Annotated in this window: 40 protein-coding genes and 1 pseudogene (2 of these 41 only partly in view); 12 read left to right on the top strand and 29 right to left on the bottom strand. The window is 37.6% G+C overall.

All coding sequences use genetic code 11. From position 1 onward, the window contains the following. From LB449_RS01275 to LB449_RS01240, 8 genes and pseudogenes are all read right to left on the bottom strand, one after another. A protein-coding gene (locus LB449_RS01275; protein ID WP_224453262.1) for a glycosyltransferase family protein crosses the window boundary here: on the bottom strand, positions 1 to 991 show its 5' portion. 122 nt of this gene lie to the left of the window's left edge; only the first 991 of its 1,113 coding nucleotides appear in the window; its start codon is at positions 989 to 991; its stop codon lies off the left edge, out of view. Then, the gene (locus LB449_RS01270) at positions 988 to 2,133 is read right to left on the bottom strand and encodes a TDP-N-acetylfucosamine:lipid II N-acetylfucosaminyltransferase (protein WP_224453261.1); all 1,146 of its coding nucleotides are present in this window, start codon (positions 2,131 to 2,133) and stop codon (positions 988 to 990) included. Before LB449_RS01270 ends, LB449_RS01275 begins: the two co-directional genes overlap by 4 nt. Positions 2,134 to 2,194: 61 nt before the next feature. Continuing rightward, positions 2,195 to 3,658 carry an MOP flippase family protein gene (locus LB449_RS01265; protein ID WP_224453260.1) on the bottom strand — a complete coding sequence of 488 codons (1,464 nt, stop codon included), beginning with the start codon at positions 3,656 to 3,658 and terminating at the stop codon, positions 2,195 to 2,197. Continuing rightward, the gene (gene rffA, locus LB449_RS01260; protein WP_224453259.1) at positions 3,658 to 4,821 is read right to left on the bottom strand and encodes a dTDP-4-amino-4,6-dideoxygalactose transaminase; all 1,164 of its coding nucleotides are present in this window, start codon (positions 4,819 to 4,821) and stop codon (positions 3,658 to 3,660) included. The genes LB449_RS01265 and rffA overlap by 1 nt, the downstream gene beginning before the upstream one ends. Positions 4,822 to 4,824: 3 nt before the next feature. Then, on the bottom strand, positions 4,825 to 5,625 hold the full coding sequence (locus LB449_RS01255; protein ID WP_224453258.1) for an acyltransferase: 801 nt from the start codon (positions 5,623 to 5,625) through the stop codon (positions 4,825 to 4,827). 58 nt (positions 5,626 to 5,683) lie between these two features. After that, positions 5,684 to 6,021 (bottom strand): annotated as a pseudogene (locus LB449_RS01250) (sugar phosphate nucleotidyltransferase); the annotation flags it as partial. Positions 6,022 to 6,086: 65 nt separating this feature from the next. Continuing rightward, complete coding sequence (wecB, locus tag LB449_RS01245; RefSeq protein ID WP_224453257.1) at positions 6,087 to 7,169, bottom strand: non-hydrolyzing UDP-N-acetylglucosamine 2-epimerase; 1,083 nt, start codon at positions 7,167 to 7,169, stop codon at positions 6,087 to 6,089. A 229-nt stretch (positions 7,170 to 7,398) separates the two neighbouring features. Beyond that, the gene (locus LB449_RS01240; protein ID WP_003441626.1) at positions 7,399 to 7,812 is read right to left on the bottom strand and encodes a four helix bundle protein; all 414 of its coding nucleotides are present in this window, start codon (positions 7,810 to 7,812) and stop codon (positions 7,399 to 7,401) included. Positions 7,813 to 10,451: 2,639 nt separating this feature from the next. Here LB449_RS01240 and LB449_RS01235 point away from each other — a divergent pair. Both LB449_RS01235 and LB449_RS01230 read left to right on the top strand, forming a co-directional pair. After that, a complete protein-coding gene (locus tag LB449_RS01235; RefSeq protein ID WP_224453256.1) occupies positions 10,452 to 12,791 on the top strand; it encodes a zinc-dependent metalloprotease in 2,340 nt (779 codons plus the stop codon). Between the two features lie 955 nt (positions 12,792 to 13,746). Continuing rightward, the gene (locus LB449_RS01230; RefSeq protein ID WP_224453255.1) at positions 13,747 to 14,166 is read left to right on the top strand and encodes a CBS domain-containing protein; all 420 of its coding nucleotides are present in this window, start codon (positions 13,747 to 13,749) and stop codon (positions 14,164 to 14,166) included. A gap of 823 nt (positions 14,167 to 14,989) precedes the next feature. On the opposite strand, the gene LB449_RS01225 is transcribed toward LB449_RS01230, so the two are convergent. Further along, positions 14,990 to 20,824, bottom strand: coding sequence for a T9SS type A sorting domain-containing protein (locus LB449_RS01225; protein WP_224453254.1), 5,835 nt, complete (start codon positions 20,822 to 20,824; stop codon positions 14,990 to 14,992). Positions 20,825 to 21,046: 222 nt separating this feature from the next. Continuing rightward, positions 21,047 to 25,411 carry a DNA polymerase III subunit alpha gene (dnaE, locus tag LB449_RS01220; protein ID WP_224453253.1) on the bottom strand — a complete coding sequence of 1,455 codons (4,365 nt, stop codon included), beginning with the start codon at positions 25,409 to 25,411 and terminating at the stop codon, positions 21,047 to 21,049. Positions 25,412 to 25,667: 256 nt separating this feature from the next. Here dnaE and LB449_RS01215 point away from each other — a divergent pair, with 256 nt between their 5' ends. Continuing rightward, entirely contained in the window at positions 25,668 to 25,928 is a 261-nt protein-coding gene (locus LB449_RS01215) for a hypothetical protein (protein WP_224453252.1), read from the top strand. A gap of 100 nt (positions 25,929 to 26,028) precedes the next feature. Here the strand turns inward: LB449_RS01215 and tnpA are convergent, their stop codons facing one another. The 17 genes from tnpA to LB449_RS01130 form a co-directional block, all read right to left on the bottom strand. Then, the gene (gene tnpA / locus LB449_RS01210) at positions 26,029 to 26,490 is read right to left on the bottom strand and encodes an IS200/IS605 family transposase (protein WP_224453251.1); all 462 of its coding nucleotides are present in this window, start codon (positions 26,488 to 26,490) and stop codon (positions 26,029 to 26,031) included. Between the two features lie 348 nt (positions 26,491 to 26,838). After that, positions 26,839 to 27,924: a bifunctional 3-deoxy-7-phosphoheptulonate synthase/chorismate mutase type II gene (locus LB449_RS01205; RefSeq protein ID WP_224453250.1), complete on the bottom strand. Its 1,086-nt coding sequence runs from the start codon at positions 27,922 to 27,924 to the stop codon at positions 26,839 to 26,841. After that, positions 27,914 to 28,783: a prephenate dehydrogenase gene (locus tag LB449_RS01200; RefSeq protein ID WP_224453249.1), complete on the bottom strand. Its 870-nt coding sequence runs from the start codon at positions 28,781 to 28,783 to the stop codon at positions 27,914 to 27,916. Before LB449_RS01200 ends, LB449_RS01205 begins: the two co-directional genes overlap by 11 nt. Continuing rightward, entirely contained in the window at positions 28,780 to 29,940 is a 1,161-nt protein-coding gene (locus LB449_RS01195; RefSeq protein WP_224453248.1) for a pyridoxal phosphate-dependent aminotransferase, read from the bottom strand. The genes LB449_RS01200 and LB449_RS01195 overlap by 4 nt, the downstream gene beginning before the upstream one ends. After that, the gene (locus tag LB449_RS01190) at positions 29,937 to 30,761 is read right to left on the bottom strand and encodes a prephenate dehydratase (protein ID WP_224453247.1); all 825 of its coding nucleotides are present in this window, start codon (positions 30,759 to 30,761) and stop codon (positions 29,937 to 29,939) included. The genes LB449_RS01195 and LB449_RS01190 overlap by 4 nt, the downstream gene beginning before the upstream one ends. Positions 30,762 to 30,958: 197 nt before the next feature. Continuing rightward, the gene (locus LB449_RS01185; protein WP_224453246.1) at positions 30,959 to 32,308 is read right to left on the bottom strand and encodes a M24 family metallopeptidase; all 1,350 of its coding nucleotides are present in this window, start codon (positions 32,306 to 32,308) and stop codon (positions 30,959 to 30,961) included. A 233-nt stretch (positions 32,309 to 32,541) separates the two neighbouring features. After that, entirely contained in the window at positions 32,542 to 33,774 is a 1,233-nt protein-coding gene (gene clpX, locus LB449_RS01180; protein WP_224453245.1) for an ATP-dependent Clp protease ATP-binding subunit ClpX, read from the bottom strand. Positions 33,775 to 33,777: 3 nt separating this feature from the next. Continuing rightward, a complete protein-coding gene (locus LB449_RS01175; RefSeq protein WP_317196193.1) occupies positions 33,778 to 34,452 on the bottom strand; it encodes an ATP-dependent Clp protease proteolytic subunit in 675 nt (224 codons plus the stop codon). Between the two features lie 112 nt (positions 34,453 to 34,564). Next, entirely contained in the window at positions 34,565 to 35,887 is a 1,323-nt protein-coding gene (gene tig / locus LB449_RS01170) for a trigger factor (protein ID WP_224453244.1), read from the bottom strand. A 106-nt stretch (positions 35,888 to 35,993) separates the two neighbouring features. Continuing rightward, on the bottom strand, positions 35,994 to 36,578 hold the full coding sequence (locus LB449_RS01165) for a CPBP family intramembrane glutamic endopeptidase (protein WP_224453243.1): 585 nt from the start codon (positions 36,576 to 36,578) through the stop codon (positions 35,994 to 35,996). Positions 36,579 to 36,677: 99 nt separating this feature from the next. After that, the gene (locus LB449_RS01160) at positions 36,678 to 37,031 is read right to left on the bottom strand and encodes a phage holin family protein (protein ID WP_224453242.1); all 354 of its coding nucleotides are present in this window, start codon (positions 37,029 to 37,031) and stop codon (positions 36,678 to 36,680) included. 86 nt (positions 37,032 to 37,117) lie between these two features. After that, the gene (locus tag LB449_RS01155) at positions 37,118 to 38,674 is read right to left on the bottom strand and encodes an SGNH/GDSL hydrolase family protein (RefSeq protein WP_224453241.1); all 1,557 of its coding nucleotides are present in this window, start codon (positions 38,672 to 38,674) and stop codon (positions 37,118 to 37,120) included. A gap of 9 nt (positions 38,675 to 38,683) precedes the next feature. Continuing rightward, complete coding sequence (locus tag LB449_RS01150) at positions 38,684 to 39,940, bottom strand: OmpP1/FadL family transporter (RefSeq protein ID WP_224453240.1); 1,257 nt, start codon at positions 39,938 to 39,940, stop codon at positions 38,684 to 38,686. 247 nt (positions 39,941 to 40,187) lie between these two features. Beyond that, positions 40,188 to 41,852: an SGNH/GDSL hydrolase family protein gene (locus LB449_RS01145; protein ID WP_224453239.1), complete on the bottom strand. Its 1,665-nt coding sequence runs from the start codon at positions 41,850 to 41,852 to the stop codon at positions 40,188 to 40,190. A gap of 18 nt (positions 41,853 to 41,870) precedes the next feature. Continuing rightward, complete coding sequence (locus LB449_RS01140; protein ID WP_224453238.1) at positions 41,871 to 44,699, bottom strand: TonB-dependent receptor; 2,829 nt, start codon at positions 44,697 to 44,699, stop codon at positions 41,871 to 41,873. A 478-nt stretch (positions 44,700 to 45,177) separates the two neighbouring features. After that, positions 45,178 to 45,945 carry an alpha/beta fold hydrolase gene (locus tag LB449_RS01135; protein ID WP_224453237.1) on the bottom strand — a complete coding sequence of 256 codons (768 nt, stop codon included), beginning with the start codon at positions 45,943 to 45,945 and terminating at the stop codon, positions 45,178 to 45,180. Further along, a complete protein-coding gene (locus LB449_RS01130) occupies positions 45,946 to 46,659 on the bottom strand; it encodes a pyridoxine 5'-phosphate synthase (protein ID WP_224453236.1) in 714 nt (237 codons plus the stop codon). It lies immediately after the preceding gene. A gap of 79 nt (positions 46,660 to 46,738) precedes the next feature. Here LB449_RS01130 and LB449_RS01125 point away from each other — a divergent pair, with 79 nt between their 5' ends. From LB449_RS01125 to murI, 8 genes are all read left to right on the top strand, one after another. Beyond that, positions 46,739 to 47,395: a CBS domain-containing protein gene (locus tag LB449_RS01125; protein WP_224453235.1), complete on the top strand. Its 657-nt coding sequence runs from the start codon at positions 46,739 to 46,741 to the stop codon at positions 47,393 to 47,395. 3 nt (positions 47,396 to 47,398) lie between these two features. Beyond that, on the top strand, positions 47,399 to 48,286 hold the full coding sequence (locus LB449_RS01120) for an NAD kinase (protein WP_224453234.1): 888 nt from the start codon (positions 47,399 to 47,401) through the stop codon (positions 48,284 to 48,286). A 98-nt stretch (positions 48,287 to 48,384) separates the two neighbouring features. Further along, positions 48,385 to 49,101, top strand: a complete 717-nt coding sequence (porG, locus tag LB449_RS01115; RefSeq protein ID WP_224453233.1) for a type IX secretion system protein PorG — start codon at positions 48,385 to 48,387, stop codon at positions 49,099 to 49,101. A 3-nt stretch (positions 49,102 to 49,104) separates the two neighbouring features. After that, on the top strand, positions 49,105 to 49,842 hold the full coding sequence (locus LB449_RS01110; protein WP_224453232.1) for an isoprenyl transferase: 738 nt from the start codon (positions 49,105 to 49,107) through the stop codon (positions 49,840 to 49,842). After that, positions 49,778 to 52,435, top strand: a complete 2,658-nt coding sequence (gene bamA, locus LB449_RS01105) for an outer membrane protein assembly factor BamA (protein ID WP_224453231.1) — start codon at positions 49,778 to 49,780, stop codon at positions 52,433 to 52,435. Before LB449_RS01110 ends, bamA begins: the two co-directional genes overlap by 65 nt. Positions 52,436 to 52,467: 32 nt before the next feature. Then, positions 52,468 to 53,271 (top strand): OmpH family outer membrane protein, encoded by an 804-nt coding sequence (locus LB449_RS01100; protein WP_224453230.1) that lies wholly within the window; start codon positions 52,468 to 52,470, stop codon positions 53,269 to 53,271. Positions 53,272 to 53,299: 28 nt separating this feature from the next. Then, positions 53,300 to 53,809, top strand: a complete 510-nt coding sequence (locus LB449_RS01095; RefSeq protein WP_224453229.1) for an OmpH family outer membrane protein — start codon at positions 53,300 to 53,302, stop codon at positions 53,807 to 53,809. Positions 53,810 to 53,870: 61 nt separating this feature from the next. Next, positions 53,871 to 54,659 carry a glutamate racemase gene (gene murI, locus LB449_RS01090; RefSeq protein ID WP_224453228.1) on the top strand — a complete coding sequence of 263 codons (789 nt, stop codon included), beginning with the start codon at positions 53,871 to 53,873 and terminating at the stop codon, positions 54,657 to 54,659. Here murI and LB449_RS01085 read toward each other — a convergent pair. Then, positions 54,656 to 55,699, bottom strand: coding sequence for a PorP/SprF family type IX secretion system membrane protein (locus LB449_RS01085; protein ID WP_455431235.1), 1,044 nt, complete (start codon positions 55,697 to 55,699; stop codon positions 54,656 to 54,658). The genes murI and LB449_RS01085 overlap by 4 nt on opposite strands. Positions 55,700 to 55,883: 184 nt before the next feature. On the opposite strand from LB449_RS01085, the gene LB449_RS01080 reads away from it, so the two are divergent. Then, a complete protein-coding gene (locus tag LB449_RS01080) occupies positions 55,884 to 56,795 on the top strand; it encodes a NifU family protein (RefSeq protein ID WP_224453227.1) in 912 nt (303 codons plus the stop codon). A gap of 87 nt (positions 56,796 to 56,882) precedes the next feature. Here LB449_RS01080 and lpxB read toward each other — a convergent pair whose 3' ends face one another. Further along, positions 56,883 to 57,671 carry the 3' portion of a lipid-A-disaccharide synthase gene (gene lpxB, locus LB449_RS01075; protein WP_224453226.1) on the bottom strand. It continues 339 nt past the right edge of the window, so 789 of the gene's 1,128 nt are visible here — the last part of the coding sequence; the start codon falls outside the window, past its right edge; its stop codon occupies positions 56,883 to 56,885.

Below are 57,671 nucleotides of genomic sequence, written 5' to 3'. Positions count from 1 at the left end.
GATTGAAGGGATTAATATTTAAAATAGGTCTTTTAGCTAGACTATAGTCAATTAATTTACTTGGTGAAGCTGTTGTAGACACATTATCCAGATTAACCAAAAAATCCATTACACTAAGCTTGATAAGAAGTTCGCTTCGAGGAATACCATTATGTAAAATCAACCTACCACTAGATCTATCGGCCAAATCCTTTAAACTATTCGCTTGTTTGGAAAACACGTGAAATTCAAAATTCAAATCTAATGTCAATAAATATTCAATGAAATTGAGTGGATTTCGAATTCCCTTAAGAGAGATTGAACCAGCGTAGGCAAATTTGATTTTGCTAGGATTTTTTATGTACTCCCCCAGTTCTATTCCCTTAAAACTAAAACCTTGTGGAACTACCTTAAGCTTATTTTGGTATTTTTTGTTATATGCTTCTATGGCTCCGTGTGTAGGGACTGTAACATAATTTGCGTATTTCAAAAAGCTATTTTCTAAAGCTTTAAAATAAAAGGGAGGAGCTATGCTCTCCAATTTATTTCCAACAAAAGGATCACCACAGTCTGCTATCCAAGTTTTTGCAATTGGTTTTTTTGACTGGATTTTGGCTACTGCCCAATGATTTTCGTGCGGGACTGCAATACTCAATACTAGATCATATTTTTTATTTATCCTTTTGAGGTACTTAGGCAACTTAAAGTAAATTTCAATATTAGGGTATTCAAACAGTAAAAATAACAAACGCCCAAATTTACGATTCCAATCTCCTAGGATTTTGGATTTTACAAAAGGCTGCCAATTTAAAGGCCCGAAAAACTCCAATTTAATATTGTTCTCATCCGCAAAGGCCATACCTTTTTGTGTTTTACTATTATGTGGTAAAAGCAAGGTTACTTTATGACCCTTACAAGCCATTTCCCTAGCCAGTTCAGTAGTTCTAAAAGAACGTGGGGAATTTATAGGGAAAAAAGAACGGGATATAATAAGGATTTTTTTACTTTTCAATTTAAGAATGTCTTCAAGTTCTTTACTAATTTCGATTGGTTAATATCATTTTGCAGAAGATAACGATTATGATTAATTTCGATATTTGTTAAGCCTAACAAATCGTTATGAGAGTTTAAATCTTCAGTAATTTCATAAATATGGCATCCTAAAGCTTTAAGATATAGGTATGCAGAATTTTCTTTATTCAAAAAAACTTTAGCTCCTAGATAAACAGCACTTATAATATTTCCAACGGCTTGTTGTCGATAATGATTCATAATTACAACGTTACAAGTTTGCATCAATTTTGTGTAATCACTAAGAGGCATAAAATCTAATATAGGATAAAAGTTATCTTTTAAGAGATTTTGCCCTTTAGAAACAAGTTGTTTACTTAGTATGGGGTCACCATAGCTTAATGGAACTATCAATTTCTTATCTTCTAAGTCGAATGTTTTTAAATGTTCGAATACTTCTAAATGATTATTGGAGTATGAGCTGGAGTTTCCAATTAAAATATTATTACCTAATTTAACTTTCGAATCTACTTGATCCATAAAATATTCAAATGGATAATACCCAAATTTCAAGTAGTTAATGGGTTTAATCAAAATTTCATTTTTAAAAAAAACTTCTATTTCTTCTTTATATAAAATAGCAATGTTTTCAATTTTTTGTATCGCTTGTTTATTTAAAAGTTGAACCTCTTCTTTTGACTTAGATTTGCCATATCTAAAACTATTAAATTTCATTTTTAAAAAATCCTTTAAACTAAATTTAGAATTTTTTTCAAATAAATTTTTTGTTTTCTCACCAAGAATATTCTTTGCATATAAGTAACGATTGCCATAAATCTCGGCCCCCCAAATCACATATAATATCTTAATATTTTTATTTTTGAGAATAAATTCCGCCCAGACATCATTCATGCCATGGATAATAACCCAATCGGCATTTTTAGCAATTCTTTTATAAAAATCAAGAACTTGAGAGTTCTTTACTATTTCTTGAGTAATATATTTTTGATGAACATAACGAGTTTTAGGATTTGCGGGAGATTTTAGTAGATAAAGTCTATTTTGACTTGGAAATGCCAATTCGAAGGTTGACATAGCTCCATTTATAAATTTTTCATCTGTAGTAAAATGTTTAATCCTCATTTTTGAATTTAAATATTTTGATGGTTTTTTTTAAACTTTAGTAAAATTATTTTATTCTTTGTTATTTCTTAACGGCTTCTTTTATTAATTTCAAATATTCCTCTAAAGATGATTTTTTAAAAATAATAAACATTCCAAGCCATAAGAGCGTTACATAAAAAAGAATTATAATTAAATTTATAAGATTTGTAAACTCTAAATATTTCAGTATTGACCCTATTCCATAATGTCCGATTCCTAATACAACCATATAATTTACTAATATAAACCAGACATTCTTAGTTAAAGTGAGAAATTTGATTTGTAAAATATTTTCTACTAAATACCAGTTAATTAGCATTAATAGAACATTTGAAATTAAGTATATAAGTGCTACTGAAATTAAATTATATTGACTAGAAAAATAAAAACCAATTACATAAACAGCACTATTAAACATATTGATTTTAAATGCTAAATCGGTTCTATTTTTAACTAAAAATATATTTCCATTTAGGGTAGCTAGAGATTGTAATGCTCCCACACTTGCTAAAATCTGAAGTATCGGTATCATTTCTGACCATTCATCGCCCAAAATTAAATTCACAAAATCTTTAGCCCCTAAAGCCAGCATTGCCATTAATGGAAAAGTGACAAATGCAATTGCCCTTGTTATTTTTAAAAAAATACTAGTTACTCGCTGACTATCATCCTGTATTAAAGATAAAGATGGAAATAAAACACTAGAAAGCACTCCGCTTATACGACCAACTGGAAGCATCATAATAGAATAAGACCTAGAATATATTCCCAATAATTCAGCTCCTAAAAATTTTCCTATAAAGAAATTGTCTGCATTTCTAGACCAATAGTTTATAGAACCCATACCAACTAAAGGCAGACTAAAGTTTATATGTGGCTTTAAAGTTTTTTTATCCCAAAACAATTTGGGCTTGTAATTAGATAGAATATAAAAAGCCACGGAGCTTAAAAATGCGGCTGTAATTTGTTGAATGACCAAAGCCCATACACCAAAGCCTGAATAGGCCAAAAAAAGTGCAATTACCCCTGAAATAACTACAGCTATAGTATGTACTTGAAAAATGAGTTTAAATTTCATTTTCTTTTTAGCCAAACTCATTTGAACGGAAGAAAAAGATTGAAGTATGAACAAAAAAGAAAGTGATAGACTTATTTCAAATAATAGTGGTTCATCGTAATATTTTGCAATAACAGGTGATAAAACTATCAATAATATGGTTAAAAACAACCCTAAACCTACCGTAGTCCAGTATATCGTGTCTATTTCTTTTTTCTCTATTTCCTTTTTTTGAATGAGCGAACTTCCTAGTCCAAAGTCTTTAAAAACACTTAAAAAGCCACTGAAAACCGTAACCATTCCAAGCAAACCAAATTCTCTTGGGACGATTATGCTCATCAGCAAAATACCAAGACCGAAGGTTACACCTTGCGAAATAACCTGATCGAGTACCGTCCATTTTATTCCAGAAATCGTATCTTTTTTGTGCTTACCTTTATCTACCACTAGTTGTTATACCTCTTTCTATTATTATAGTAGAATATGATTTTGCTTATGATCAAATCCTGCTGCTGCATTGACAGTTCTGGGAAAAATGGAAGACGTACTAAGCTATCGGAATATCGATCTGACTGATATAATTCCTGGCCTTGATAACTATCTTCGAAAAACTTACTTTTATGTAGGGACAAATAATGAAATACTGCTAATATACCTTCTTCTTTTAAAAATTTTAGAAGAGAGCTTCTTTCTTCGATATTCTTACAAATTATGTAGTACATATGGGCATTATTAGAAGCAAAATGAGGTATAAATGGTAGTCCAATTCCATATTTCTTATCCAATATGCCTCTAAATGCATTATCATAATTTTCCCAGATCAACTTCCGTTTATCTTGTATACTATCTAGGTTCTCTAATTGAGCATATAAATAGGCGGCTATTATATCTGAAGGTAAAAAGGAGCTGCCAATATCCACCCATCCGTATTTATCAACTTCGCCTCTAAAGAAAGCACTTCTGTTGGTCCCTTTTTCTCTTATGATTTCTGCTCGTCCTTCAAAACGCTTATCATTGATAACGAGCATACCACCCTCACCAGAAATAATATTTTTTGTTTCGTGGAATGAAAATGCGGCAAGATGACCAATAGAACCAAGCTTTTGTTTTTCTCCATTTTTATTGGTGTAAAAACTATCAATTGATTGTGCAGCATCCTCTACAACGAATAGATTGTATTTATTTGCAAGTTCCATGATTTTATCCATATCACAAGCTACCCCTGCATAGTGAACAGGAACGATTACTTTTGTTTGCGGTGTGATGAGCTCCTCAATTGTACTTTCGTCTATCCCAGGATGGTCTTTCCTACTATCTGCAAAAATTATTTTTGCACCACGAAGAACAAAAGCATTGGATGTAGAAACAAAGGTGTAAGAAGGCATAATAACTTCATCCCCTGGCTGGATATCTACTAAAATAGCAGCCATCTCCAAAGCATCTGTACAAGACGTAGTTAATAAAACTTTTTCAAAGCTCATTTCTTCCTCAAAAAAGCGATGGCACTTTTTGGTAAACATTCCATCTCCTGAAATTTTACCGGACTTTATAGATTCTGATATATATTGAGTTTCCTTCCCAGAAAAATAAGGTTTGTTGAATGGTATCATAGTCTAGCTATTAAAAGGAGTAAATTTACCTTTTTCTGGAAGCAAATATTTCATGAACTTCACTTCATCAATTGTGCCTTTTTTGGTATATGTTCTTGAACTTACATCGAAATATGTTATTTTGTTATCAAATTTAAAATCATCTGTTGTGGTAACTATTTGGATATTCTTCCTTTCTAATTCTACTTCTAAAAGATAACTATTCATTTTTTTATTTTTCAGTTCCGTTGATACTGATTCGAATTGTTCCCCTATTTTATCAGTAATATCTTTTGCTGGAGTTCCAGCGTATATATGGTTTTTAATCATGTTTTTAGTAATAACAGAACCGACCATTGCCATAGATTTATCTTCTGCTATTATAGGAGTTACAATGCAATGCCCTACAAACCAAACATCGTTGCCGATTTTTAAAGATTCTTCACTTAAAAACCTACACCCTTCTAATGTGTCTCCATATTTAATGTGTGACCATAGTTGAGAATGAGCTCCGATACCACAATTATTTCCAATTATCGCCCCTCCTATAGTGTCGATTATACAGTATTGTCCAATCCAAGCATTATGTCCAATTTTACAAGGCTTATATCCATGAATGTTTGTATTGTGATGGATTTTAGAATAATCACCTATTTCAAAATCATCACAGATAATTTGAACATTTTTTCCAACATAACAATGATCGCCTATTTTTATACTTTGGGCCGCCCCATTTATCCCTTTTATTGATGCCGATTCTTCAATAAATGAACCTTCTCCTATTTCTAGACGCAAAGCCTCTATATTTTTAAATTTAGTTTTCATTCTAGTTAAAGTATTTTGTAATGTTTTAAGAATTATCTCAGGTTTTAAACTAATTTACTTAATCATAGTAATTTCCTTTAAATTGCCCCACTGCTTTTTTAATCTCTTTAGATTCTAACCATGCTATTTCTTCTAAACAAGCAATTTTCAACCCTGTTCTTTTCTCAATCGCTTTCACAAACTCAGTTGCTTCCGTCAATTCTTCATTTGTTTCGTTGTCTGACCAAGCAAAACCTCCACTAAGGATTTGAAGTTTTAAATTGTTTCATCTAGATAAGCTTGATTTACAAAAGTGATTTCTAATTCCTTACGATGAGATGGTTTTACATTTTTAGCGATTTCAACAACAGAATTAGGATAAAAATAAAGTCCAACAAAAGCATAATTAGATTTTGGTTATTGCCTTCTTTTTATGGATAAATCATAGACTTAAGTTTGTATAGAAGTGCTTTAATGTGAGTTTATTTGAGCATACCACTCAACACTTCCACAATCCGTTCAGCGGCTTTGCCATCCCATTTTTCGGGAATTTGGCCTTGTTTCCAGTGACCAGCGATGAGTTTTTCTAAAGCAGGTTTTATTCTTTTAGGGGCCGTGCCAATAAGCTCATTGGTACCTATATCTATCGTTTCCGGGCGCTCGGTGTTGTCCCGTAGCGTAATGCAGGGGACGTTCATCACCGTGGTTTCTTCGGTAATCCCACCAGAGTCGGTTAACACGCCTTTGGCATGCTTTACCAAGTAATTAAATTCTAGGTATCCTAAAGGTTCTACCAGATGGATGTTTTTCATGAGGATTCCTGCTTTTTCCAAAATGCCCTTGGTCCGAGGATGGATTGGAAACACCACCGGCATCCCTTGCGTGTTATCATCGATGCTTTGGATAAATTCCTTTAGTTTATGTTCTTCATCTACGTTGGCAGGTCGGTGCATGGTCATCACCAGGTAGTTTTTTTCTTGTAAACCCAGCACCTTCCAAACCTCGGGTTGCTGTAGTCGGCTTTCGTTAGCGCGTAAGGTATCGATCATCACATTCCCGGTAAAGAAAATCTGTTCCTGGCGGTGTCCTTCTCTTAAAAGGTTGTCTCCCGCCAAAGTGGAGGTCGTAAAGAAATAGTCGGCTATGCTATCGGTGAGCATACGGTTTATTTCTTCGGGCATGCTTCTATCCCAAGACCGGATGCCCGCTTCGACGTGTGCTACGTTTACGCCTAACTTTTTCGCCACAATACTACAAGCCATGGTAGAGGTGACATCGCCCACCACCATCACCAAATCGGTAGGATGGGCTAGTAATTCCTTTTCGAAGGCCAACATAATCGAAGCGGTTTGCTCGGCTTGAGAGCCGCTTCCACACTCCAAGTTAACGTCGGGATGCGGGATGTTAAGTTGTCTAAAAAAAGTCTCACTCATCTTTTCATCATAATGCTGACCTGTATGCACTAAACGACAAGTGATGGAGCTGTTTGACTTTTGAATAGCATGAAGGATGGGCGCGATTTTCATAAAATTGGGTCTCGCCCCAGCGATAAGTGTGATGTTCATTGTTTTGGTTTTGTTATTTCGGGTTGTTCTATTTCGGGTTACGGGTTTTTTTATTTCGGGTTTTTCTATTTCGGGTTGTTTTATTCAGGGTTTCGGGTTTTTTTATTCCGGGTTTGTCAACTCGCCAACTCGGAACCCGCTAACTCGGAACCCGCTAACTCGGAACGCATCAACTCGCCAACTCGCCAACGCGGAACGCGTTAACCCGCCAACCCGAGAACCCGCAAACCTAAGAACTATATTTACTCGGTGGTTCAGTGAACTTTTTCCCTTTATAAGGCGAGGTTTTCAAGTAATTCATCAAAGCCCCTAGTTGATTAGCTATTGTATTGGTCTTTTCTTTTAGCTCGTTAAATTCATTTTGATTAATTATTTCGATATCTAAAGCGCGATACAGTTGTGAAATGAGCTCACCTGCACTGCCTTTAGAATAGGATAGAAAATTTTTAAACTCCTTGTTCCCGTCGCGTTCAAAACCTTCCGCAATATTATCCATAATACTCCCGCTTGTCTTAAACAAGTGATTTATAAGAAAGCCTCTGTTCTGATCTTGTCGTTTTGATAAAATTTCAAACATCCTTTTGTTTAAACTTCTACTGGCCTGCCAAACTTTAAGATCCTCGAAGGTTGTGATTGTTGCCATTTCTTTTGGGTTTGTTATTTCGGGTTGTTTTATTTCGGGTTACGGGTTTTGTTATTCCGGGTTGTACTATTTCGGGTTTTGCTATTCCGGGTTTTTCTATTTCGGGTTTTGTTATTCCGGGTTACGGGTTTTGTTATTCCGGGTTGTTCTATTTCGGGTTTCGGGTTTTTTTATTTCGGGTTTGTCAACTCGCCAACTCGGAACCCCTCAACTCGGAACCCGCCAACCCGCCAACTCGTCAACTCGGAACCCGCTAACTCGGAACCCGTCAACCCGCCAACTCGCCAACGCGGAACGCGTCAACCCGCCAACTCGGAACCCGCCAGCTCGAAACCCGCCAGCTCGGAACCCGTCAACTCGAGAACCCGCCAACTCGCAAACGCGGAACGCGTCAACCCGCCAACTCGGAACGCGTCAACCAACTTAAGGATTAGAAACGGCTTCGCCTTGGTGAGTCCCATAGTAAGGTCACCGCAGCGCATTTTTAAACCTCTAAGATACGCTCACAAGAGTTTACTCATCCAATAATTTAGGCAGTTTAGCACAGGATTGATATAGAGAAGATAGGATGAGTTTTCTCGTTAAGGCTATCCATAGATTTTGCAATTACAAAGTAGGTGAGTTTCTTAAATAAAACCAAAGGTTTTGGGAGTTATTTTTGGTGTAATTGTATAATCGTGTATTCGTGTGATGGTGGAGTGGTGTTTTCGTGTATTCGTGTATTCGTCTAGTGGTGTAATGGTGTAGTAGGATAGTTGGAAGTTGGTAGTCTGTAGTCAAATGGTCGAGAGTGATCTCCGATGTGCTGCTAAGGGGAATTATTTCAAAATTCAAATCTCAAATTTACTATCTCAAAATTTAAAATGTTTTCGTGTATTCGTGTATTCGTCTAGTGGTGTAATGGTGTAGTAGGATAGTTGGAAGTTGGTAGTCTGTAGTCAAATGGTCGAGAGTGATCCCCGATGTGGTGCTAAGGGGAATGATTCTAATTGAATATTAAAATAAGCTATCCATTGTTATTTATTCATATAAATTATTTGCACTTAGGCAGTGCGTTTTATTTAATAATTTGCACTATTGTAGTGCGTATTTAGCCATTAGCTTGTTGCCTTTTTTAATTCCGTGCAAGGTGATAGCCGCGATGCAGAGTCTCTCCCATTCCGTGCAAGCGATAGCGAGATGCGGAATCTTTATAATTGATGTAATTAGGCTTTAAGTAATTTCTTGTTTAAGCCCTAGATAAAATTACTTTCTTTTCTTTTTTGCATCGCCCAAAAAAGAAACAAATCCCCAAAGCTTTGGGGACTAGGCTTATTTTTATGTCTTAGAAAACTACAAAAGCGGTTCCTCCACGCAAAGCCAACCGTTTCACTAGGGCATTGCTCCTCCTCCTTGCTTCACCACTTTCTTGTTTTTTAGCATCCATAAAAAGTAGACCGGTTTTAAGATTTGAGGTGAATTAAAAGATGTAGTTTTTAAGAACTCCCTTTAGGGTTGGGGTAAAAATCGGTTTCTGTTGACGGTTTTTCGTGGAATCGTATAGTCGTATAGTCGGATAGTCGTGTAGTCGAGTAGTCGGTGAACTGGTGGACTGGTTTAGTCGGTTGTCGGTTTTCTGTTGACGGTTTTTCGTGTAGTCGTTTAGTAGAATAGTGGTGTAATGGTGTAGTCGGTTGTCGGTTTTCTGTTAACCGTTATTCGTATAATTGAATAATAGTGTAGTGGTGTAATCGGTGGACTGGTGGACTGGTTTAGTCGGTTGTCGGTTTTCTGTTGACGGTTTTCGTATAATTGAATAATAGTTTAGTGGTGTAATCGTGTTGTCGAATGGTCATGGGTCGTGGGTCGAAGAGTCAAGATAGATAATTTTGAATTGAGAATTTTTAATTCTAAGTAACTGTAGCTTCGATACGATCCCAACCAAAATGTCGGGATCACTCAGCCACCGGTTTAAGATGGTCATTGAGTGTTTTGATGATAATCAAAATGTATCGAAATGACGTTGGTTCTTCTTTTACTTATTAGTTCACCTTTGATTATTTTTCTAGATCTTGAGAATTTCGATATGATTAAAGCTTTCATTACTTTTTTAGTTCACCCTCGATGTTATTGTTTTAAGTGTTCATGAATCTCGCACCTCGATTTCCATCGCCGTAAAAAGTAACCAAAAAGGTCTAGGCTTATTTCTATGTCTTTAAAAACTACAAAAGTGTCTCCTCCACGCAACGCCAACCGTTTCACTAGGGCATTGCTCCTCCTCCTTGCTTCACCACTTTCTTGTTTTTTAGCATCCATAAAAAGTAGGCCGGTTTTAAGATTTGAGGTGAATTAAAAGATGTAGTTTTTAAGAACTCCCTTTAGGTTTGGGGTAAAAATCGGTTTCTGTTGACGGTTTTTCGTGGAATCGGATAGTCGTCTAATGGTGTATCCGTATAGTAAATGGCCTAAAGTCAAAGGGTCGAGGAGTCGAGAGAATAGCTTTGTTAGGGAACTAGTCAACTGGTTGACTGGTCAATCCTATACAGGACTCTACACTCTACAAATCGAAAACCATCAACTGACAACTGTCAACTGATAACAGACAACCAATCCCCATTAAACTTTTTACTAGAAATCCAGTCCTAAAATAAATTCAACTCATGAAATACATCTTACTTCTTGTTTTTGCACTTAGTCTTCAACTAGGTCTTGCACAGGACAAAAGCACCAAAGATTTAGATTCTATCCTTCAGACCATGCCCAAAAGTGAAGGGCTCATCTCTACTTACTTTGAAGATGATAAACTCTACTTTAAGTTTCCAGAAGAAGTTCTCGAAAAAGATCTGCTCATGGTGACTCGCCTTAAGCAACTGCCAGCTAATTATTCGGCTTACAGGAATGCGGGATCAAAGACTTCAGAACAAATGATCCACTTTGTAAAAGTGGGGAAGTCGATCGATTTGGTTCAGGTGCTGACTACCAATGTGGCTGATGAGGAAGATCCTATCAGCCTAAGTGTGGCACAAAATAACCTCAACCCTATTTTAGCTTCTTTTCCTATTAAATCTGATGAAGGCAAAGACATCGTGATCGAAGTTTCATCATTCTTCAATGCCGATTCGCCTTCCTTCAACATCATCCCAGACGGATTAAAATCAGAATATAAAATTGGAAAGGCCGATGATAAGCGAAGTCGGATCAATACGGTGAAAAGTTTTCCTCAAAATACCGAAATCACCCACACGCTTACCTTCCCTACCAGTAAGCCACCCCGCGGTAATTCTACCAATACCTTTACCTTTCAAATCAACCATTCCATTATTGCTTTACCCGAAAATCCAATGCAGGTCCGGTATGAAGACTCACGTGTAGGTTGGTTTGGTTTAAGAAAATACAATTATAGCTCGGATGCCTTAAAATCCGATGAGCTAAGATTGATTCGTCGCTGGAGACTGGAACCCAAAGACGAAAAGGCGTATGCCAAAGGTAAATTGACGGAGCCCATAAAACCTATCGTTTACTACTTAGATCCAGCGACTCCAAAAAAATGGAGAAAGTACTTTATTCAAGGTATCGAAGATTGGAACTCTGCGTTTGAAAAGGCAGGCTTCAAAAATGCCATCCAGGCGAAAGTTGCACCAACAGAAAAGGAAGACCCTAATTTTAGTCCGGAAGATGTTCGTTTTTCAACCGTTAGATACGTCGCTTCCACCACTCGTAATGCAGTGGGACCTAGTGTGTCGGATCCAAGAACGGGAGAGATTATCGAGTCAGACATCATCTGGTATCACAATCACCTAAGGTCTTATCGTAACCGCTATTTACTAGAAACCGGTGCTGCTAATCCAAAGGCCAGAAGCCTAGATACGCCAGAAGAAGAAATTGGGGAGATGATGCGCCGCGTCATTTCACACGAAATTGGTCACGCCCTTGGCTTACCCCACAACATGAAGGCCAGTTCTGCTTACGATGTGGAATCTTTGAGATCGGGAGAATTCACTCAAAAGATGGGAATCGCCGCTACAATTATGGATTATGCCCGCTATAACTATGTGGCGCAACCTGGCGATAAAAACATACGTTTTGTGAGGCAACTCGGGCCTTATGATGATTATGCCATTGAATGGGGTTACCGGTATTTCCCAAACAGCTCTGCTGAGGAAGACAAAGATATTTTGAAAAAATTTGTAGATCAGCGCAGCACAGATCCGCTGTACATGTTTGGGGGCAGAGGAAATGATCCCGATGCCAAAACCGAAGACATCGGTAATAATTCTGTTAAAGCAAGTACTTACGGATTGAGCAATCTGAAAATTGTCGCCAAAAATCTCGACTCCTGGACAACGACTGCAGGTCAGAATTATGAGGATTTGGAAGAGCTATACGGCGAAATGCTTGGAGTATACAGACGCTACATTTACCATGTGGTTTCCATTGTTGGTGGCGTTAATGAGACGCTGCTACATAAAGGTCAGGAAGGGATTCCTTACCAGGTGGTCAATACAACTGAACAGGAAAATGCCTTGAAATTCATCAGTGATCACGTATGGACACCTCAATACTGGCTGGTAGATGAGGCCCTGGTCTCCAAGTTTGCCAAAGGCGGAAAACTGGAAAGTCTGATCAACATGAACAAAAGAGTCCTCAATCGTCTAACGAATGCCAAGCGCCTCAATATGATGTGGGATACCCATTCTACCCTACCGGGCGAAGGTTTATCTCCTCAGGAGCTTCTTGATGCCCTGGTAAAAGATATCTTGACGTCCAGAACTACACCAGACCAAGTAGAACGGGAGTTACAGAAGCATTTGGTGCATCAGCTTATTGAATTGGAAAAGGACAAAGACCTAGCTCTCGAGCTGAAAGGACATAGTCTGGCACTTCAAAATGGGGTGTTATCCAATTTAAAAACTGAAATGAATACCAGTGACCAGACTTTAAAAGCGCACTATACTTATATGGTGAAGATGCTTGAAAAGGCTATGGAAGTTGGTGACTAGTAATTCGTGATCCCCTTAACGCCAAACGGGGGGACTTATAAGGTTAGATGAAAATAAAGCAAAACTAAAAAGTACGGTTCGACCGTAACACATGTACGGTCGAACCGTAACTCAAAGTCATTTCTAAAAATGATATTTGCGTAACTCAACCAAAGGTTAGTCAAAATTTCATCTGATTTTGAGACCGTTCCAAAGAAAAGCAGGGCCTTCAAGCCTTGCTTTTTTATTTATGGGCTGTTTGGTTTCTTTCTTCTGAATTTGAGCAGAGAAAGATTTGTGCTTTTAGACATTCAGCTTAAGGATTAAATTAACTTGAAGCTCCGTCCGGGGTTAAAAGTTTTATCTGAAGGAATTAATATTAGACTTACGGTTTAGACACTCTAAAAATGAGTGAGAAAGATGTCAGGGCGCTGCCCCTTCAAATGAATAGTCGTGAGTCGTGAGTCGTGAGTCGTGAGTCGTGAGTCGTGAGTCGTGAGTCGTGAGTCGTGAGTCGTGAGTCGTGAGTCGTGAGTCGAATATAATACAATCTTTATATTTCAAAATTCTTATTTCAAATTTGGCATTTCAAAATTATTTTGATGTCTGGAAAGTGGTGACTGGTGGAATCAGTTTTTTGTTGACCGTTTTCGGTTTAGCGTTTTTATTAGATTGGTGTAATCGTTTATTCGTGTAGTGGAATAATCGGAAATCAAAGAGCCAAGGATTAGCAAGTGATTAATTTTAAATTTCATAAACAACTCATAAACTCACGAACTCAATAACTATTAAAAGAAACTTTAGCCCTGACATCTTAAAATTGGATTTACTGGTAGATTGGTTCACTAGTGGACTGGTGGACTGGTGGAATGGTGGACTGGTAATTTAAAATTCTTAATTATCGAAATCCTGATTTTCGTCAGTGGACATAACTTAATTCTGTTGCATCTTTATAACAAATTCAAAATCAGAAGCCATGAAAACGACTCCCATTCAAAAAATAATGACCCAAAACTTAGTAAAATTAAATCTTGAGGACACACTTACCAAAGCAGAATCCTTGTTTAAAAGTCACAAGATCCGACACCTCCCTGTGGTCAACGGGGATAAAATTGTAGGTATGCTGAGTTATAATGACCTCCTACGCATTTCCTTTGCCGATGCGACAGACGATGATGGCGACACCGTAGAAACTACAGTGTACGACATGTTTACCCTTGAGCAAGTGATGTCTAAGCAAGTGTCTTTTGTCAATGCTTCCGACCCAATTGAAGTCGCAGCTGAGCTATTTATCACTAAAGATTTCCATGCACTACCAGTTTTGGAAAATGATAAATTGGTGGGTATTGTCACCACAACCGATATGATACGATTTTATAATACGAAGTGTAAATAGCGGTCTTCTGTCTTCGGTTTTCAGTAGTCAGTTTTCAGTAGTCGGTTTTTTTGACTGTTTTCGGATGACTATCTAGCGTTATTCATGTAGTCGTATAGTCGTGTAATGGTATAGTCGGAAGTCAAGGAGTCACGAGACCAGTACTGGAAACTAACTAAAAGTTTTTACTTCGCAGTGTCTGGCTGCATGAAATTCTTGGGGTTTTAAACAAGAAGAGATTCTTCAGTCGCTAAAAAAGCTTCTTTAGAATGACAGTTTTTATTTAAAATAATGCCTTCATTCTTTTTTTGCATCGCCCAAAAAAAGAATCAAAAAAAGTCTAGGCTTATTTTTATGTCTTTGAAAACTATAAAAGTGTCTCCTCGACGCAATGCCAACCGTTTCACTAGGGCATTGCTCCTCTTCCTGTCTTCTCCACTTTCTTGTTTTCACACATCCATAAAAAATAGGCCGGTTTCTGATTCCCGTATTTAAAACTAATATTTTTAGTTGATCTTTAAGCCTGCAAGACAAAACCATTCAGATGAGTTTTTGATCTGAATCAAAAGTATCAAAATGATTTTAGTATTTTTATTATACAAAGATTCTTCTGTCGCCAAAAAAGCTCCTTTAGAATGACACTCCACTCAATTTAAAATTATGAATTAAAAATTCTTAATTAATTTCTAACTGCTAAAAGGTTTGATTACTGTATTACGGCTTAGCCAAAGAGTTCCGGTGTTATCGTGAAATAGAGGTTTTTCACTTCGCTATCGCGTTGGTCAGAATGACAAAAGCCTAGCTGATTAATCAGCTAGGCTTTTGGTTTGGGATTTGTAATTTGTTACTTAACCATCAGCTTCACTGACTGACTGGCTTTTCCATCGGAAAGATTCAAGATATACACCCCGGAAGCTAATTCCTTATTTAAGTTGACTTCAACATTAGGAGCGTTCTCTATAGTTTGATCGACAATTAATCTTCCTTGAAGATCAAATAATTTAAGACTTAAGACTTGTCCATCAAAGGCTTGTTGATGAGAAATACTAAAGCTATTTCCTCTTACTGGATTTGGATACACCACCATAGAAGAGTTGAAAACGACATCTTCTGTGCCTAAGCTCACTTCTTCAAATTTGATCACAAATCTATCTGTTGCTTTAGATTCTGGTATAGAAGGGTCAAGGTTAAAGGACACAGAAGTTGCTATGTCGGTTGGTAGTTCTGTACTAGACTCTAAATATCTATCGTATAAATACGCCTTGGTGTTCACTAGATTTTCTGGTTCAACGACCAAGCGATAGGCTAAAAGCTTAGAATTTCCAAAATATAACGGAACACTATCTTGAGCAGTTGGCATCGCTCGAGATTCTATGGACATATAGTTTGGGTTTCTATCGATAGCAAAAGACTCTTCATAGTTCCAAAATTTGGTAGCATCTAAAGTGTCTTTAGCATTATTTCCTCCATTTCTGAATTTCACCCTCACTGCATCTATAACTGCATTACCATTAGTTAAAATATCTTCATTAAGATTAATGTTCATATTGGTGAACTCTTCTGGCTCACTAAAGGTGGTGTTATTGCCCGTTGTCGTTGTTTTATAACTTTCTCTGAATATGACTATTGGACTTCCAGCAGCAGATACTGTTTCCACAAAAAAGGCTTGATTTGGTTCTAAAAACAGATTAGCACCAGAGTCAGGAGTAGATGTCCCATCGCTTAAGTCTACAGTAGCGTAACTACCAATAGTCCCAATAGTAGGATCATAAATATAGAAAAATTGAGAACTTACAGCATTTGCATTATCAGAATTTAGCAAACTTGCCATATCAACCTTAGCTTGGTAAGGGTTCCCTATCAAGGAAAATCCATTTACTGTTGAGGATAAGTTAGGAGCAGGTTTAGAGCCTACCACCAATTTTCCAGTTGTTCTTAGAGTGGTTGCTGGACCAACAGCAGTGTTGGAGTTTAGCGTGGTCGATCTATCTCCTCTAATCAGTATGGCATAGGCATCTCCAGCGTTAAAAGTTTTACTGCTGGTATTTGGGATTGAGTTCCATTCAACGTCAGAAGAATTCCACTCGAACATAGAGGGGTTTCCTGTTTCAGTTGCATCAAAGCCATTAGCTCCAGTGGTTGACCCCGTGATATGAGTTCCAAAACCTGAATTTGGATCTAAATTATTTGTATCTCCAGTTTGAGTATTGTTGGTGCCTTCTTGCCAATTGTCTCTTATAGTTGGTTTTGGTGATTGGAAAGTATTAACAGGAGAGGATAAATATCTAAAAGCCCTATTACTCTTAGGAATAAACCGATGTATTTCAAAATTGTTCCCTACTAACTCCCTGTTTTCAGAATCAAACTCTCCCAAAGCAGCTGTTCGAGATGCTGTACTACTGAAAATCACTTTTCCAAAATTGGCAAAATCTCCATTCAAAGTCACAGCCCCTTGAAAAATTAAAGTTGCCCCTGCTCTTACGACAACATCTGAGATAGTGTTATCTTCAGTTAGTGTTGTAATTCCAGATTCAACGAAAATACTCTTCCCTGGATTAACGCCTAAATCAACGTTTTCTGGTGAGTCTCCTATTCCTGTAGTCCAATCACCAGCATAAACGAAGTCATTATCTCCAACTCCAGGAGTACGCTCTTCAATAGTAGCAGGTACGTCTTTTGTCCACTCTCCAGCTTCATCATAGACGGGGTTGGATACTCTCACAGTTGGGATGTTTCTATAAAAACGACCAGTACCATAATCAGCTGGTTTAGGATCTCCAGGAATTCCGTGAACATCTACTAGGGATTCAAGAGTATTCTGTATTGATAAATAATACGAATCCTCACCGTTAGACGTAATGACACTAGGAGATACAAGATCTGGGCTCACTCCATTATAAATTCCTTCAAAGGTTGTTGCATCTGAAAAACTCACGACATAATAGGACTTAGGAGCTAAAATCCCCGTCAATTGAACACTATTTACTGAAGTGGCATTATGAAGATAGTAAGAGGTGGCAGAAAAATCTATTGGCTCAACCCCCATATTAAATAATTCTACAAATCTTTGATCTGCATTAGGACTACCAGAGGAAAAAGGACCAGCAACTTCAGAAATGAGTAGAACGTCTTCAAAGACAATATTAAATTCACTACTTAATACATCGGTAAAGCCTGTTGCGGCTGCAGTTAACCTAAGTCCAAATCCCAAAGCAGAATGTTGAATAGTATTAAAGTTGGCATAACCAAGCGAAGAGCTTATGTTTCTTGATATATCCCCACCAACAAGAGTTCCATCAGATGAAATTGTAATGCTTATAGTGTCATCTAGATCTCTATTTCCATTGCTATCTAAATTTACAACTCTTACAGAAGGGGCCATGCTTATATTAATGACCGTTGTCGTTGGCTGAACTAAAAATTCTAACACACTACCTACAACATCAATAGTAAATAAGCCACCTTCAAAAGCTGTGATATCACTAGAAAAAATAGACCCATCGCTATTAGCTATTTGATTCTCATTACCATCTGCGATGGCAAACTGAATAATTTCTTGATCAGTAATCCCTGTGCCGCTAAGAAATACACTTAGCGTATAGGTTTTGGTTGTACCATTACCAACTTCCATAACAGAATCAGGATCATTGGTAATATCAATAAGAATTTCTCCTGGATTAATAGTTAAACTCCGGTCTGCTTCGTTGAGCGTAGTTGTCCCTTCAGAAATCGAAATACCTCCAATCACTTCCGTCCAGTCGGTTGTGTTATTTGGACCCGGCACAAATCTTAATCTAGTGATATTGGTTGGTAAATTGTCGAAATTTCCTGAATCCACTACATCGAAACTAAAAACGTTTACAGAATTTGCTGAATTATCATTCACATCTGCAATGATAGTTGCATCAGGCAGTTGTCCACTTCCGGGTGCCGTAATATCGGTATCTCTAGCATTGGAATCGCCAGTTAGTTTTACATTATCCAAACCTGAAAAACCAACCGCACCATCATTTTGTATAAAATATTGGAAAGAGACTTCAGAAACTGTGTCAGGCACAGGTATGGTTTGTGTTCCTGAACCATCTTGAGTTGCACTCCCTTCAAATAAAGTAACTCTAGTTTGAGCCACTCCATCAAAAGTTACTTGATACTCTATTCGATCTCCTGAAACATTATATCCTACAACCTCCCAGTCAAAGCTAAGATTAACCCCTGTATATCCAGAAATATCAACAGTCACAAAATCTAAGGAGGCAAATCCAGGCGTACCACTTGGAGAATTTAAATCGTTTTCTCCAAAAATATTATTTATAAAATTCGGGTTTTCAAGTCGAGAAGCATCTGCGATATTGATCACTCCAAAGAAATCAGTCCCCCATCCATCATCAAATGGTGGAATACTGGTGGTATATACCCATTCTGGTTGCGTCCCATCAAAATCTTGAATAGCAATCACAGGTATACCTACGTTAAAAGGATTACTTATAATTGAAAATGGGCTAATGCTGGTGTCTGCAGTTTCAGCAGTCAAGGTAAGCCCTGTAGCTGTGGCTGAATAGGCTATGTTTGGAAAAGTGGCTACACCATTGGTTGCTGAAAGAGTCGCAGGTAAATTAATAAATAAGCCACCAGATGAACTCAGGTCTATGGAAGAGCTATTAGAGATATCGACATTGCCATTTACATCTACAAAACCAATACTTACAGCTGGAGTCATAAACGCATTTACCTCCACATCAGTAGGTTGTTGCAAAAAGGCTATTTCTGTCGCCACCACATCCAGAGTGATATTATTTCCAACCACGTCCCCTGCTGCAAAAGAAGAGTTGAAAATAGATCCAAAAAAATCTGCTTCAAAACCAGAATTAGTACCAGAAACTTGAAACTGAATTACACTCTCATCTATAATGTTAGACTGATCCAAAGTGACTTCAACCGTAAAATTAACTGAAGCACCATCAGCAACAACCACAGAATTATCTGGTGTAAAAATAACTTCATTCGCTGTAACAACTGCATTTCCTGGAATTTCAGTGAATGAAGCATCTTGTATAGCAACATTCGAGAATGTTGACCAATCTACTGTATTAGTAGATCCAGTGACAAAACGCATTTGAGTTACACTCGTAGGAGTTTCATCACCACTGCCGGGATCTTGAATATCAAAACTAAAGACAGGAAGTGTAGTTGTACCCGCAGCAACAACTGTACTTACTCCTACTTGATTTGAAGGCGCAACGACTTCTGAGGTTGTATCGTTGGAAAAAACATCAAAAGGAGAACTCTCTGCTGTAAAAGGATCTGTAGTCGAAGCGGTTAAGATTAAGCCTTGACCTTGAGTATTATGTGTAATAGATGAAAAGGTAGCAATTCCAGCTACAGCAGTAGCAGATAAAGGCGTACTATCAAGATCTCCAGAAGAAGTTAACCCTACTACAGACGTATTAGAGGTGTCTAAATTTCCATTTATATCTGTAAGACCTACTTCTACATTCGGAGACATTGTTGCCAAAACATTCACATCACTAGGTTCTTGTAAAAAGGCTATTTCTGAAGCGATAACATCGATTGTGATTTCGCTGCCAGTAACATCTCCGCCATCAAAATCTGATGAAAAATCAGATCCATCAAGATTAGCTTGAAAATCAGCATCCACCCCAGAAACTTCAAATTGAATAATATCACCATCTACAATACCTGTATCATTTAATACAACTTCTGCAATAAAAGTTTGTGAACTATTATCAGCAATTACAATAGGAGAATCTGGAACAAACACTATTTCTCCTCCAAAAACTGATAAGACACCGTCAATTTCAGTATCCGTATCATCTTTTATAATGACATTTTGAATTGTAGTAGTCCAATTTGCAGTGTTTGCATCTCCTGGGGTAAACTGCATTTTAGTGACGTTAGTAGGTAAAGCATCACTAGTTCCTTGATCCTGTATGTCGAAACTAAACACAGGTTCGGCATCTGCAATTGTCGTGGTATTGGCTGCAAAAATAGTATTTGCGGTAATTTGGTTTTCAGGAGCATTAACTTGAGAATTTCCATCATTGGGATTAACAGGAGTTCCCTCGAGTTTAACGTTGTCAATACGATTATTACCATTAGCATCTGTGGCACCGTTAAATACGATTCTAATGACTAAATTAGATTGATTATCGATACTTGTGACCGAGGATAAGTTAAAAGATAAAAGTCCGCCTGGGCTTAAAGCCGGATCGAAAGGTGAACCCGTGGGAAAGCTTGTAAACGTTGTTCCATCAGTTGAATATTCTATAGTATTGCTACTGAAGCCTGTAGAAGTCTTTTGCGCCCAAAACGAAAACGTAAGATTTTCATAACCCTCTGAAGAAAAATTAAAATCAAGATGTTTTCCATTATTGCCTCCTCCAGATGATGTTCCTGAGCCTCCACTTACTGCAAAAGAAGTGCCAGCTTCGCTTCCAGAACATGTATTTATAGTTGAACCATCAAATGAAGTGGTTGATACTAAATTATGAGTAATAGAGCCGGATCCTGAAACTCTATTATCTGTATTTAACGGAGTCGTAAAAGGAGTTGTACCATTAAAATCCCAGCAATGGATCACCTCTTGAGCGTAATTCGATTGTGCAGCAAATAGGTAGATGAGTAAAAGTCCTAGAAACCTGTAGTGTAGAAGTTTAGTCATAATAGGATATAATTTAATCAAAGATATGAAATTTTGAGTTCAGAATAAGAAGCTTAATTAAAATTAAACCTCTATCTGTTTCAAAATCAATGAAATAAGCAATAAAAGTAAACTAGAGCAATAATAAGTAAATTTAACTTATTTAATCTCAACTATATACGTCAAAACTACCCCTTTGGTTCTTTGGACTTATTTAAACCTATCTTTGGCTTCAAACCGCCTTTAATTGAGCTTATAATTGATCTTGTGCTCCTCCAGGGCTGAAATCAATTCAGTGGAAATATTAACCTTTTTACTTTTGCTGGGCATATGAATTTTGATTTTATTTTTCATTTCATAGACGACAAAATTCAAAATATGATCGCCTGTATGGGAAGAGAATAAATCCTGAAGAGCCATGACCTGGGCTTCGTCTAGATCTGCAACATCCATCTGTATAGTGAGCTTTTTAGCGTTTTCTTTAAGTACATCCTGTAACTGTTTAAAGGCTAAAAATCCTATTCGTGTTCGTCCGGGTTCTCCAGTTTCCCGGTTCATGAACTGAGTCGCTTTCAGCTTCACGTGCACAAAGTTATCCTGAATCAAAAAGTGCCTGTACTTTAAATATTCCTCCCCAAAAATCCAGAACTCGTGACTTTCGTTGTAATCTTCCAGCACGAAAGTCGCAAAGCCTTTTCCAGTTTTACTCACCCTGTGGTTTACATCGGTGACCACCCCAGCCAGGCTAATTTCTTTGTTTAAACTGTCTTCGATATGAGACATATTCCTTAGACTCGAATTGCAAAACGAATTGATTTCCAGCTTAAAATCATCCAGAGGGTGACCCGTTAAAAACAAACCAACCACTTCCTTTTCAGCCTTTAAAGTCCGCATGGTATGCCAGGGCTCACAAGGCGGCACCTCAGGTTCTGGAATCTGAACTTCACTGGCATCGCCAAATAAACTCACCTGCGCCGAATTTTTATTTTCCTGATACCTCGCCGCGTATTTGATGACTTTTTCTAGAAATGTCAAATCCCCTTCAGTCACCTGGAAGTACTGCGCCCGGTGCACCTCTCCCAAACTATCAAAGGCTCCGGCATAAGCCAAACTTTCAAAGGCTTTTTTGTTGGCTGCCCGTAAATCGATGCGCTTAGCCAAATCAAAAATCGACAAATAATGTCCCTCCTCTTTTCTGTGCTCCACGATGGTATTCACAGCTCCGCCGCCAACTCCTTTTATGGCTCCCATTCCAAAACGAACGGCATTGTCTTTATTCACCGAAAATTTGTAGTAAGATTCATTCACGTCTGGCCCTAAAACAGGTAAGCCCATGCGCTTGCATTCTTCCATAAAGAAAGACACCTTTTTGATGTCACTCATGTTGTTGGACAACACCGCCGCCATGTATTCTGCTGGATATTGAGCTTTGAGGTAAGCGGTTTGGTAGGCGATATAAGCATAACAGGTAGAATGGGACTTATTGAAGGCATAACTTGCAAAAGCTTCCCAGTCTTTCCATATTTTCTCTAGTTGTTCTTCATCATGTCCGTTATCTTTTGCCTGATCAATAAATTTAGGCTTCAACTTTGCCAGGACATCTTTCAGCTTTTTACCCATAGCTTTTCTAAGGATATCCGCTTCACCTTTGGTAAAACTGGCCAGCTTCTGCGACAGCAACATCACCTGCTCCTGATAAACCGTGATCCCATAAGTTTCTTCCAGATATTCCTGCATTACCGGCAAATCATAAGAAATCTCTTCTTCACCGTGTTTCCGCTTAATGAAACTCGGGATGTATTCCATCGGTCCAGGTCGGTACAAGGCATTCATTGCAATCAAATCCGCGAATACCGTTGGCTTCAAATCCTTCATGTGCTTCTGCATCCCCGGAGATTCATACTGAAAAATTCCTATGGTTTCCCCGCGTTGGAAAAGCTCGTAGGTGGTTGTATCATCCAGCGGAAATGCATCCGGATCCAGCTCGATGCCATGACGTGCTTTCACAATGTCGACGGTATCTTTAATTAAAGTTAGTGTCTTTAAACCCAAGAAGTCCATTTTCAGCAGACCGGCATCTTCTACCACTGAGTTATCGAACTGAGTGACGTATAAGTTGGAATCTTTGGCCACCGAAACGGGAACGAATTTGGTAATATCGTCTGGCGTAATGATGACTCCACAGGCATGAATCCCCGTGTTTCTAACTGATCCTTCTAAAATCCTAGCCTGGTTCACGGTTTCGGCTTCGGGTGAGTCTTGCTCTGAAATTGAAATCAGTTCCAGAACCTTATCGATTTCTTCAGCTCTGAATTTCTTCCGAATTTCTTTCTCATCCATGCTGAAAATCTTGCCCAGCTTGGACATGTCAGGTATCAATTTGGCAATGCGGTCTGCTTCGTAAAGCGGTAAATCCAATACTCTAGCGGTATCCCGAATCGCCGACTTCGCCGCCATCGTACCATAGGTAATAATTTGAGCCACCTGATTTTCTCCATACTTATCGATGACATAATCCATGACTTTACTCCGACCCTCATCATCAAAATCGATATCAATATCGGGCATGCTTACTCGCTCCGGATTCAAAAACCGCTCAAAAAGCAAGTCGTATTTGATCGGGTCGATATTGGTAATTTTCAAGCAGTAAGCCACGGCACTCCCTGCCGCCGATCCTCGCCCGGGACCAACAGAAACTCCCATTGTCCTGGCTTCCCTTATGAAATCCTCAACAATCAAAAAATATCCTGGATAACCTGTATTGGCAATGACCGATAATTCAAATTCTAAGCGTTCTTTGATGTCTTCGCTCAAGTCGCCGTAACGTTCTTTGGCACCCTCAAAGGTGATATGTTTTAAATAAGCATTCTCGCCTCGCTTTCCCTTATCGTCCTTATCTCTTTCATCCAGAAACTGTTCTGGAATTTCAAAAGCTGGTAATAAGACTTCTCTGGCCAGTTCAAAAGCTTCAACTTTATTCGCAATCTTTTCAGTATTGGAAATAGCTTCTGGCAAGTCTTTAAAAAGCGACTTCATTTCTTCAGCCGACTTGAAGTAATATTGATCGTTGGGCAAACCGTAACGGTAACCCCGACCACGACCTATGGGCGTCGCCTGCTTTTCGCCGTCTTTTACACACAGCAAAATATCGTGAGCATTCGCATCTTTTTGGTCGGCATAATAGGTATTGTTGGTTGCCACCATATTGATGTCGTGTTTTTGCGCCAGGCGAATCAAAGCCTCATTAGCGCGGTCTTCATCTTCCTGCTGATGGCGCATAATTTCTACGTAGAAATCATCTCCAAAAGTTTCTTTCCACCACAGCAAAGCTTCTTCCGCCTGATTTTCACCAAGGTTCAACAGCTTACTGGCAATTTCACCATACATGCTTCCCGAAAGCACAATCAAATCCTCTTTGTAAGCTTCAATCACTTTTTTATCGATTCGCGGGATGTAATAAAAGCCTTTGGTAAAACCAATCGAAGACATTTTGGCCAGATTGTGATAGCCTTTTTTGTTTTTAGCCAAAATTACCATCTGGTATCCATTGTCTTTGTGAGTGCGATCCAAATGATCTTCACACACAAAAAACTCACAACCAATGATAGGTTTAATAGGTTGAGAGGAACTTTCGCCATCTTCAGAAGCCACTGAAGCATTGTGTTTTTTCACTGCATTCACAAAATGAAAAGCACCCATCATATTGGCATGATCGGTAATCGCCACTGCAGGCATATGGTGTTTTGCCGCCGCTGCTACCAAATCTGGCACAGACGTCGTCGATTGTAACACCGAAAACTGCGTGTGGTTATGCAGATGCACAAAACTAGATTCCTGAAGTTGCTCCAGATTCTCATCCAACTCTGCTTTTGAAGGTGCTTTGTCTTCTGATTTAGCCTCTTGCTTTTGCTTTAGTTTTTCAGAGGCTTTTTTGAGGTTAATATGATTCAACCCCACCTTTTCAATAAGCTGAGGATGTTTAGCTTTAAATTCCCTTAAATAAACTGTTTCCACTTGGAGTTCTTTCTCCGAGTAATTTCCAATTCGGATCAATTCCAGAAAACACCTGGTTGTCGCTTCCACATCAGCAGTAGCATTGTGCGCCTCACTAAAAGGCTCGCCAAATAAATGCTCGTGCAATTCTGTAAGGGTTGGCAACTTGAATTTACCGCCACGACCACCAGGGATTTGACAAAGTTTTGCTGTTTTTTCAGTACAGGTATCCAGCACTGGCATCGACGCCATCGGCGACTCCAGTCGTGCCCGATGAAATTCTGCCCCCATCACATTCACATCAAACCCTACGTTCTGTCCCACGACAAATTTCGACTTCAGCAAGGCTTCATTGAACTCCTCCAACACATAGTCAAGCGACTCTCCTTTTTCCTGAGCCAAAGCCGTCGATATGCCGTGAATTCGTTCCGCATCGTAAGGAATATCGAAACCATCAGGGCGGATCAAATAATCCTTGGCCTCTACCAAATTCCCCCACTCATCGTGCACCTGCCACGCAATCTGTATGGCCCTTGGCCAGTTGTCCGTATCGGTGATTGGTGCATTCCAACGTTTAGGTAAGCCGGTAGTTTCGGTATCAAAAATGATATACATGAGCAGAATTTTGAATTATAAAATTAGCAAAAACCAGAGTTTAAACTGATTTTATTCTGAATTTATTACTGCTAAATTATACGCTTTTCGATAGCTACGAAGATTACAGGGCTAAAGCCCCTATCAAAAAAACACTTACAATTACAAACCGCATCCGAATCTACGAAGATTACAGGGCTAAAGCCCCTATCAAAAAAACACTTACAATTACAAACCGCATCCGAATCTACGAAGATTACAGGGCTAAAGCCCCTAATTGAAAAAACACCTACAAATACAAACCGCATTCGAATCTACGAAGATGCAAGGGCGCTGCCCCTATAAAATATTACATTCAAAACGCATTCGAATCTACGAAGATGCCAGGGCTAAAGCCCCTATCAAAAAAACACTTACAATTACAAAACGCATTCGAATCTACGAAGATTACAGGGCTAAAGCCCCTATCAAAAAAACACCTACAAATACAAATCGCATTCGAATCTACGAAGATTACAGGGCTAACACCACTAATTGAAAAAATCAATACCTTTTAATCCACGAGGATCGGCTTCCGATCTTCGTTATCAAAAAACCAGGGGCAGCGCCCTGAAATCTTTAATGAGCCTGGGTTGAACCTAATCGTACCATTCAAATAAATATCCAGCCTCATAATCGACTTCAAATTTTTCTAGTAGCAACACGTACTCCTCTTTAAAAGACTGCTTTTTATGATGTTGCGGTTGATTCAACACGTATTTCACGACCTTATCAATATGAGATTTAGAATATGTGAACGCCCCAAAACCCCTTTGCCAATTAAACTTGTTTGAAATAAAATTTTTGTCGTTTATCCAATTGGATGAACCTGATTTGACCTGTTCCATTAGTTTAGAGGGAGAGATATCGGGATGCATTCCAACAAAAATATGCGTGTGGTCTGGATTGCAATAAACCGCATAGGTTTTACATTTATAACTATCCACAATACCACATATCACCTTTTCCAATTCTTCTCGAAAGGATTCGTGAATCATGTTTTTACGACCCTTAACGGAAAACACAAATTGAATGTATAATTGTGTGTATGTATTTGCCATCGCTTTTTATGTCAGGGCGCTGCCCCTTTTATTAAATAAACCATGTACGAAGATACCAGGGCTAAAGCTCCTATCAAAAATATTACATTCAAAATACAAATCAAATTCAAATCTACGAAGGTGTCAGGGCTAAAGCCCCTATATAAAAACACCTACAATTACAAACCACATCCGAATCAACGAAGATGTCAGGGCTAACGCCCCTGTCAAAAATAGTACATTCAAAATGCGAATCGCATTCAAATCAACGAAGATTTCAGGGCGCTGCCCCTACCAAAAAAACACCTACAAATACAAACCGCATTCGAATCTAGGGCTAACGTCCCTTTTATAAAATAAACCATCAAATTAATACTCACTTATAATTTTATGCTGATGGCTGATGGATTCTTCATGAATCGCTTTTAGAATCTTAGTGATAAATTCTTCACTTAAATTATGTTCTGCCCCTGCTTCAATCATAGAATCCAGTACAAAATTCCAGCGTTTGGCCTGAAGAATGGCCACATTATTTTTCTTTTTAAGCCTACCGATATCATCTGCGATTTTCATTCGTTTCCCTAAAAGATCAATGAGCTGGTGGTCTACCACATCAATCTGGGTTCTTAGGGTCTGGAGTTTATTCTGAAAAGCTGTTGCTTCTGTGAACTCCTTTCTCATTTTCAAATCAATCGTCATTTGATCTAAATTTTTCGGCGTGATTTGCTGCTTAGCATCACTCCAGGCATTGTCTGGATCGAAGTGAGTTTCTACCATGATTCCATCAAAATTCAAATCAAGCCCTGTTTGACAGATATCAAAAATGATATCACGTCGCCCAGCAATATGCGAGGGATCCAAAATAATAGGCAAATCCGGAAACTCCGTTTGTAAGTCAATCGCAATCTGCCATTCCGGATTGTTTCGGTATTTCGTTTTTTCGTAAGTGGAAAACCCTCTATGAATAACGCCTAGGTTTTTAATATCGGCATCATGGATCCTTTCTACTGCGCCAAGCCACAATGCCAGGTCAGGATTGACAGGGTTTTTGACCAGTACTGTTTTATCGGTTCCTTTTAAGGCATCTGCGATTTCTTGAACAATAAATGGACTCACAGTGCTGCGCGCACCAATCCACAACACATCGATATCCGCTTTTAAGGCTAATTCTACATGATTTCTGTTGGCAACTTCGGTCGCTAGCTTAAGTCCTGTTTCCTGTTTTGCAGTCTTCAGCCATTCTAAACCAATAGCTCCTACGCCTTCAAAATTGCCAGGACGAGTTCTGGGTTTCCAGATACCCGCACGCATAACACTGGTATCGGTTTCTTTAAGCTGATGAGCGATTTTCACCACTTGTTCTTCGGTTTCTGCACTGCAAGGTCCTGCTATAACTAAGGGATGATCAAGATTAAAGGCATCCAACCATTTTCTTTGTGTGTTATTAATTTCCATGACTTTCTTTTTTTAATATTCCGTTCAAAATAGGTTTGAGTTCATTGGCATTTGCCAACTGTTGGTGTATTTCTGAGTAATTCTGAGTTTCTAACTGGTTCTGAAATGCTTTTAAATTTTGAATATATTCCTCCAAAGCCTGAAGCACTTCATTTTGATTTTCTTTAAAAATCGCTGTCCATGTGGTAGGGTTGGATTTAGCTAATCTTACTGTGGAAGCAAATCCACTACCTGCTAAATCAAAAATAGTTTTGTCGTTTTGTTCCACTTGAAGTACAGTTTTACCAAGCATAAACGAACTGATGTGCGACAAATGAGATACATAAGCCAAGTGCTTGTCGTGATCTTGTGCTCCCATGTATTTGATGCTCATTTCCAAGGGCGCAATTAGCGATAAGGCCATATCTAAAAGCTCTGGACGTGAAGCTTCAACATCACAAAAAATCATCGTTTTCTTTTCAAAAAGCAAACTAAACGCCGCTTCAGGACCTGAAAACTCAGTTCCAGCAATAGGATGCGCAGCTAGAAATTGATCGCGTTTTGGGTGTTCCGCAATGGCTTTACATAATTTACCTTTGGTCGATCCCATGTCCATCACCAAAGCTTTTGGATGAACCTTGTCCAGAACATCCTGAATCACTGAATTTGCTTTATCTACAGGGATACTCACTACTATTAAGTCCATTTCAATTACATCTTCATCACTCAAAGCTTTATCTATAATATTCAGCTGAAGGGCTTTTTGAAGATGTTTCGGATTCTTATCCATCCCATAAAGTTGTATTTCATCAAAATTCTTTTTCAGAGATAATGCAAAGGAACCTCCTATCAAACCTAGACCTATACTTGCTACTTTCATACGGCTTTTGGCTTTAGGATGCGTTCTTTACAACTTTTTAAATCTTCAACTGTAACACATAAAGAAAAGCGGAGATAATTAGATCCGTTCGTTCCAAAAACGGTTCCAGGAGTGACAAACAAATTGCGATTGTAAAGCAGCTCATCCGCCAGTTCTTCTGCTGTTTGATTGGAATTAATTTTAGCCCAGACAAAAAGCCCGACAGCTGAAGGATTGATTTCCAAATCCAAAGCTTTACACATCTCCCAGATCAGTGCCCGACGTTTTTTATAAATATCATTTTGGGATTCAAACCAAGCTAAGTCAAGTTTCAAAGCTTTAGTTGCAGCTTTTTGAATAGGAAAAAACATTCCGCTGTCCATATTGCTTTTCACTTTTAAGACCGCTGAAATAAATTCAGCATTACCTACCAGAAATCCTACCCGAAAACCAGCCAGATTAAAAGATTTGCTCAAAGAATTCAATTCTAAACACACCTCTTCAGCACCTTCCAATTGAAAAATCGAAAATTTTTCATCCGTCAAAACCATGCTGTACGGATTGTCGTTGACTAATAGGATATCGTTGGCTTTCGCAAAACGAATCAATTCCTGAAGCTTTTCATGATCTGCGGGCTGACCCGTCGGCATGTTAGGATAATTGATCCACATCAGTTTCACCTTTGAGAGATCCATTTTATGGAGTTCTTCTATATCTGGATGCCAGAAGTTGTCTTCGGTTAAATTATAAGAAACAAGTTCGGCGTTCAGCAATTTGGTCGCAGCCTGGTAGGTGGGATAGCCGGGATTTGGCACCAAGACCTGGTCGCCTTCGTTGAGGAAAGCCATAGAAATGAGAGCAATTCCTTCTTTGGAACCCATCAGTGGCAAGACTTGAGTTTCTGTATTCACCTCAACTCCATAATGAGTTTGATAAAATCCAGACATGGCTTCCCTCAATTCGTCCAGGCCTTTGTAAGCCTGATACTGATAAGCTCCAGGAGCCTGAGTTGCTTTCATCAACTCTTCTACTACTTCTTTTGGCGGAGCCAAGTCTGGACTTCCTATACCTAAATTGATAATAGGCCTGCCCTGTTTTTTAAGCTGAGCGACCTCCCTTAACTTTTTGCTGAAGTAGTATTCTTTTGTTTCCTGAAGTCTTTTAGATACTGAGATCATGACTTTCCACTTTTATATTGACCAATACAGGTCGGGTTAATACTGATTTTTGAAATTTCTGAAAATGCCTTTTGAAAGTGAACGGGATTAGAAAAACTCACATCCACAATAAAGGCATATTTCCATATATCATTAGGGATAGGAATGCTTTGAATTTTGGATAAATTCAATTCAAATCCAGCCATTGTATTTAGAACTTTAGCAAGACTTCCAGACTCGTGAGCAATTTCAAACTGAAGGGTAGCCGTATCCACATCAGGATTTGTATGGCCCTGTTTTTCAAGAACTACAAATCGAGTTTCATTTAAACTATTGTTCTGAACATCTTCAGCGATTACCTTTAAATTAAATAGTTCTGCTGTTCCTTTTGGGACCAGTGCTCCTACTCCAAAGATTTGCTGCTGCGCTATAATTTGTGCTGGAAGCGCTGTATCCACATCTTCAATAAGATGAATATGTCTTTGTTCTGTAAAGAAATTGCTACACTGATGGAGTGCCATTTGATGAGATTTCACCTTCACCAAATCTTCTATAGTCTGACCTGGTAAGGCAACTAAATTGTGACTAATGTTCAAGTAGTGTTCTGCTGTCACCTGCAGTTTATGATCCAAAATAAGTCTGTAATTAGGCAGAATGCTTCCCGCTATAGAATTTTCTATAGCCATTACTGCTTTTTCAGACGCTCCAGACACAAGAGAGTTGATAAGTCCCTGAAATGTATTGCATTCTACAGCTTCAACCTCGTCTTCATCAAAAAGCTCGGTGAGTGCTTTATAATGGTTGGATCCTTTGATACCTTGCATGGCTATTTTTTTTCTCATAAACTAAAAAAGCCCCGTATGAAACGAGGCTTTATCTATTAATAATGAATTTATTTCATATCAACCTCGTTTCGCTGGGTCAGCAAAATAAAAGTTAAAATAAAAATAAAAACGTGTTGTCATTTGTTCTTTAATGTGAGACTAAATTAAAATTTATTTTGAATACACAAGTCCAATCCTAAATAAAATTCAAAAAATTAATCTTTTAAGTAAGATTTCTGTCTAGGAATGGTTAAAAATTCCTTTTGTCTGCCATTTAAGTAGATCACTTTTTCACCATCAAAATAAGCCCCTTCTTCCAGCATGACTCTGAAGGGCTTTTGCCACTCTTCAAGATAAACTTCAGCATTGAGTTCAATCGCATAAACCGTATTTGGATATAGCGGATAATCTCCAGAGCCGGGCACATCTCCCTGGTTGTCCCACATGCCGATGGTTGGTCCTGCGGCATGTCCATGATAACCCATGGGATGCGTATAAATCGTTCCCTTGATGTCTTCAGACTTCATTTGTGTTCTAGCCTCCTTCAAAATCTCGTTACCAGTTCGTCCAGTTTTAAAATTGGTCGATAAAATATCCTGTAAACGGTTTCCAACAACTAAAGCATCCACCAAATACTGCGGAACCTCCTTCTCACCTGGCTTTAAGACATAGGCTAATTCCTGAGTATCTGTGTTTAGTCTTAAATAAGTAATCCCAAAGTCCATATGCAAGACATCACCCGGCAGAATAACTTCGGGGTCTGGATTGTTATCAAATGTTCTTAAATGCTCCTTGCTTTCATTGCTCACCCTTTGGATATCGACAGTGGGGTGAAACCAGGTTTCTATTCCCAAATCTTTTATCCTGTCTCTATACCACCACACCACATCTGTAGTTTTTGTTACCCCAGGAGTGATCACTTGTTCTGATAAACCTTCCTGAATAATGTCATGCGCAATGCTTTGGATATGTCTGTAAGTCGCCAGTTCTGAAGTGGTTCTGGTTTCTAACCAACCCACCGCCAAATCTTCAGCCGACACTAATTTTTTATGATCTGATTTTGGCAAGTACTCTAAAAGCAATTCGTATTCTGTGTGATTCAACCCATCGGCATGACCAAAATCTTCAGAGGTATTGATGCCGATTTTATTCGGATTTCTCTCTGCTATCAATTCTACCAATCGCTTCCACTGGTCAGGTTGCTTTTCAGGGTCCCATGCTTTTTTGAAGTGTTCTCCCACATTATACCTGGCCACAGCGATGGTTTCCACCTCATTACTAGACTTGGGCTTAAACATCAGCAACATGGTTCTACGTCTCGCTGCTAACCAGGTACTTGGCAATAGGGTTTTAATGATAGGATCTTCATTATATTCCCTGGAAATAACCAGCCACATGTCTATACCTGCTCGATCCATCACTTTTGGAAGGACCGTTTCCAGTCGCTCACCTAGCCATTGGTCAATCACTTCAGATTGTTTTTTTTGAGACAGAACAGCAAAATCCTGAGCTTGCAAGCTAATGGACATGATTAAAGCAAGGACTAGAGTTAACAGGATTTTCATGAGTTGAATTTTTGATTTATAATTCTAAGTTAGAAATAATTTTAATGCTACTGGTTTATTGTGTCAAATAAAGTACGCACATCAATTGTAGCCCGCCTATTCATCAAATTGGACCCGTAGATATTTTAATCCATTTCTTAAGGTCAAAGAAAAATCCTACTCGAATAATCTCACAAAAAAACCTCATCAAAACTAATTGACGAGGTTGTGTATAATTTGCTAGTGAATTTATTCTAACTCACTGCCTTCAATTTTCTAAGACTTGTTCTTTCTAAAGCTTTTTCAGCGTAAGTTTTAGTAACTTTTAACTCTGTTTCATCACCTTCCGGCATATCAAACATGGCGTCGGTCAGTATTGCTTCACACAATGAACGCAAGCCTCTCGCACCTAATTTATACTCAAGAGCTTTCTCCACAATAAAATCTAAAGCACCGTCTGTAATTTGAAAATCGATATTATCCATCTCAAATAACTTCTGATACTGCTTTATGATTGCATTCTTGGGTTGAGTCAAGATTAATCGCAAAGTATCTTTGTCCAAGGGATCCATGTAAGTTAAGACAGGCAAACGACCGATGATTTCAGGAATAAGTCCGTAATCTTTCAGGTCTTTCGGAATGATATATTGCAAAATATTTTCTTTATCTACACTTTCTCCCAACTTAGATGCGCCATAACCTACGGCTTGCATATTAAGTCGTTTGGAAATGTTCTTTTCAATACCATCAAAAGCACCACCTGCAATGAACAGAATATTTTCAGTATTGACTTCAATAAACTTTTGATCGGGATGTTTTCTACCGCCCTTTGGTGGAACATTCACTGTAGTTCCTTCCAAAAGCTTGAGTAAAGCCTGTTGTACGCCTTCACCACTCACGTCTCGTGTGATGGATGGATTATCACTCTTTCTGGCGATTTTATCAATTTCATCTATAAATACGATACCGTGCTCGGCTTTTTCCACATTATAATCTGCAGCCGCAAGTAGTTTGGTCAAAATAGTTTCAACGTCTTCTCCAACGTATCCAGCTTCAGTAAGAACTGTTGCATCAACAATGGCTAAAGGTACATTCAACATTCTGGCAATGGTCTTGGCAACTAAAGTTTTACCCGTTCCAGTTTGCCCTGCCATAATGATGTTACTCTTTTGAATTTCAATATCATCATTGGAGTTTGGCTGTAATAAGCGCTTATAATGATTATAGACAGCAACGGACATCACCTTTTTGGTTTGATCTTGTCCTATCACGTATTGGTCCAAGAAATCTTTAATCGCTTTAGGCTTTCTCAACTTCAATTCTGAAGTCAATTCCTCCGTACTATCCTGCTTAGATTCTTCTAAAACAATACCGTGAGCTTGTTCTATACATCGGTCGCAAATATGAGCATCCAGTCCTGCAATAAGCAAGCTGGTTTCCGCTTTTTTACGTCCGCAAAATGAACATTCTAACTCTTCTTTAGCCATAATTTACTCTCTTGTCAATATTTCATCAATCATTCCGTACTCTTTGGCAGCATCTGCCTTCATCCAGAAATCTCTGTCTCCATCGTTATAAACGTCATCATAGGATTTTCCGGAATGTTTGGAAATGATTTTATAAAGTTCTTCTTTCAAAAGAACAATTTGTTTTGCTGTAATTTCTATATCATCTGCCTGTCCTTGAGCGCCACCCATAGGTTGGTGTATCATCACTCTGGAATGTGGTAATCCACTTCTCTTGCCGTGTGTTCCTGCACATAATAATACTGCTCCCATAGATGCGGCAATTCCAGTATTAATAGTCGCAACATCAGGTTTGATAAATTGCATTGTATCATAAATTCCAAGACCAGCATAAACACTTCCACCAGGAGAGTTGATGTAAATCTGGATATCTTTAGAGGAATCTGTACTTTCTAAGAATAACAACTGCGCCTGAATGATATTGGCTACCTGGTCGTTTATTGGTGTTCCTAAAAAGATGATTCTATCCATCATCAATCTTGAAAAAACATCCATAGCCACAGCATTCATTTGTCGCTCTTCGATGATATTTGGAGTCATCGCTGTAGGAATCATACTCGTGATGACCTTGTCGTAATAATTGGCATTGACACCGTGATCTTTGGTGGCAAACTTTTTAAATTCTTTATCCATTTTCATAGTATACTCTCTATTTTAAAACGAATATAGCTTGAAGTTAAAGTCTAGCGTTGTTCTTTTACTAAATGTTAACTTCAAGCTATAGGCTTAGTTTTTATATGTTGAATAGGACTTACTTATAAATCTTGTCGACAAAGTCTTTATAAGTCACATCTTTTTCTTCAACCTCCATTTTATCTTTATATAGCTCAAGTAATTTTTGGACCATCACTTCTTCAGAAAATTGTCTCACCTGTTCCTCGTTGGACATTAAGTTCTGAATGATAGGATCCATCTGGTCTTCCGGGAAATCTTGCTGACCAAACTGCATCATTTGCATTCTTATTTTTTCCTTAGCTACTTGTTTAACGTCTTCGACTTCGATTTTAATATCGTTGTCTTTTGCGATTTTAGCTTCGATCAATTGGTATTTAATACCTTTTTCGCTTTTAGTATATTCCTCTGTAGCCTCCTCTGGTGTCAATTGCTTTTCTCCCTGAGTTTGAAGCCACTTCTGAAGAAATTCTGCCGGCAATTCCATATCTGCTTTTTCGATAAGAAGCTTTGTGACATCATTGAAAAACTGTTGATCGCCTTGTTGCTTAAATGTTTGCTTGGACTGGTCTGCGATCTTGTCTTTAGCTTCTTTTTCTGAAGTCACCTCACCTTCGCCAAATGCTTTATCAAACAATTCCTGATTAAGTTCAGCTAAAATTTGTTCGTTGATTTCTTTAATCGTGAATGTCAAATCTACTTTAAGACCTTCCACTTTATCTTTTTCAATTCCAAGATGTCTCGCTAAAGCATCATCGTCCTTAAAAAGTTTATTAGATTTTAGAGTGACTTGGTCCCCAACTTTTGCTCCTAAAAGTTCTTTTTTGTTGGTTTTTCCTTCGATATCTTCAACTTTGAAAGTTGCTTCATTTTCAATACCTTCTTCTTCATTATGAAAAGTACCAACAACTGTATAATTCTCTTTTACCTCTTCTTGAGTCACTAATTTTCCGTATTGACGCTGAATGGTTTTGATTTGATTATCAATCATTTCCTCGTCTGCAGAAATATTATAGTAAGTTACAGGACCTTCACCCTCTAGAGTGACATCAAATTTTGGAGCTAGACCTAATTCAAATTCAAATGTGTAGTTGTCAGACTCCCAGTTAAGGTCATCCTGTGGTTTAGGAAGTGGATTTCCTAAAATATCAATCTTTTCTTCTGTGATGTAAGAATTTAAAGATTCTTGCAGTAATTTATTGACTTCATCTACCAAAACAGCCTGACCATATTGTTTCTTGATCATTCCCATTGGAACCATGCCTTTTCTAAAGCCTGGAATGTTGGCAGTTTTGCGATAGTCTTTAAGTATCTTATCTACCTTTGGACTATAATCGTCCTTTTCAATATTAATTTTGACTACAGAATTCAGTTGATCTTTGTCTTCTCTCGTTATATTCATTCTAAAGTATTATTTTTTGAAAGTGCAAAATTACAATTTATTTCACTGCTTACCAAGTTTTTATAAATCGTGAGCGCTATCTAAAGCTTAAAGTATTCCAAATAAATCAATCCAATTCTGTAGATTCTGAAGCGATTGCTCTGGAATCTCTTTTCAGTTTGATAAACATAATGACATCGAAAATAAAATGAGCAGCCATCGCTGCATAGATGTCAAAATACAGAACTAAATATCCAAACCCAGCTGAAATAAAAATCAGGAAAACTCCATAAATAGATTTTTTCCAATCTTTGGTAGAAATGTATCCGTGAAGTATTACGAACAAAATTGCAGCAAACCATAATCCTAACAGGGGTTGTAATGCCCCTCTAAACAAAATCTCTTCACCAACTCCAGCACAAAACGAATAAAAAAGTATGTCTGGCCAATGTAAGTCCAAACCCTTAAAAAGGTTGGCGTAAAAAGTGCTTGTTTCTTTTAACGGTGGTAATTTCAACAGTAATATCCCAATGAAAGCGGCTACAGCGCCAAATCCTAAACCTACTGGAATAGAAAGAAGCAAGTTGTCATAATTAAACATTTCAAAATACTGAACCTCATCTGAAAATGCTAAAATAAGATAAGCAATGCCGCTAAATCCAAAGAGCGTAAACACAGATAAAGTAAACATGGCTTTTTTGGTTAAAAGCATAAATTGATAAATTTTAAAAATTCAATTCTTTAGTAGGATAAGTTAAAGAAGCAGTTCTAGTGATTATTGTTCAAGTTTTTACTTTGTAAAATATAAAAACTATCTTCTTCTTCCTGAACGTTCGGCAACTGAAAATATAATAGACTGAAGGAATGAAAGCAAGATACTAAACAATACTGCCCACCAGAACCCGTCTACTCTAAAGGCGTCTACGAGACCGTCTGCCATCAAAATAATAAGTGCATTGATTACTAGTAAAAAGAGACCAAAAGTAACTACAGTGACAGGAAGCGTTAATATAAGAAGAATCGGTTTTACAAATATATTGAGCAAGGCTAAAATCGCAGCAACTACAATAGCAGTAAAAAAATCGGAGACATAAACTCCGCCGAGTAAATTGGACAACACCAGGACAATTATTCCTGTGAGTATAATCTGTAATAGAACTTTCATTGGTTGGGGTTTTGGTTGAAGATCAAAAATAAAAAAACTGCTTCAATAAATCTATTGAAGCAGTTTTTAAAGAATTAAAGCCTTAATTAGTTTACGTTATCGCTTAATGTAACCGTTCCGTATGCACCAATATTGACTTCTGGCAAGTCAGAACCGTAAGTCATATTTATAGCTCGAAGAGTTTCATTAGCAACTAGGGCATAACCACGTGGCGTTAGATGCACACCATCCAGTGAAAAACCACCACCACTAACAAAATCTGATGTCACTATACCTCCAGGAAAACTAATTCCTTGTGACACATTTTGTAATAATCCATCAGCATCCACAAATGCTAAATTATTGGCTTGCGCCAAACCTTGAATTGTAGAATTATAAGCTGTTCTTGCATTTGAAATATTTTGTAATTCTGCTGCATCTAAAGCATCCTCATCATCAATACCATTGACTGCACTTAAGACCAATTGTGCTTGTTCTGGGCTCGGACTACCACCTTGCTGAAGAAGACCTAAAACCTGAAGAACTTCTGGTGAAAGTGCTACAGAACCATAACCTTGAGCTAATGCCCCTTGATTAATCGTAAGCAACAGCAATTCTTCGGGTTGCATTTGTCTAAATCCTAAGGGGTTGGTTTGTGTGACAGGAACATCTATGATGAATCTATTAGGACCTTCATTAAATGTGATTGCATATTGACCCGCAATGGCCTGAGCTTGTTGAGCTGGTACACCTTGCTGAATAAGTCCTTGGGTAAAAATACCAGCAAGAGCTTGAAAAAAGCCTGTAAGGTTTCCTGCAGTTTGCGCATCCAAAACCAAGGCATTGTTGGGCACTGTGGTGAAGAATGGAATGTCTGTAATGTTCGGAATATTGTAAACTACACCTCCAGAAGCTGATTCTGTGAGGCCGCCTATCAACTGACTATAAACACTGGCAAAAACATTAGGATCCGTAATGTCATTGGGAGCATAAGTAGAAGGGTCTAAATTTCCGGTTTGGTCTACACCTGTTCCTCCACTAGTTGCATAGCCTAAAATATCATTGTTTCCAATCCATAATGAAAAGAAAGAAGGATTTTGTGCTAAGGCATCACCAAGCACAGTAGCGTTGTCTGATGAGGAGAATCTCACAAAATAAGGATTTGCCTGACCAGGAAGGCCTGCTACATTTCCATATCCGGGAGCTAACAAGTGGTAACTTTTTGCTCCAGGAACTCCCATATTGTTGAATGAACCAGAAAGCTTGTTGGTCACTTCAGTCTGCGGATCTCCAGCAATCGGGGATGGCGGAATTACAGGTTGTCCTGCATTTGAAGACAATACCAGTCTATTATTGGTGATTTGATTACCATTTAGTTTCAATCCACCAAGATTATCTGCCATCAGCGGCTGAGTGAATTCTCCACCACCAACAAGCTCAAACTGACCTGATAAAATATTTGGAAAAGAGTTTTCCTGTCCCTGCACATAAAGAGCATTATCAGCATAACCGGCGGTAAGTGAATTTCCTAGTGAAACGTAGTTAGAGAAATCTGCTTCACCAGCATTATAGACTTCGTTTTCTTCAATACCTTCTTCAAACTCAGGCTCACAAGCGATGAGTCCAAAAGCTAAAAAGGGTAAATATTTTATATAGTTTTTCATTGTTTCTGATTATAGTTTATAAGTTACTCCGATACCTGGTAGAAATGCATTGGACTTGTAAGTCCCTTCAAATGGAACGGTTTGCCCATTCTCTGTATAAGAATCATATGAAGCATCAATTTCTTTAAATCTTAAATAAAGGAAGGAAGCATCAACTGCGAATTTTTCTGAAATTTGAAAAGATAGACCGGCAGTATATCCGTTTCCATCATTTCTTGGAGTTTCAGGAGCGAAAAATCCCTCCTGAACTGGAGATTCATCAAAATAATACCCTGCTCTTAAAGTCAGATTATCTGTTGCTTTATACTGAGCACCAAACCTATAACTAGACGCATTTTTATAGTTTCTTGGATTTATTGAAGTTGCCACATTAGGATTTGCAAAATCTATATCCAGTGAGTTGTAAACCTCCCAAAATGCTCTTTGGTAGTCAAAAGCAAACAACCACTTTTCATTCATTTCATATGCAAAACCAATAGTTAATTCAGCAGGCAATGGAAGAGTAGCATCAAATTCAGTCGTTCCGTTTTGTGGAGTAAGCGTAGAATTAGGGAAGTTAGCAAAGGTAGCTTCACCTCCTTCAGCATTGAGAAGTATTTCTGATCTGTAATTGAACCCTATTCTTAACTCTTCAACAGGAGTGAACATAAAACTCGCACTCCATCCTGTATTATTTACGCCAGTATCGTCAATGGTAATGTTCGATCTATTGCCCTGTTCATCTGTGAGTGTACGGTTGGCATTTCTATTGAAATTTACATTACCCGTAACGAAAATAGGTCCACCACCAATACTGAAGTGTTTTGAAAGCTTTATTGAGGCTAAAGGTTGAATAAAAATTGCAGCAAGATTAATATCATTAACCAAGTGAGACCCGGGCCAATCTTGTTCCCATTCTACCGAACTACCGTATGGAGTTGAAACGGATAAACCTAAACTTAACCACTCATTTACTTTGTAGGCAGCGTGAAAATAAAACGGTGTTCCAGGATCTTGCAATGTTTCAGCAAATTGACCCGTAGATGTATTTTGCCACTTGACGTTTGAGAATACACCAGTTATACCAGCTGAAACAGTGAATTTATCTTCTAAGTACACTAAACCTGATGGGTTAAAAAATGCTGTTTCGGCACTATTGACCACACCTACGCCGGCATGACCCATCGCTAAAGCTCTTTGGCCTTGGGCTGCTACTCGATAGCCTCCTGCATAAGCTGTAGCTGAAGCTAACATGAGAAGTAAACCTGAGATTAAAAAGTTCTTCATATTGAATTTATTTTATTGTGAAATTCCAAAATTTGTATCCAAATTTATCATTTATTAATAATTTCACAACGCTAAGACTGCTTTCTTTCAATATAGAATCGCACTCAGGTCTATAAGCATTTGATTATCAATGATGATAAAACTTTAATTTTATTCATTATAAATGCTGTTAACTAAAAAAGCCTCGTTTATAAAACGAAGCTTTTTTGAGCTATTTAAAGGAATATTAATAAAGTCTGGTGTTTCTCTAATTCAGTAAGCTTGGCGAATACGTCGTATTGAAATTTGAAATGTCAATAAGATTTCCTGAAGCTTCAAAGTTTGTCCCATAAGTAGAATCAATAACTTTAAGAATTTCATTAGCAATTAAAGCATAGCCTCTGGAAGTTGGATGAACTCCGTCTAATGAAAAAGCTCCGCCGGTCACTAAATTTGAGGTTAATATTAAATCATTTTGTTCCACACCTACAGAAGCGATCTGATCTAATAGAGTATTGGAATCAAATAAACCAAAACCATTTGCACTGGCAGTCTGCTCAATAATCTGATTAAATTCGATTGTTGCATTCAAAATATCTTCTTGTTCTTCGGGAAGTAACACCCACTTGTCTTCCAAGGGAAGAGTGATTCCTTCAGCAGAAAACTGACCAGCTAAGGCCTGGGGAAGTCCTTGAGACATAAGAAATCCAACTCTAGACGTGTTAACTGTTCCTATAATCGAACTGCTAGGCAAAACAAGCAAGTCATCTGGAGTAGCTTGTCTTGCTTGACCATAGGTGTTTCCAAGTAATTCTGCTACTTGTGGAGCTGCCTGCGGTGGCAATCCAAAGCTTGTTACCAAAGCTATAAACTGTGGATTTGGAGCTAAAGCTCCAGATATTTGAAGTGAAATATTGACTAAGTTTTCGTCCTGGATAACAACAGCGTTCGCAGCATCTGAAGAAAACTCTATAATTCTCTCAGTTTCCCCTAAAGCCTGGAAAACTTGATTTATAGCTCCAAAAATAGAATTCAATGTAGGAATTTGTGCTCCAAAATCTGGATTGGACGGATCCAAAGGATTATGAGGGACAGTTGTAAAATGCGGTATAGCAGCAACATTTGGAATGTTGGCTAAAACGCCTTGAACGTTGGGAACATTACCAACGAGCGAACCTACTATAGCTTGATAAGTCTGGCTAAAGCCAACTCCCGGAGGACCTGCTACAGGTGTAATTGGGTCGGAACCATCTCCACCAGAAAGCGCATACCCCAACACATCGTTATTGCCTATCCATAATGTGAAGAAAGAAGGTTGCTGTGCAATTGCATCTGCCAGAACCGAAGTTTGTGGCGAACTTGCCATCCTTACAAAATAAGGATTGGCGGTTGGAGGGTTTGAGATTACTCCGGAAAAGTCACCATAACCTGGAGCCAGCAAGTGAAAACTTTTTGCACCAGGAACCCCTAGATTATTGAAAGGTCCAGATGGATTATTAGCCAAGATATCTGTTGTAGGCTGAATACCAGACACAAGACTTGAAAGAGGCACAGGACCTGAACCATCGAAAACCAGCCTTGGTCCGAAACCTGGAAGCGGTGAGCCTCCAGCTAAAAGTCCACCTATATTATCGTTCATTAAAGGCTGCACAAAAGCACCACCATTGGCAACCAAGGAAAATTGCCCTGATAAAAGAGAAGGCATTGAGTTTTCCTGTGAAATCCGGTATAAAGCACCATCAGAAAATCCAGCTGTAAGAGAATTTCCTAAAGATACATAGTTTGAAAAATCAGCATTTCCAGCCGTAAATTCTTCAAAGTCCTCGCCAGTACCTTGAGATGCTCTTTCCTTATAATCCTCTAAAGCATCATTTTCACATGCCCATAAGCTTATTATCAAAAAAGCGAGAATAAAATATTTAGAATTTTTCATTTAAAAAATTTTAGAAAATTAAAAGTTATTTATGGTCAAAGAAATATAATACTGAGAGCCGATAAAGCCTGTTCCAAATGCTGTGAAATATTCGTCTTGTAATATGTTGGCAGCACCAAGCTTGAGTGTAGACTTATATTTCGGGATTCTGTAATTCACTTGTGCATCGAAAACATTGAAAGAAGGAACAATTCCATCTCCAAAACTCGCTTCCCAGAAATAACTATCTCTCCACCTCCACGCTACATTGAAGCCAAAGTTTTCAAAAAGGTCTGTGTGACCAAATGAAGTCTTCACTTGATGTTCCGGAGTATTAAACCCTAACCTTACGTTAGGATTTGCTGCTACATCAAAGTCTAGCAAGGCATAGGTGTAATTTGAGCTCAAGTCAAAGCCACCGAAAACTTTTGTAGACAATCCTATAGCACCTCCGTAAGATCTAACTTCCTCTTCTGTATTGGTATAAGTTTGGAAGACCTGAAAGTCTCCGTTGGCAATAGCGGCAACTGCCAGAGGCGTGTTTGTACCTGGGACGGTTTCTGTTAATTCCACATCACCATAAAACGGAGCAAGTACATTTTCGTTGGATAAGAAGTCATTATATCTATTGTGATATACGGATGCATCAATTACAAAACCTTCGATCTTTCCTCTGTAGCCCAATTCAAATGAGGAAACCTGCTCTGGTGTCGCAAGACTGGAATTTCCTATTTCAAGATCTGCGGGATTGCCTGACTGAGAGAAATTCTGGTTAACAGAGTTTGCCGTAAAAGAATTTTCGTAGGCCCCTGTTCCGTCAAGATCCAAAGTCGGTGAGCCCAAAACAGCAGCTCCAAAAGGACTCAGGTTTCCTTGTGCTACACTAAATTGCTTTGAGTATCTTGCTGGGTTATCAAAGGCGCTACCTATTAAAACAGCTCTTCCTACATCAAGACCTATATATAAATCCTGGGTTGTTGGATTTCTAAAACCTGTTTGGAAAGAAGCTCTTATATTATGATCTTCGGCGATGGTAAATCCGGCGGAGAGCCTTGGCGAAAAGAAGCCGTCAAATAATTCTGATTTGTCATACCTCAATGAGCCTGTTAATTTCAATTTTACTAAATCTGACAATTCCACATCTTTTTGAATTTGAGTATAAAGTCCAAATTCAGAATATCCAATGCTTCCATCGTTATCTGTATAAATTGTTCCGCCTGAGTTGAGGTCATAAACTCTTAACGAACCACCAACCTGTACTTCTGCAAAGTCCCATAAGTGTCCAAAGTTATAATTGGCATCAGAATGGTAAAATCTTGAATTGTCCTGAAATTTTGATCCCTGACTTAAATCCGGGTTTTGTACCACCTGATCAAAAACATTTTGAAATTCTGGAGTACCTGGTATTAATCTTTCTATACCATCATCGCCATTAGGATCAATTACTTCATCTGCAACGGCACGGGCTTGAGAGTGTTTTTGAGCGTCGGTTAAACCTTGAGGATTACCAGTAAGTTCTATTCCTGCATAAGTTTGAATGTAATCGCCAAACCAGTCAGAATCACTTTTCCAGGCCCGATTGATGTTAATCCCGGTAAAAACCATATCATAAGAATTTCCTGCATCGTCAATATTCACATAAGTTCTGAAAAAGAAATTGTTGTTTTTCACCTCAATTTTATGCTGCTGAAGGACAAAATCTTTAATGTTATATCGGTTGGCTCCCTGATAGATGGTGTTTCCACTTCCTATTTTACCAACATATTGTATCTCAAAATCATCTTCCCATGGTCTATAATACAACCCCCAGTCTGCTTTCAAGCTCTCTGCATTATAATTGGTAAGATCCACTTCATCATAACCTGTCCTACTCACCTCAACATCTGGTATAATACCAAGTCCTGAGGCGCTCCTTATATTTGTAGACACTTCGTCTCCGTAAACATTTATTCCATCGTAATCTGTATCTGCTCTTGTCAGTCCTCTGTTCAATTTGTCTTCCTGGTTCGTTGCCCACCAGTCAGTCCCTTTGAGGTAACCTAAATTGACTTTAGCAGCAAATTTATCGCTGAATTTATGGGCTATTCTTATCCCAACGTCTGTGAAAGAATTATCGCCAGCAGCTTCCTGTGAAGTAATCCCTTGTTTTACATAACCACTTATACCAGAAAAATCGAATGGGTTTTTACTTCTCATAAATAAAATACCATTGAAAGCGTTTGCGCCGTATAATCCAGATGATGCGCCTGGTAAAATTTCAACACTTTGCACATCAGTTTCAATCATTCCAATCAAATTACCTAAAGGAAAATTAAGCGCTGGAGCTGAGTTGTCCATTCCATCCACAAGTTGCATAAATCTTGCATTGGCAAATCCAGCAAAACCTCTGGTGTTGACAGAACTAAAAGTTAAACTATTTTTATTGATATCTACTCCCTTCAGGTTTTCAAGTCCTCCATAAAAATCTGCGGAAGCAGTGTTTCTCACCTCATTGATTCCGAATCGCTCAATGGTAACTGGAGATTCGAAAACGCGTTCTGGAGTCCTTGAAGCTGAAATAACAACCTCATCGAGCTGACTGCTCAGTTCTAATTCCACCTCAATCGTTTGAGTTTTACTAAAAATATTTACCGTTGAGTTTTCAAATCCCGTAAAAGAAATCACGATATCAAAAGGAGGGACCCGATCTGTTTTTAATTCAAATCTACCGTCAAAATCTGAAGTCGTTCCTTCATCAGAACCCATCACTATAACATTAGCACCAGGCAAAGGAATTCCTGAATTATCTTTTACTGTTCCTGTAATTACAGTTTGAGAAAAAGAGGACAAACAAAACATCAAGAAAAGAAAAGAGAATACTTTTTTCATAATTATATTTTAAAATTCGTTAAAGCGAATCTAAATAATTAAAATTTAAATTGCCAAATTTAAATTGATAAAAAAGAATTTATATCTGAATTTTTTATTGATCTACTATTTTATTTGTCAAATAATTCCTTATGCCATTATCTATAAGTTGTTTTTTTACTTTTTAAAAAATTAGATGTTCTGAATTTCAAGCTGATTTGACCGTATCTATTAACAAATTTATATTTGATTAACAGTTGACATCGAATAAGCGCTCAGATGTTTTGACAATTTGTATCAGATGTTCTTGAACAAGAAAAATGACGTATCTCCTATTCAATTAATTCACTGAATAAGATATCCCTCGTGTTTTTATTATTATGAAGATAAGCCTGGAAGTAATAAAATAAAAACTCCCCAACTCCTAAAAAAACAAATTTCGTAGGAATTGAGTAGTAAATAAATTGAGGTAATAAGAATTATTATTTTTTGTTGAAGTTTAAGACTTAAGATATTTTAAGCTCATCCCAAAGAACTCTTCTCTTTTCTCTGCATGAATCCAATGTCCAGCATTTTCAATGGATTTAATTTCAAAATTATCAAAATGAGTACCCATATCAGATTCGTCACTAGTTGTGATGTAATCGGATTTGCCTCCTTTAATAAATAGAATTTCACCAGAGTATTTTGCATTTTGAGGAAGTCCTTTACCTACTTCTTCAATATTTTGTTTCAGTGCTTTTAGATTTAGTCTCAAATTTAGCTCATCTTGAGTTTTCCAATACAGGTTTTTTAAAAGAAACTGCCTGATAGGTTTTTCTGAAATATAGTTTGACAAAAGCTCGTCGGCATCAGATCTTGAAGTGAGTTTTGCTTCAGAAATTTTGGTTAAGCCTTCTAATATTTGTTGATGATGTGGAGCATAGTATTTTGGAGCTATATCTACAATAATGAGTTTATCAACTTGTTCGGGATAAAGGGTTGCAAACCTCATTGCTGTTTTACCGCCCATCGAATGGCCGATAATTGAAGTAGATCCTATGTCTTTTTCCTTTAAATACTGCTTTAAATCTTCAGCTAAAAGATCGTAGCTGAAAGCATCGTCATGAGGACTTCTTCCGTGATTCCTTTGGTCGACAAGATGTACTTCAAATCCTTCTTTAGCATAAGAATTGGCAAGTGTTTTCCAATTGTCACCCATTCCCAAAAATCCATGTAGGATAATAAGAGATTGGCCTTTACCTTTTACTTTGGAATGTAATTTCATTTAGCTTAATTTTTTGAGGTAAGCTTTCACAACTGGCTCTAAGCCATCGTAAAGCGCTTCAGAAACAAGGGCATGACCTATAGAAACTTCATCTAAAAATGGAATATTTTCAGCAAAATATTCAATGTTGTCCAGAGATAAATCGTGGCCTGCATTAATACCCAAACCCAAATGTTTTGCTTCTTCGGCACATTCTACATAAGGCTTTATGGCTTCCTTTTTGTTTTTTATAAATCCTTGGGCATAAGCTTCAGTGTAGAGTTCAATACGGTCTGTCCCAACTTCTGCTGCACCCTGTACCATAGCAACATCAGGATCTACAAAAATGGATGTTCTTATTCCATGAGCTTTGAATTTTGCAATCACTGTCTTCAAAAATTCTTTATGTTCCACAGTGTCCCAACCTGCATTGGACGTCAAAGCGTCTACAGCATCTGGAACCAATGTGACTTGCGCGGGTTTAGCTTCAAGAACGAGATCGATAAATTTTGGATTAGGATTGCCTTCAATATTAAATTCGGTAGTAAGGACTTTGGTTAATTCTCTCACATCTGCATAACGGATATGACGTTCATCAGGTCTGGGGTGAACTGTAATTCCCTGAGCTCCAAAAGACTCCAAACGCTTTGCGGCTTCAACTACATTGGGAGTATTTCCTCCTCTTGCATTTCTTAAGGTTGCGATTTTATTAATGTTAACACTTAATCTTATCATTGTTAGTTTTTAAACAAAAATACAATCAAAAGAAAGACTTTGCTTGTATTTTATGTATTTTGCAAGAAAACATGACCTTATGATTTGGCAAAATTTTATAGACCAAACTTTAAAACCTATACAGGTTTCAGACACGATTTCAGATATTAAACTAGCTTTCAAAGCTTCAAAGTTTAATCATCTGCCTGTTTTTAAAAAAGGGGTTTTTAAAGGAAGTGTAAATGTCAATGACCTTTTGGAGCTACAGCAAACCTCTACACTTTCAGAATTCAAATATTTAGTAGAAGTGTTTTATGCAGAAAGTCATAAAACCACCTTAGATCTTATTCATGAATTTGCCAATCATCAAACTAACTTACTGCCGATATTGGACACTGACAAAAACTATGTAGGCGTTGTAAAGCTAGAAGATGTATTGGATCTTTTTGGCGAAACCCCCTTTGTAGCCAATGAAGGTGAAGTCATGATCTTAAGAAAAGAAAGAACAAAATTTGCCTTTAGTGAAGTCGCTCAGCTCATAGAAACTTTAAATGCCAGATTTTCTGGAATGTATATCAGTAAACTTTCAGAAGAATTTGTTGAAGTGACAGTTAAAGTTGAACATCAAGGCATTAATGAAATTTTACAAACTTTCCGTAGGTACGAATACCAAATCGCAAGTGAGCACCCTGAAGACTTATTTGCTGAAGATTTGAAAGAACATTCAGATTATCTCAATAAATATCTTGATATATAAATCATGGTAAAAACTGTCGCAATTTTCGGCCAGTCATTCTATCCTGAAACTGAAAAGTATCTCATCCAGCTTCTAGAGGTTTTAGAAAAAAATTACATCAGTATTATTATAGAAGAAGATTACTACAGAATGTTAGTTGAAGAAAAGCCAGTGAGGAATTTAGAAAAATATTCCACTTTTGAAACTTTGGATGAATCTGTAGATTTATTTTTTACCATTGGTGGTGATGGAACCATTTTATCTGCGACAAAATTTGTAAAAAATCTAGATATACCTATTGTAGGCATCAATACCGGTAGACTCGGATTTTTAGCAACAATTCATAAAGATGAAATTAAAAAGAGTATTGAAGAAATACTTTCAGGGAATTATAAAGTTTCTGAGCGCTCACTATTAGAAGTAAATCTCGAAACCAAAGAAAAGATTCTTGACAATTTTCCGTTTGCGCTCAATGATGTAGCCATTAGCAGAAAGGAAACCACGTCAATGATCACCATAGAAACCTGGCTTAATGATGAATTTCTAAATTCTTATTGGTCTGATGGAATTATAATTTCTACTCCTACTGGTTCTACCGGCTATTCGCTAAGTTGTGGAGGACCAGTGGTTACTCCACAAACCAAAAGTTTCATTATAACGCCTATTGCGCCTCACAACCTAAACGCCAGACCTCTTGTTATACAAGATGACTTAGAAATAAAATTGAAAATTTCTGGGAGGGAAGATCAATATCTTATTTCTCTAGACTCTAGACTAGCTAGTCTAGACAAAAACACTATTGTCCGTATAAGAAAAGCGGATTTCAAAATCAAACTCGTCTGGCTACAAAATGATAGCTTTATTACTACACTTCGGAAAAAACTATTGTGGGGTCAAGATAAACGCAACTGAAACAATAAATTCCATTCAAAAGTGTTTTTAGAGACAAAAGAATAAAAACACAAGTCATTGAATCCGATATTTTTATATTTGCAAACTTTTGAAACTCTATGAGATATATCCTGTTAAGCATTTATTTATGTTTCAGTATCAGCTTGACTAAAGCACAAACCTATGAAGCAGGTTTGATCATTGGAGGTGCAAATTTTGTTGGAGATGTAGGGTCATCCTCTTTCACTAGATCCGAGGATTATTTTAGTGAAGATAAAGTTTCATATGGGGTCGTTTTAAAATGGAACCGCAGTCCTAGGCATGCCTTTAGGTTTACTGCAATAAGGGTCAACACTTTTGGCAATGATCTTAGATCAGACGAGCCAAAAAAACTAGCTCGAGGGTATAATTTTGAAACCGATATTACTGAATTGTCTTTGGGTCTTGAATTTAACTTTTTTGAATGGGATCTTCATGAACTTAAAAGACCTCTTTTTACTCCTTATATTTATACAGGACCTACATATTTTTTCACCAACGAATTTTATTTAGATCCGGCAACCAACGAACTTGCAGAAGGAGAATCAACCTCTAATTTTGCAATACCTTTGGTATTTGGAGTAAAAGGAACCTTAAGCAGGCACTGGATATTGGCAGCAGAGTTTGGGGCCAGATATACCTTTACGGATAATCTTGACGGAAGTGCACCAGATGAAATAGTTAGTCCTCCAATTTATCCTACCTTTGGAAATTCAAATATGAACGATTGGTACATTTTTACAGGAATAACGCTTACTTATACCTTTGGTCGTAAGCCTTGTTACTGCAATTTTTAGTGAATGGATTATAAATCAAATATAATAGTAGAACGATTACCAAAACACATCGCCATCATTATGGATGGTAACGGACGGTGGGCAAAAAAGCAAGGCTTAATGCGGGTTCGAGGTCACGAAAAAGGGACTAAAGCCGTGAGAGAAACGGTTGAGAGTTGTGCAGAACTAGGTGTTCAAAATTTGACCCTTTACGCATTTTCTACAGAAAACTGGAACCGACCAAAGTTTGAAGTCCAAACCCTCATGAAACTTCTTGTTTCCTCTTTAAAAGAAGAAATCAAAACTTTGCAAGACAACAAAATAAAGCTTCAAGCCATAGGCTGTATAAATAATTTACCTTCTAAGGCTAGAAAAGAGCTCAATGAGGTTATTGAAAAAACCGCGCATAACGATCACATGACTCTCACTCTTGCTTTGAGTTATGGCTCTAGGGAAGAGCTGACCCAAGCTGTGAAGTTAATTAGTGAAAAGGTAAAAAATAACATAATAGATTTAGAAAGTATTGATGAATCTACAATAAATAAGCATCTTTACACTCAAAATTTACCAGACGTAGATATGATGATTCGGACAAGCGGTGAGCAGCGAATCAGTAATTTTTTACTTTGGCAAATGGCCTACGCAGAATTATATTTTACAGATGTTCTTTGGCCAGATTTCAGAAAAGATAACCTTTTTGAAGCAATTTACGAATATCAAAAAAGAGAAAGAAGATTTGGAAAAACAAGTGAACAACTCTAAGTGCTCCTTATTGTTTGCTAGAACAACACGATACATATCTGTTCTGGCCATTATATTATTTAGCGTAATTACAAACGCTCAGAATTCACCTTTAGAATCTGCCGGCAAGAAATATACTCTTGGAGAAATAGAGGTCGTTGGTTCTTCGAGCTATAACGAGCAAACAGTAATTGCCTTTACAGGTCTTAAAAAAGGAGATGAAATTTATATTCCTGGTGACAAGATAAGCAAGGTGTTGAAGAAACTTTGGGATCTTGGCTTGTTTAGCGATATCAACTTTTATCTGAAAAATGTAGATGGAGATACTGCAGATCTACAACTTGAAATTGTTGAAGTTCCAAAACTAAATGACGTCAAAATAAGAGGTGTAAAAAAGCGTAAACGATCTGAAATTGTAAAGGACAACAAATTACAAAAGAACACGAAGGTCACAGAGAATTTTATCGTTAATCTACGCAATAACCTTGAGGATAAATATAAAGAAAAAGGCTTTCTCAACGCTAAAGCAAATATTACTACCACACCTGTTGTAGATACCACATCCACAGATAACCTGGTAGATATGACTGTGAATATTGAACAAGGAGACAAAGTAAAGATTAGCTCTATCAATATTGAGGGTAATGAGCAATTTTCGGATTGGAAGGTTAAACGAATGATGAAGAAAACTAAGGAAAAGTTTTTCTTAAGGTTCTGGAAACGCTCCAAGTTTATTGAAGATGAATACGAGGCTGACAAAGAAAGAGTAATCAAGAAGTTTAAAGAAAAAGGTTATCGTGATGCGAGAATTGTCAATGACTCGGTCGTTGTTAAATCTGATACAGACATCGCTGTCAATATCGAAGTGAAGGAGGGAGACCGATATTATTTTGGAAATATTGAATTTCTTGGAAATTCTGCATATACAGACGCCCAGCTTAATCAATTAATGGGAATTCGTAAAGGTGACCCTTACAATGGTACCATCCTACAAAATAAGATTGCAAACAATGAAAAACCAGATGCAGACGATCTAACAAACTTGTATCAAAACAACGGGTATTTGTTCTCGAATATCACTCCAGTAGAAACAAGAATATACAACGATACTATTGATTTTGAAATCAGAATCAACGAAGGAAAAATTGCTTATTTCAATGAAATTTTGGTCACAGGAAACGACAAAACCAATGATAATGTTATTTTCCGAAATTTAAGAACACGTCCGGGACAACAATATAGCAAGCAGGATGTCATGAACACCATTCGTGAGCTTGGACAACTCGGGTTTTTCAACGCTGAGAATTTGGAACCAAAGTTTGAGAGTGTAGATCCTCAGTCTGGTACTTTAGACTTGCATTATATCGTAGAAGAACAAGGAAGTAGCCAGATAGAACTTCAAGGTGGTTACGGTGGCGGTGGCTTTATTGGAACGCTTGGTCTAAGATTCAACAACTTCTCAATTAAGAATCTCTTTAATAAAGAAGCCTATAAACCTGTACCGATGGGAGATGGGCAATCACTTTCTTTGAGGGCTCAAGCTAGTATCGCTTTCCAAAACTATAGCTTATCCTTTGTAGAGCCTTGGCTTGGCGGTAAAAAACCGGTACAGCTCTCGGTTTCTTTATCTCAAACCATTCAATTTTTATTTAATCCTTTAACGAGAAGAGCAGACAACGATAGAAGCTTTACTATTTCTGGAATAAATGTGGGTTTTGCAAAACGTCTAAGAGAACCCGATCAAAACTTTACTTTATCTACCAATGTTGGTTATCAAAATTTCCAATTAAACAATTACAACATCGGTTTATTTAGATTCCCGAATGGTAGTTCGAATAACTTGTCATTTACCGTAGGGCTGAACAGAAACAATACGTTTACCAACCCTATTTTCCCAATGGGTGGCTCTGAGTTTGATTTTTCTGTAAAGTTCACCTTGCCATACTCTGCATTTAACGACGTAGATTATGAACAACTTAGAGATGAAAGAAATGAAGCCCTAGCAACCAACGATAATGAAGCCCTAGCAAGAATTGATCAACAGAGATTTAATTGGCTGGAGTTTTATAAAGTAAAATTTAGTGGAGACTGGTACAATAATCTATTTGATAAATTGGTTTTAAGAACACGGTTTGAATACGGATTTCTTGGAGCTTATAACAATGACAGGGGTATTCCTCCATTTGAACGTTTTTTCTTGGGTGGTGATGGCCTTGCAGGTTTTGCCCTGGATGGTCGTGAGATTGTTGCCTTAAGAGGTTATCCTAATCAGTCTATACTTCCTAGATCTAGAACTGTAGGCGGAGAAGAAAGTTTCAATGATGGTGCTTCAATCTATAACAAATACACCATGGAATTGAGGTATCCTATCACATTGAAGCCAACGGCTTCCATATATGGACTTGCCTTCCTGGAAGGTGGTGCTACTTTCGATCAGTTTAAAGATTTTACTCCATTTGAGATGAGTCGTTCTGCTGGTGCTGGTTTACGAATTTTCATGCCTGCATTTGGATTGCTTGGTATTGACTTTGGTTATGGTTTTGATCCAATACCTGGATCAAACACCGGGGCAAATGGATGGGAAACGCATTTCATTATTGGCCAGCAATTTTAAAAAGATGGCACAGTTTTTAATACACTAGAGATATGAAGTTTTTAAAATACCTTTTATTCTTAAGTATATTTTCATTTACCATGTTTGGTCAAGGTGGCTTGAAAATAGCTTATGTAGATATGGATTACGTATTGGAAAAACTTCCTGAATATAAGCAAGCTTCTAATCAGTTGGATATGAAAGCCCAGCAATGGAGGACTGAAATTGAAAGCAAGCAAAATGAAATCAATAGTCTTAAAGCTGAACTTGAAAATGAAAGACCTCTTCTTACAGCTGAACTTGTACAGGACATGGAAGATGAAATCAGTTTTTTAGAGAATAAATTACTTGAGTACCGCAACAAACGCTTTGGAGTTTCAGGTGATTTTATTGTTCAGAAAAGACAATTAATACAACCCATACAAGATCAGGTATTCAATGCCATTCAGGAAATAGGAGATAGCAGAGATTATGATTTTATTTTTGAAAACTCCGCAGAAGCCTTACTTTTGTTTTCGGCAAGAAGACACGACTTGAGTGAAGTCATTCTTAAGTTGATCAATAGGAATTCCCGAGGTGCAGGTGTAGAAACTGCAGATGTAATAGAAGAACTTGATGATTATAAATCTGTTGAAAAAGCAGAAGAAGACGAAATTAAAAAAGAAGAAAAGGCTCTGAAAGAAGAGGAGCGCAAAAGTGAAAGAGAAGCTCTAATCGATGAGCGTCAAAGACAAAAAGATTCTTTAAGAGATGCCAGAAAACGTCAATTTGAAGAAAGAAGAGCTAGAATACTAAAACAAAGAGAAGAAAGACAACGAGAAAGAGACTCTATAAAAAACGCAAGAGAAAACAATTAATTATAATCACTAAACTAAAAATTAAGAAATGAGAACATTAAAAACAATTGTAATAGCCTTGGTATTGTCTTTTGGATTGATGGCAACCACAAATGCACAATCTAAAATTGCACACATTAACTCACAGGAATTTGTACAAAACTTACCAAGTTATAAATCTGCAATGACAGAACTAGATCAACGCGAGAAAACTTACCGTAAAGAGATAGACGACTTGCTAAAAGAAGCGCAAAAAACTAATGAGCGTTACCAAAGAGAAGCAGGTACTAAAACTGAAGAAGAAAATCAAAAAAGAGCTATGGAGCTTCAAGAAATGCAACAGTCTATACAAGAGTACAGACAAACTGCATCTGAGGATCTTCAGAAAAAACAGGAGGAATTGATGAGACCTGTTCTTGAAAGAGCAAGAGAAGTGATCCAGAAAGTAGCTAGAGAAAAAGGATACGATTTTGTATTGGATTCTTCACTGGGTTCTGGCGTATTAATGGCAGACGGTTACGACTTGATGCAAGACGCTAAAGTTGCTATAGGAGAGTAATCCAATTTACTTTATAATTCATACAAAAAGACCATCTTTGTGATGGTCTTTTTATTTTAATATGTCTCAACAACCTATTGTTTTATTTGATTCTGGCGTAGGAGGAACCTCTATTTTAAAGGAAATAGTAGAGCTTTTACCCAAAGAAAATTTTATCTATCTGGCCGATAGTAAAAATGCTCCTTACGGAGAACGAACTCCCCAAGAAATCATTAATCTGAGTGTAAAAAATACAGAACTTGCATTGAGCATGCGGGCAAAACTAATAGTGGTCGCCTGCAATACTGCCACTACTAATGCTATTGCTTATCTAAGACAAAATTATCAACTCCCCTTTATAGGGATAGAACCCGCTATAAAACCAGCAGCCTTACATTCAGAAGTAAAAAGAATTGGAGTGTTGGCTACCAAAGGAACGTTGAGTAGTGAACTGTTTAAACAAACCTCGGAAGCCTTTACCCAGGGTATAGATGTTATTGAAGTCATAGGAAAAGGTATTGTAGAGGCTGTTGAAGGAGGCTGGACTAAAGATGAAAAGTTTATAAAACAATTGGAAGAACAGATACAGCCTTTTATACATCAAAGCATTGATTACCTGGTTTTAGGTTGCACTCATTTCCCATACATTATCCCTCAGCTAAAACATCTCCTCCCTTCTCATGTGAAAATTATAGATTCAGGAAGAGCAGTCGCAAAACAGACTGAAGCCGTGTTGAGAAAAAACAAGCTCAAAACCTCTTCAAAAACAGAAGGGCAAGTTCAGGTGTATACCAATGCGGATAATGTTTATCACGTTAAGGAACTCGTCAAAGAAATTCACAATGTTGGAGTAAAACAGATGGATTTTTAATAGTTTACTGCTGGGCAAATACATTTCTGGCGCTTTCTGTTTTCTCCGAAATCGTAACCAATAGTGATTTGATGAAAACCAGAAGTTGAAATAACTTCAGAAAATGCTTGATGAGAATAGGTGTAAGCCACCATGAACCGGTTGTAATTAAACCCGACAAATGGCGAAATATATTGTAAATTTTGTGATTGAGCTTGATTTCCTGGTGCTGTAAAATCAATGCCATCTAGGGCTCTTCTGTATGAAACTCCACCCCAGACTTGGCCTACATTAAGTTGATAATACGCTTTTGCGTTTATATCAATATTAGACTGATTTATTGCTTCTCTATGTTGGAAAAACAAGGAAGGTTCAAAAATCCATCGAGACTGTAAGGATGAAATAGTGTAACCTACTGAAGCCAGGTATTGACGCTGATTTTCAGTTTCAAATACTTCAGAAAAAACCGTTCGTTGTTGCGGGAGAATGTTTTTCAATGTGAGGTGTGCAAAAAAATCTAAAAAGAAATAAGAAACTCCAAAGTCAACATTAAAGAGTGTTTCAGATTGTTGAGAACCATCAATTGCAGGATCTGGATTGCCTATTAAATTGAGACCTCTTTGATCGAGGCGATCCTGAACCACACCGGCACTTAGACCAAAGGAAAGTTGATTGATATCTGCAGTAGATCTTGAAAACATGAGGTGATAAGCAAACGTAGCTAAGGCCCCTTGCTGAGTGAATCTTCCATTGGCATCATTATAGAAAATACCGCCTAAGCCCACTTTATCGTTTACCCTACCATTTACACTCATGGTTTGTAAACTCGGAGCTTCATTCACATCAAACCATTGTTGCCTGCCCGTAAGTCTTATCTTATTAAAATTGGAGGCACCAGCCATTGAAGGGTGTACCAAATAATAGTTGTCCGTCAGGTAATCAGAATAAATTGGCAAACTCAGGTTTTGGGAGTATGCAGCATTAGATGCCAATCCAACAATCAGTAAAAAAATTGTTCCAAATAACTTTTGAAGAGGTGAAAAAAAATTTATCGATTTCAAAAAATAATTTTATAAAAAATGATATAGTATTCAAATATACATTTTATTGTCCTCCATCTATTTGATTTGCTATCAATCAAGAAAAATTTAAGACTTCATAATCAGTTAGTTTTTAAATCCTAATAGAAACTCAATTAGATCAATTCTAAATTATTGTTTTGTAATTTTGTAAAAAATCAGGATCATGTCGAATTATACCGTAGAAATAAAATCAACTAACAAGCCTTCCATACTTAAATTTGAATTCAATGAATTCCTTACAAAGCAAAAGGGCTACGAATATCATAATATCGAAGAGGCTATTAAGTCGCCTATAGCTTCCCAACTGTTTTACCTTCCATTTGTAAAGACTGTCTACATTTCTCAAAATTTTATAGCTATTGAAAAATTCAATATTGTAGAATGGGAAGACGTACAAGGTGAAGTCGCAGAACAATTGTTGAAACACCTCAACGAAGGTGGAGAGATCGTTAAGGAAGAAGAGGCCGAATCTACAAAGAAAGTCCCGGTTACGGTTTATGCCGAAAGCACACCAAATCCTTCTGTGATGAAGTTTGTAGCCAACAAAAAATTGGTGCTGGAATCTGCAGAATTTAAAACTATTGATGACGCCGACCGTTCACCTTTGGCCCAGAAGTTATTTCACTTTCCTTTCGTGAAAGAAGTATTTATGGATGAGAATTACATTTCCATCAACAAATACGACATGGCTGAGTGGGACATGATCACCAATGAACTCCGAGGGTTTATAAAAGATTATATTGAAGAAGGCGGAACCATCTTAAAAACGGGATCGGTTTCTAAAGAGAAAGCTGAAGAATCCTCTACACCAAAAATTGACACTTCCGACCTGGACGACGTATCCAAAGAAATCGTACAGATTTTGGAAGAATACGTAAAACCAGCAGTAGCAAGTGATGGTGGAAATATCGTATTTAAGTCTTACAATAAAGAATCCAAAGACGTAGAAGTGATCTTGCAAGGCGCTTGTAGTGGATGCCCTTCCTCTACAATTACTTTGAAAAATGGAATCGAAACTATGCTTAAGGAAATGCTTCAAGGTAAAATCAATAATGTAGTAGCTTTTAACGGATAAGAAAGCTTCACTCATATGAATCCTCACCCAGATTTATAAACATAAATCTGACCTCTCACAAGGAGAGGTGCAAAATGACAGTAAAAATTACTTGCTTGTCCCTTGACGAAAACTTTTTAATATCAACTCGGCGGTACGGCGGCTTGCGCCTGTACCGCCGAGTTTTGTTTTCAAGTCTTTATAATCCGAAAGCATCACTTCTCTTGTAGAAGATTCTAAAATTTTATCCAATTCCAGTTTAAGGTTTTTGGATGTAAATTCATTTTGAATCAATTCCTTCACCACTTCTCGATTCATAATCAAGTTCACCAGTGAGATATAATCCAGTTTCACAATTTGTTTAGCGATCCAATAAGAAATAAGGTTTCCTTTGTAGCAAACCACTTCCGGCACTTCAAACAAAGCTGTCTCCAGAGTCGCTGTTCCCGAAGTCACTAATGCCGCATGAGATTTACTTAATAAGTTATAAGTGTCATTAGTAATGAATTTTACTTCGGAATTTGACACTACTGACTCATAAAATTCTTCATCCTGACTTGGTGCTCCTGCAATCACAAATTGATAAGTGGGGTAATCACGGACTACTGAAAGCATCACTGAAAGCATTACAGATATTTCCTGTTTACGACTTCCGGGTAGCAAAGCGATAATCAGCTTATCGTCCAGGTCATGCTTATTTTTAAACTCTTCAAAACTGATTTCCTTACGCTTTTCAATTTGGTCTAAAAGCGGATGACCTACAAAGTAAACCTTAAAGTTGTGCTTTACTTCATAAAATTCTTTTTCAAAAGGAAGTATCACATACATGTGGTCAACATCCCTTTTGATGTCTTTTATTCTGCTTTCCTTCCAGGCCCAGATTTGAGGGGATACATA

Origin of the sequence: Psychroflexus lacisalsi (assembly GCF_020164495.1) — a bacterium.
In the GTDB taxonomy this organism is placed as follows: domain Bacteria; phylum Bacteroidota; class Bacteroidia; order Flavobacteriales; family Flavobacteriaceae; genus Psychroflexus; species Psychroflexus lacisalsi.
Note: the sequence above shows the minus strand (reverse complement) of the source record. Positions and strands in the feature narration are given on the sequence as shown.

Coding starts and splice junctions, on each gene's coding strand:
- LB449_RS01270 (WP_224453261.1), bottom strand. CDS start 2,133: ATGAGGATTAAACATTTTACTACAGATGAAAAATTTATAAATGGAGCT.
- rffA (WP_224453259.1), bottom strand. CDS start 4,821: ATGATACCATTCAACAAACCTTATTTTTCTGGGAAGGAAACTCAATAT.
- LB449_RS01255 (WP_224453258.1), bottom strand. CDS start 5,625: ATGAAAACTAAATTTAAAAATATAGAGGCTTTGCGTCTAGAAATAGGA.
- wecB (WP_224453257.1), bottom strand. CDS start 7,169: ATGAACATCACACTTATCGCTGGGGCGAGACCCAATTTTATGAAAATC.
- LB449_RS01240 (WP_003441626.1), bottom strand. CDS start 7,812: ATGGCAACAATCACAACCTTCGAGGATCTTAAAGTTTGGCAGGCCAGT.
- LB449_RS01235 (WP_224453256.1), top strand. CDS start 10,452: ATGAAATACATCTTACTTCTTGTTTTTGCACTTAGTCTTCAACTAGGT.
- LB449_RS01230 (WP_224453255.1), top strand. CDS start 13,747: ATGAAAACGACTCCCATTCAAAAAATAATGACCCAAAACTTAGTAAAA.
- LB449_RS01225 (WP_224453254.1), bottom strand. CDS start 20,824: ATGACTAAACTTCTACACTACAGGTTTCTAGGACTTTTACTCATCTAC.
- dnaE (WP_224453253.1), bottom strand. CDS start 25,411: ATGTATATCATTTTTGATACCGAAACTACCGGCTTACCTAAACGTTGG.
- tnpA (WP_224453251.1), bottom strand. CDS start 26,490: ATGGCAAATACATACACACAATTATACATTCAATTTGTGTTTTCCGTT.
- LB449_RS01205 (WP_224453250.1), bottom strand. CDS start 27,924: ATGGAAATTAATAACACACAAAGAAAATGGTTGGATGCCTTTAATCTT.
- LB449_RS01200 (WP_224453249.1), bottom strand. CDS start 28,783: ATGAAAGTAGCAAGTATAGGTCTAGGTTTGATAGGAGGTTCCTTTGCA.
- LB449_RS01195 (WP_224453248.1), bottom strand. CDS start 29,940: ATGATCTCAGTATCTAAAAGACTTCAGGAAACAAAAGAATACTACTTC.
- LB449_RS01190 (WP_224453247.1), bottom strand. CDS start 30,761: ATGAGAAAAAAAATAGCCATGCAAGGTATCAAAGGATCCAACCATTAT.
- LB449_RS01185 (WP_224453246.1), bottom strand. CDS start 32,308: ATGAAAATCCTGTTAACTCTAGTCCTTGCTTTAATCATGTCCATTAGC.
- clpX (WP_224453245.1), bottom strand. CDS start 33,774: ATGGCTAAAGAAGAGTTAGAATGTTCATTTTGCGGACGTAAAAAAGCG.
- LB449_RS01175 (WP_317196193.1), bottom strand. CDS start 34,452: ATGAAAATGGATAAAGAATTTAAAAAGTTTGCCACCAAAGATCACGGT.
- tig (WP_224453244.1), bottom strand. CDS start 35,887: ATGAATATAACGAGAGAAGACAAAGATCAACTGAATTCTGTAGTCAAA.
- LB449_RS01165 (WP_224453243.1), bottom strand. CDS start 36,578: ATGCTTTTAACCAAAAAAGCCATGTTTACTTTATCTGTGTTTACGCTC.
- LB449_RS01160 (WP_224453242.1), bottom strand. CDS start 37,031: ATGAAAGTTCTATTACAGATTATACTCACAGGAATAATTGTCCTGGTG.
- LB449_RS01155 (WP_224453241.1), bottom strand. CDS start 38,674: ATGAAAAACTATATAAAATATTTACCCTTTTTAGCTTTTGGACTCATC.
- LB449_RS01150 (WP_224453240.1), bottom strand. CDS start 39,940: ATGAAGAACTTTTTAATCTCAGGTTTACTTCTCATGTTAGCTTCAGCT.
- LB449_RS01145 (WP_224453239.1), bottom strand. CDS start 41,852: ATGAAAAATTCTAAATATTTTATTCTCGCTTTTTTGATAATAAGCTTA.
- LB449_RS01140 (WP_224453238.1), bottom strand. CDS start 44,699: ATGAAAAAAGTATTCTCTTTTCTTTTCTTGATGTTTTGTTTGTCCTCT.
- LB449_RS01135 (WP_224453237.1), bottom strand. CDS start 45,945: ATGAAATTACATTCCAAAGTAAAAGGTAAAGGCCAATCTCTTATTATC.
- LB449_RS01130 (WP_224453236.1), bottom strand. CDS start 46,659: ATGATAAGATTAAGTGTTAACATTAATAAAATCGCAACCTTAAGAAAT.
- LB449_RS01125 (WP_224453235.1), top strand. CDS start 46,739: ATGATTTGGCAAAATTTTATAGACCAAACTTTAAAACCTATACAGGTT.
- LB449_RS01120 (WP_224453234.1), top strand. CDS start 47,399: ATGGTAAAAACTGTCGCAATTTTCGGCCAGTCATTCTATCCTGAAACT.
- porG (WP_224453233.1), top strand. CDS start 48,385: ATGAGATATATCCTGTTAAGCATTTATTTATGTTTCAGTATCAGCTTG.
- LB449_RS01110 (WP_224453232.1), top strand. CDS start 49,105: ATGGATTATAAATCAAATATAATAGTAGAACGATTACCAAAACACATC.
- LB449_RS01100 (WP_224453230.1), top strand. CDS start 52,468: ATGAAGTTTTTAAAATACCTTTTATTCTTAAGTATATTTTCATTTACC.
- LB449_RS01095 (WP_224453229.1), top strand. CDS start 53,300: ATGAGAACATTAAAAACAATTGTAATAGCCTTGGTATTGTCTTTTGGA.
- murI (WP_224453228.1), top strand. CDS start 53,871: ATGTCTCAACAACCTATTGTTTTATTTGATTCTGGCGTAGGAGGAACC.
- LB449_RS01080 (WP_224453227.1), top strand. CDS start 55,884: ATGTCGAATTATACCGTAGAAATAAAATCAACTAACAAGCCTTCCATA.